This is a genomic window from Bacillus sp. MT94 (assembly GCF_058792475.1).
In genome coordinates this window covers 511,569-569,239 of the sequence record NZ_JBXAEZ010000001.1, presented here as the reverse complement: position 1 = coordinate 569,239, position 57,671 = coordinate 511,569, and the positions used below count along the sequence as shown (strand labels likewise).

62 protein-coding genes and 2 pseudogenes (2 of these 64 cut by a window edge) are annotated in these 57,671 nt (G+C 33.9%); 13 read left to right on the top strand and 51 right to left on the bottom strand.

Annotated features, from left to right (window positions below; all coding sequences use genetic code 11):
* The 4 genes from AC1Q51_RS02815 to AC1Q51_RS02800 form a co-directional block, all read right to left on the bottom strand.
* A protein-coding gene (locus AC1Q51_RS02815; RefSeq protein WP_065228800.1) for a (2,3-dihydroxybenzoyl)adenylate synthase crosses the window boundary here: on the bottom strand, positions 1–231 show its start. 1,386 nt of this gene lie to the left of the window's left edge; the window shows 231 of its 1,617 coding nt (coding positions 1–231); the start codon lies at positions 229–231; its stop codon lies off the left edge, out of view.
* 12 nt (positions 232–243) lie between these two features.
* Entirely contained in the window at positions 244–1,443 is a 1,200-nt protein-coding gene (gene dhbC / locus AC1Q51_RS02810) for an isochorismate synthase DhbC (protein WP_065228799.1), read from the bottom strand.
* A gap of 25 nt (positions 1,444–1,468) precedes the next feature.
* Positions 1,469–2,254, bottom strand: a complete 786-nt coding sequence (dhbA, locus tag AC1Q51_RS02805) for a 2,3-dihydro-2,3-dihydroxybenzoate dehydrogenase (RefSeq protein WP_001048431.1) — start codon at positions 2,252–2,254, stop codon at positions 1,469–1,471.
* Positions 2,255–2,879: 625 nt separating this feature from the next.
* A complete protein-coding gene (locus AC1Q51_RS02800; protein WP_492331355.1) occupies positions 2,880–4,082 on the bottom strand; it encodes an L-lactate MFS transporter in 1,203 nt (400 codons plus the stop codon).
* Between the two features lie 355 nt (positions 4,083–4,437).
* Here AC1Q51_RS02800 and AC1Q51_RS02795 point away from each other — a divergent pair, with 355 nt between their 5' ends.
* Positions 4,438–4,623 (top strand): YkvS family protein, encoded by a 186-nt coding sequence (locus tag AC1Q51_RS02795; protein ID WP_000646792.1) that lies wholly within the window; start codon positions 4,438–4,440, stop codon positions 4,621–4,623.
* A 58-nt stretch (positions 4,624–4,681) separates the two neighbouring features.
* On the opposite strand, the gene AC1Q51_RS02790 is transcribed toward AC1Q51_RS02795, so the two are convergent.
* The gene (locus AC1Q51_RS02790; protein WP_000214794.1) at positions 4,682–4,981 is read right to left on the bottom strand and encodes an ArsR/SmtB family transcription factor; all 300 of its coding nucleotides are present in this window, start codon (positions 4,979–4,981) and stop codon (positions 4,682–4,684) included.
* A 331-nt stretch (positions 4,982–5,312) separates the two neighbouring features.
* Between AC1Q51_RS02790 and AC1Q51_RS02785 the strand changes: the two genes are divergently transcribed.
* On the top strand, positions 5,313–5,486 hold the full coding sequence (locus AC1Q51_RS02785; RefSeq protein WP_001141667.1) for a hypothetical protein: 174 nt from the start codon (positions 5,313–5,315) through the stop codon (positions 5,484–5,486).
* Between the two features lie 1,317 nt (positions 5,487–6,803).
* Here AC1Q51_RS02785 and AC1Q51_RS02780 read toward each other — a convergent pair.
* The 6 genes from AC1Q51_RS02780 to AC1Q51_RS02755 form a co-directional block, all read right to left on the bottom strand.
* Positions 6,804–8,054 carry a DUF4062 domain-containing protein gene (locus AC1Q51_RS02780; protein WP_492331354.1) on the bottom strand — a complete coding sequence of 417 codons (1,251 nt, stop codon included), beginning with the start codon at positions 8,052–8,054 and terminating at the stop codon, positions 6,804–6,806.
* A 645-nt stretch (positions 8,055–8,699) separates the two neighbouring features.
* Complete coding sequence (locus tag AC1Q51_RS02775) at positions 8,700–9,953, bottom strand: hypothetical protein (RefSeq protein ID WP_492331353.1); 1,254 nt, start codon at positions 9,951–9,953, stop codon at positions 8,700–8,702.
* 352 nt (positions 9,954–10,305) lie between these two features.
* Positions 10,306–10,473 (bottom strand): hypothetical protein, encoded by a 168-nt coding sequence (locus AC1Q51_RS02770; protein ID WP_492331352.1) that lies wholly within the window; start codon positions 10,471–10,473, stop codon positions 10,306–10,308.
* Positions 10,463–11,020 carry a hypothetical protein gene (locus tag AC1Q51_RS02765; RefSeq protein WP_492331351.1) on the bottom strand — a complete coding sequence of 186 codons (558 nt, stop codon included), beginning with the start codon at positions 11,018–11,020 and terminating at the stop codon, positions 10,463–10,465. The genes AC1Q51_RS02770 and AC1Q51_RS02765 overlap by 11 nt, the downstream gene beginning before the upstream one ends.
* A 183-nt stretch (positions 11,021–11,203) precedes the next feature.
* Complete coding sequence (locus AC1Q51_RS02760) at positions 11,204–11,485, bottom strand: hypothetical protein (protein WP_492331350.1); 282 nt, start codon at positions 11,483–11,485, stop codon at positions 11,204–11,206.
* Positions 11,486–11,879: 394 nt separating this feature from the next.
* Positions 11,880–12,683, bottom strand: coding sequence for a hypothetical protein (locus AC1Q51_RS02755; protein WP_492331349.1), 804 nt, complete (start codon positions 12,681–12,683; stop codon positions 11,880–11,882).
* A 449-nt stretch (positions 12,684–13,132) separates the two neighbouring features.
* On the opposite strand from AC1Q51_RS02755, the gene AC1Q51_RS02750 reads away from it, so the two are divergent.
* The gene (locus tag AC1Q51_RS02750; RefSeq protein ID WP_492331348.1) at positions 13,133–14,269 is read left to right on the top strand and encodes a site-specific integrase; all 1,137 of its coding nucleotides are present in this window, start codon (positions 13,133–13,135) and stop codon (positions 14,267–14,269) included.
* A gap of 57 nt (positions 14,270–14,326) precedes the next feature.
* Here AC1Q51_RS02750 and AC1Q51_RS02745 read toward each other — a convergent pair whose 3' ends face one another.
* The 4 genes from AC1Q51_RS02745 to AC1Q51_RS02730 all read right to left on the bottom strand — a co-directional run bounded on the left by AC1Q51_RS02745 (position 14,327) and on the right by AC1Q51_RS02730 (position 19,267).
* Positions 14,327–17,416 carry an AAA family ATPase gene (locus AC1Q51_RS02745; RefSeq protein ID WP_492331347.1) on the bottom strand — a complete coding sequence of 1,030 codons (3,090 nt, stop codon included), beginning with the start codon at positions 17,414–17,416 and terminating at the stop codon, positions 14,327–14,329.
* Positions 17,413–18,570 (bottom strand): exonuclease SbcCD subunit D, encoded by a 1,158-nt coding sequence (locus AC1Q51_RS02740; protein ID WP_000765150.1) that lies wholly within the window; start codon positions 18,568–18,570, stop codon positions 17,413–17,415. The genes AC1Q51_RS02745 and AC1Q51_RS02740 overlap by 4 nt, the downstream gene beginning before the upstream one ends.
* A gap of 15 nt (positions 18,571–18,585) precedes the next feature.
* Positions 18,586–18,825 (bottom strand): DUF2584 family protein, encoded by a 240-nt coding sequence (locus tag AC1Q51_RS02735; protein WP_000667344.1) that lies wholly within the window; start codon positions 18,823–18,825, stop codon positions 18,586–18,588.
* Between the two features lie 184 nt (positions 18,826–19,009).
* The gene (locus tag AC1Q51_RS02730; RefSeq protein ID WP_001119409.1) at positions 19,010–19,267 is read right to left on the bottom strand and encodes a hypothetical protein; all 258 of its coding nucleotides are present in this window, start codon (positions 19,265–19,267) and stop codon (positions 19,010–19,012) included.
* Positions 19,268–19,597: 330 nt separating this feature from the next.
* On the opposite strand from AC1Q51_RS02730, the gene AC1Q51_RS02725 reads away from it, so the two are divergent.
* Positions 19,598–20,653 (top strand): enoyl-CoA hydratase/isomerase family protein, encoded by a 1,056-nt coding sequence (locus AC1Q51_RS02725; RefSeq protein WP_074047299.1) that lies wholly within the window; start codon positions 19,598–19,600, stop codon positions 20,651–20,653.
* Between the two features lie 252 nt (positions 20,654–20,905).
* Positions 20,906–21,538: a LysE family translocator gene (locus AC1Q51_RS02720; RefSeq protein ID WP_000572348.1), complete on the top strand. Its 633-nt coding sequence runs from the start codon at positions 20,906–20,908 to the stop codon at positions 21,536–21,538.
* A gap of 76 nt (positions 21,539–21,614) precedes the next feature.
* On the opposite strand, the gene AC1Q51_RS02715 is transcribed toward AC1Q51_RS02720, so the two are convergent.
* From AC1Q51_RS02715 to AC1Q51_RS02680, 8 genes and pseudogenes are all read right to left on the bottom strand, one after another.
* A complete protein-coding gene (locus AC1Q51_RS02715) occupies positions 21,615–23,075 on the bottom strand; it encodes a CoA-acylating methylmalonate-semialdehyde dehydrogenase (protein ID WP_000633339.1) in 1,461 nt (486 codons plus the stop codon).
* Between the two features lie 22 nt (positions 23,076–23,097).
* A complete protein-coding gene (locus tag AC1Q51_RS02710) occupies positions 23,098–23,988 on the bottom strand; it encodes an NAD(P)-dependent oxidoreductase (protein WP_000719400.1) in 891 nt (296 codons plus the stop codon).
* A gap of 16 nt (positions 23,989–24,004) precedes the next feature.
* Positions 24,005–25,714, bottom strand: coding sequence for an acyl-CoA dehydrogenase FadE (locus AC1Q51_RS02705; RefSeq protein WP_000415995.1), 1,710 nt, complete (start codon positions 25,712–25,714; stop codon positions 24,005–24,007).
* Positions 25,715–25,866: 152 nt separating this feature from the next.
* Entirely contained in the window at positions 25,867–26,775 is a 909-nt protein-coding gene (gene prpB, locus AC1Q51_RS02700; protein ID WP_000312640.1) for a methylisocitrate lyase, read from the bottom strand.
* 18 nt (positions 26,776–26,793) lie between these two features.
* Positions 26,794–28,230: a 2-methylcitrate dehydratase gene (gene prpD / locus AC1Q51_RS02695; protein ID WP_000598139.1), complete on the bottom strand. Its 1,437-nt coding sequence runs from the start codon at positions 28,228–28,230 to the stop codon at positions 26,794–26,796.
* Positions 28,231–28,328: 98 nt separating this feature from the next.
* Entirely contained in the window at positions 28,329–29,450 is a 1,122-nt protein-coding gene (gene mmgD / locus AC1Q51_RS02690; RefSeq protein ID WP_065228793.1) for a citrate synthase, read from the bottom strand.
* Between the two features lie 395 nt (positions 29,451–29,845).
* Positions 29,846–30,135 (bottom strand): annotated as a pseudogene (locus tag AC1Q51_RS02685) (HesB/YadR/YfhF family protein).
* 15 nt (positions 30,136–30,150) lie between these two features.
* On the bottom strand, positions 30,151–31,296 hold the full coding sequence (locus AC1Q51_RS02680; protein ID WP_014482022.1) for an MFS transporter: 1,146 nt from the start codon (positions 31,294–31,296) through the stop codon (positions 30,151–30,153).
* 235 nt (positions 31,297–31,531) lie between these two features.
* Between AC1Q51_RS02680 and AC1Q51_RS02675 the strand changes: the two genes are divergently transcribed.
* A complete protein-coding gene (locus AC1Q51_RS02675; RefSeq protein ID WP_000270089.1) occupies positions 31,532–31,813 on the top strand; it encodes a hypothetical protein in 282 nt (93 codons plus the stop codon).
* 391 nt (positions 31,814–32,204) lie between these two features.
* Here the strand turns inward: AC1Q51_RS02675 and AC1Q51_RS02670 are convergent, their stop codons facing one another.
* The gene (locus tag AC1Q51_RS02670; protein WP_492331346.1) at positions 32,205–34,703 is read right to left on the bottom strand and encodes a transglycosylase domain-containing protein; all 2,499 of its coding nucleotides are present in this window, start codon (positions 34,701–34,703) and stop codon (positions 32,205–32,207) included.
* Between the two features lie 466 nt (positions 34,704–35,169).
* On the opposite strand from AC1Q51_RS02670, the gene AC1Q51_RS02665 reads away from it, so the two are divergent.
* Complete coding sequence (locus AC1Q51_RS02665) at positions 35,170–35,379, top strand: KTSC domain-containing protein (RefSeq protein ID WP_000977080.1); 210 nt, start codon at positions 35,170–35,172, stop codon at positions 35,377–35,379.
* 64 nt (positions 35,380–35,443) lie between these two features.
* On the opposite strand, the gene AC1Q51_RS02660 is transcribed toward AC1Q51_RS02665, so the two are convergent.
* From AC1Q51_RS02660 to AC1Q51_RS02640, 5 genes are all read right to left on the bottom strand, one after another.
* Positions 35,444–35,656 (bottom strand): YqaE/Pmp3 family membrane protein, encoded by a 213-nt coding sequence (locus tag AC1Q51_RS02660; RefSeq protein WP_000990219.1) that lies wholly within the window; start codon positions 35,654–35,656, stop codon positions 35,444–35,446.
* Between the two features lie 198 nt (positions 35,657–35,854).
* Positions 35,855–36,529 (bottom strand): DUF6944 family repetitive protein, encoded by a 675-nt coding sequence (locus AC1Q51_RS02655; RefSeq protein ID WP_098235643.1) that lies wholly within the window; start codon positions 36,527–36,529, stop codon positions 35,855–35,857.
* A gap of 243 nt (positions 36,530–36,772) precedes the next feature.
* Positions 36,773–37,480: an SDR family oxidoreductase gene (locus AC1Q51_RS02650; protein WP_001189038.1), complete on the bottom strand. Its 708-nt coding sequence runs from the start codon at positions 37,478–37,480 to the stop codon at positions 36,773–36,775.
* Between the two features lie 142 nt (positions 37,481–37,622).
* Positions 37,623–37,823 carry a hypothetical protein gene (locus AC1Q51_RS02645; RefSeq protein WP_000915134.1) on the bottom strand — a complete coding sequence of 67 codons (201 nt, stop codon included), beginning with the start codon at positions 37,821–37,823 and terminating at the stop codon, positions 37,623–37,625.
* Between the two features lie 44 nt (positions 37,824–37,867).
* Positions 37,868–38,203 (bottom strand): hypothetical protein, encoded by a 336-nt coding sequence (locus AC1Q51_RS02640; protein ID WP_000651909.1) that lies wholly within the window; start codon positions 38,201–38,203, stop codon positions 37,868–37,870.
* Positions 38,204–38,410: 207 nt separating this feature from the next.
* On the opposite strand from AC1Q51_RS02640, the gene gerPF reads away from it, so the two are divergent.
* Positions 38,411–38,626: a spore germination protein GerPF gene (gene gerPF, locus AC1Q51_RS02635; RefSeq protein WP_001141569.1), complete on the top strand. Its 216-nt coding sequence runs from the start codon at positions 38,411–38,413 to the stop codon at positions 38,624–38,626.
* A 208-nt stretch (positions 38,627–38,834) separates the two neighbouring features.
* On the opposite strand, the gene AC1Q51_RS02630 is transcribed toward gerPF, so the two are convergent.
* From AC1Q51_RS02630 to AC1Q51_RS02605, 6 genes are all read right to left on the bottom strand, one after another.
* Positions 38,835–39,170: a YolD-like family protein gene (locus AC1Q51_RS02630; protein WP_002093988.1), complete on the bottom strand. Its 336-nt coding sequence runs from the start codon at positions 39,168–39,170 to the stop codon at positions 38,835–38,837.
* A 321-nt stretch (positions 39,171–39,491) separates the two neighbouring features.
* Positions 39,492–39,899, bottom strand: coding sequence for a hypothetical protein (locus AC1Q51_RS02625; protein WP_061660149.1), 408 nt, complete (start codon positions 39,897–39,899; stop codon positions 39,492–39,494).
* A 248-nt stretch (positions 39,900–40,147) separates the two neighbouring features.
* Positions 40,148–40,366 (bottom strand): hypothetical protein, encoded by a 219-nt coding sequence (locus AC1Q51_RS02620; protein ID WP_000864277.1) that lies wholly within the window; start codon positions 40,364–40,366, stop codon positions 40,148–40,150.
* Positions 40,367–40,686: 320 nt separating this feature from the next.
* Complete coding sequence (locus tag AC1Q51_RS02615) at positions 40,687–41,538, bottom strand: peptidylprolyl isomerase PrsA (protein ID WP_000727353.1); 852 nt, start codon at positions 41,536–41,538, stop codon at positions 40,687–40,689.
* Between the two features lie 202 nt (positions 41,539–41,740).
* A complete protein-coding gene (locus AC1Q51_RS02610) occupies positions 41,741–42,739 on the bottom strand; it encodes a glycoside hydrolase family 25 protein (protein ID WP_492331345.1) in 999 nt (332 codons plus the stop codon).
* Positions 42,740–43,016: 277 nt separating this feature from the next.
* Positions 43,017–43,184: a hypothetical protein gene (locus AC1Q51_RS02605; protein ID WP_000392277.1), complete on the bottom strand. Its 168-nt coding sequence runs from the start codon at positions 43,182–43,184 to the stop codon at positions 43,017–43,019.
* A 265-nt stretch (positions 43,185–43,449) separates the two neighbouring features.
* Between AC1Q51_RS02605 and AC1Q51_RS02600 the strand changes: the two genes are divergently transcribed.
* A complete protein-coding gene (locus AC1Q51_RS02600) occupies positions 43,450–43,644 on the top strand; it encodes a hypothetical protein (RefSeq protein WP_000729004.1) in 195 nt (64 codons plus the stop codon).
* Positions 43,645–44,331: 687 nt separating this feature from the next.
* Here the strand turns inward: AC1Q51_RS02600 and AC1Q51_RS02595 are convergent.
* From AC1Q51_RS02595 to AC1Q51_RS02575, 5 genes and pseudogenes are all read right to left on the bottom strand, one after another.
* Complete coding sequence (locus AC1Q51_RS02595; protein WP_000122945.1) at positions 44,332–44,907, bottom strand: complement C1q domain-containing protein; 576 nt, start codon at positions 44,905–44,907, stop codon at positions 44,332–44,334.
* 153 nt (positions 44,908–45,060) lie between these two features.
* Complete coding sequence (locus AC1Q51_RS02590) at positions 45,061–45,597, bottom strand: C1q-like domain-containing protein (protein WP_001278088.1); 537 nt, start codon at positions 45,595–45,597, stop codon at positions 45,061–45,063.
* 137 nt (positions 45,598–45,734) lie between these two features.
* Positions 45,735–45,986 carry a DUF3947 family protein gene (locus AC1Q51_RS02585; protein ID WP_000500095.1) on the bottom strand — a complete coding sequence of 84 codons (252 nt, stop codon included), beginning with the start codon at positions 45,984–45,986 and terminating at the stop codon, positions 45,735–45,737.
* A gap of 144 nt (positions 45,987–46,130) precedes the next feature.
* Positions 46,131–46,406 (bottom strand): hypothetical protein, encoded by a 276-nt coding sequence (locus AC1Q51_RS02580; protein ID WP_130813707.1) that lies wholly within the window; start codon positions 46,404–46,406, stop codon positions 46,131–46,133.
* 327 nt (positions 46,407–46,733) lie between these two features.
* Positions 46,734–46,838 (bottom strand): annotated as a pseudogene (locus AC1Q51_RS02575) (2TM domain-containing protein); the annotation flags it as partial.
* A 203-nt stretch (positions 46,839–47,041) separates the two neighbouring features.
* Between AC1Q51_RS02575 and AC1Q51_RS02570 the strand changes: the two are divergent.
* From AC1Q51_RS02570 to AC1Q51_RS02560, 3 genes are all read left to right on the top strand, one after another.
* Entirely contained in the window at positions 47,042–47,572 is a 531-nt protein-coding gene (locus AC1Q51_RS02570) for a GNAT family N-acetyltransferase (protein WP_046392668.1), read from the top strand.
* Between the two features lie 265 nt (positions 47,573–47,837).
* Positions 47,838–48,152 carry a thioredoxin family protein gene (locus AC1Q51_RS02565; protein ID WP_000658787.1) on the top strand — a complete coding sequence of 105 codons (315 nt, stop codon included), beginning with the start codon at positions 47,838–47,840 and terminating at the stop codon, positions 48,150–48,152.
* A 352-nt stretch (positions 48,153–48,504) separates the two neighbouring features.
* Positions 48,505–49,386: a cation diffusion facilitator family transporter gene (locus AC1Q51_RS02560; protein WP_492331344.1), complete on the top strand. Its 882-nt coding sequence runs from the start codon at positions 48,505–48,507 to the stop codon at positions 49,384–49,386.
* Here AC1Q51_RS02560 and AC1Q51_RS02555 read toward each other — a convergent pair.
* From AC1Q51_RS02555 to AC1Q51_RS02535, 5 genes are all read right to left on the bottom strand, one after another.
* The gene (locus tag AC1Q51_RS02555) at positions 49,376–50,011 is read right to left on the bottom strand and encodes a phosphatase PAP2 family protein (protein ID WP_000833369.1); all 636 of its coding nucleotides are present in this window, start codon (positions 50,009–50,011) and stop codon (positions 49,376–49,378) included. The two genes, AC1Q51_RS02560 and AC1Q51_RS02555, sit on opposite strands and share 11 nt — an antisense overlap.
* A gap of 77 nt (positions 50,012–50,088) precedes the next feature.
* A complete protein-coding gene (locus AC1Q51_RS02550) occupies positions 50,089–50,844 on the bottom strand; it encodes a sporulation protein (protein WP_000486625.1) in 756 nt (251 codons plus the stop codon).
* Entirely contained in the window at positions 50,826–51,647 is an 822-nt protein-coding gene (locus AC1Q51_RS02545) for a serine/threonine protein kinase (RefSeq protein ID WP_000872057.1), read from the bottom strand. The genes AC1Q51_RS02550 and AC1Q51_RS02545 overlap by 19 nt, the downstream gene beginning before the upstream one ends.
* A complete protein-coding gene (locus AC1Q51_RS02540) occupies positions 51,647–51,829 on the bottom strand; it encodes a hypothetical protein (protein ID WP_000473371.1) in 183 nt (60 codons plus the stop codon). The genes AC1Q51_RS02545 and AC1Q51_RS02540 overlap by 1 nt, the downstream gene beginning before the upstream one ends.
* 110 nt (positions 51,830–51,939) lie before the next feature.
* Complete coding sequence (locus AC1Q51_RS02535; protein ID WP_000658451.1) at positions 51,940–52,119, bottom strand: YozD family protein; 180 nt, start codon at positions 52,117–52,119, stop codon at positions 51,940–51,942.
* A gap of 149 nt (positions 52,120–52,268) precedes the next feature.
* On the opposite strand from AC1Q51_RS02535, the gene AC1Q51_RS02530 reads away from it, so the two are divergent.
* Positions 52,269–52,424, top strand: a complete 156-nt coding sequence (locus AC1Q51_RS02530) for a DUF3930 family protein (protein WP_000431486.1) — start codon at positions 52,269–52,271, stop codon at positions 52,422–52,424.
* 4 nt (positions 52,425–52,428) lie between these two features.
* Here AC1Q51_RS02530 and yodN read toward each other — a convergent pair whose 3' ends face one another.
* The 6 genes from yodN to ablB all read right to left on the bottom strand — a co-directional run.
* Positions 52,429–53,091 (bottom strand): germination protein YodN, encoded by a 663-nt coding sequence (yodN, locus tag AC1Q51_RS02525; RefSeq protein ID WP_000101498.1) that lies wholly within the window; start codon positions 53,089–53,091, stop codon positions 52,429–52,431.
* A 249-nt stretch (positions 53,092–53,340) separates the two neighbouring features.
* Positions 53,341–53,556, bottom strand: a complete 216-nt coding sequence (locus AC1Q51_RS02520; RefSeq protein ID WP_000750717.1) for a YozE family protein — start codon at positions 53,554–53,556, stop codon at positions 53,341–53,343.
* Between the two features lie 72 nt (positions 53,557–53,628).
* Positions 53,629–53,901, bottom strand: a complete 273-nt coding sequence (locus AC1Q51_RS02515; protein ID WP_000995766.1) for a YokU family protein — start codon at positions 53,899–53,901, stop codon at positions 53,629–53,631.
* Positions 53,898–55,319: a lysine 2,3-aminomutase gene (kamA, locus tag AC1Q51_RS02510; protein ID WP_000902145.1), complete on the bottom strand. Its 1,422-nt coding sequence runs from the start codon at positions 55,317–55,319 to the stop codon at positions 53,898–53,900. Before kamA ends, AC1Q51_RS02515 begins: the two co-directional genes overlap by 4 nt.
* Positions 55,320–55,529: 210 nt before the next feature.
* Positions 55,530–56,915 carry an arginine utilization transcriptional regulator RocR gene (gene rocR, locus AC1Q51_RS02505; protein ID WP_492331431.1) on the bottom strand — a complete coding sequence of 462 codons (1,386 nt, stop codon included), beginning with the start codon at positions 56,913–56,915 and terminating at the stop codon, positions 55,530–55,532.
* A gap of 163 nt (positions 56,916–57,078) precedes the next feature.
* Positions 57,079–57,671, bottom strand: partial view of a putative beta-lysine N-acetyltransferase gene (ablB, locus tag AC1Q51_RS02500; protein WP_000878589.1) — the 3' portion only. The gene runs 307 nt beyond the window's last position; 593 of the gene's 900 nt are visible here — the last part of the coding sequence; its start codon lies beyond the right edge, outside the window — the gene reads right to left on this strand; the stop codon is at positions 57,079–57,081.

Here is a 57,671-nt window from a genome sequence, read left to right as displayed (position 1 = left end):
TCTGTCCTCTTTCTTTATTCCTAAATTCAGTAAACCTGCTGCTAAACGATCTGCATTTTTATCAAGTTCACTATATGTTATATGCTTCTTACCACTTACAACCGCGATTCGATCTCCATATTTCTCAGCCCGCTCTCTTAACACTCCTCCAAATGTTTCACCAAGCCAACATCCTTCTTCTCGATAATGATCGGCAAATTCTTTTGGCCATTCTGTATAACCTACTAGCATTCTTTCTTCCCCCTATTTTTCATTAAGTGAACTATCTCTTAATCCTAAAGCTTTTAGCATTGTTTGGAATTTAGCTGATGTTTCTGCTAACTCATCTTCTGGTTTTGACTCAGCAACAACTCCAGCTCCTGCATATAAACGCAGTGTATTTTCTTGTACTTCGGCACAACGAATTGTAACAATCCATTCTCCATCTCCATTTAAATCGCTCCATCCTAGCATTCCTGTAAAGAACTCGCGGTCAAATGGCTCAATATGCTGTATAGCCTCTCTTGCTTTTTCCATCGGAGTTCCGCAAACTGCTGGCGTAGGATGAAGGGCAATTGCTAATTGTAAAGAAGAAGTATTTTGATCCTTCAGTTCACCTTTCACTTCTGTAGACAAATGCCACATCGCTTCACTATGAATAACTGATGGCTTTTCTGGAACATGTAATGTATGACAATACGGACGAAGTGCAGCGGCAACCGCTTCAACTACTACCGCATGTTCATGTAAATCTTTTGGAGAAGAAAGTAATTCCTCTGCTCTTCTTTTATCTTCTACTGGGTCCTCACTACGTGGCCTTGAACCAGCTAACGGATTAGAAATAACTTGCATACCATTACGTGAAACAAGTAATTCAGGACTTGCTCCAATTAGCGTCTTACTGTTCTCTTTTTCATCTTTCGGTAAATTCACAGCAAATGTATAACCATGCTTATTATGTTCTGCTAATTCTCGCAGAAGTTTTTGCTTATCAATCTTTTCCGAAGATTTAACATCTAACGATCTAGATAGAACGATTTTCTTTAAATCACCGTCCTGTATTTTTTTAATTCCTTGCTTCACACCATTCATATAAACTTCAGGGTCTGGTACTGGCGTCATTTCAAATGTTACGTTCTCATTTGTTTCAAGCTGATTTGTTGTATCCAATTGTAAACGCTCAGAAATCCTACTATATTCTGGTACGATAAGTTGGACTTCTTTTCTACGATCGAATGGCAAAGCACCCACAACGATAGGATTTGGATTTCCAGCTTGTTTCGCATTACTTAATGTCGCTTGCACAAGCTCTGGGAAATTTTCAATTTCACGATGCTTTACTGTAGTAAACTCTCCTTCTGCTAATATAGTTCGAGTTGGTGAAGCGAAAAAGAATGAAGATTCAGTCTTATAATCTTCTAAAAGTTTTTCTGACAATTCCTTTACAGCTATATGTTCATTCATAATATAATAACCTCCTGAATTTTTATTAAACTCCTAACGTAGCACCGCCATCGACACATAAATTGTGCATTGTAATATGACTTGCTCTATCTGAGGCTAAAAATAACACTGCTTCAGCAACTTCTGAAGGTTGTGCAATTTTTTGTAATGGAATTCCGAGTCTATATGTATTTTGAGAACCAGTAATTATATTTTTAGCTCCATTCTCATCAGCCCATAGTAATCTTTGCATCTCAGTTTCAGTAGAACCTGGAGAAACTAAGTTGCAGCGTATATTGTATGCCGCAAGCTCTAGTCCTAAACATTTCATAAACATCGTCGTTGCAGCTTTTGACGCAGCATACGCAGCCATCTCCATTCTCGGCGTATTTGCCGCATTTGAACCGACTGTAACAATTGCCCCTGATTTTCTTAACATCATATTTTTACTTACCGCTCGGGACATATTGAAAACCCCTGTAGTATTTACAGAGAATGTTTTATTCCAATCTTCATCACTTAACGAATGAATTGGTCCCATACGTAAAACCCCTGCAACATTTATTAAAATATCTATTGGCGCTATTTCATTTGCAATATGATTTACCATGTCTTCAACAGCAGCGCTATCACTCACATCTAAACGAAACGTTTTCATACGTGTATTATTTAATTCATTTTGATTTAAGAGTACATTTAACCCCTCTTCATTTTGATCAACCGCAATAACTGTGGCTCCTCTTTCTAAAAACATTTTGGCAACAACACTGCCTATGCCTTGTGCTGCACCTGTTACTAAAACTGTTTTCCCATCAAATTCCCCTAAGTTCATTTTCTCTATCCTTTCACATAAACATTAATTTCATTAAGCAACACCACTGATATTGATTTTCATTATCAGTGGTGTTGTAAAAAATAATACACTTACTAAACTAATTGGTCAAGTGCGCATTACTTTAAAATCCATCTTATTGATAATGTTTTTCATTTACTATCTTACACCGAAATGATAATGTTTCTCAATAAACTTGTCAATCTTTTTTTATTTTTCAGACAAAGTATTTTAATGCTTCTTAATAAAATCATATGTAAACGTATTAAATGTACTTATATTATAAATAAAATTCTAAATCCTCTTTTTAAAATTGAAGAAGACAAACTAGAGATACGTTCATTTACAATGCTTTATGAAAAACTCAAGTATATATTTTCTCAATATTTTTCTGAAAATATATCTTACAAATACTAACGAATGTCTTCTTTATCATTTAAGATTTAATATATATTTCAAATGCGATGTATCAATTCATTATATTCCAATATACCCCACTCACTTTTACATCTATAAAACTCCCAAAAGTAATTTAACCTTGTTAAAATAACTCATAAAAAAAGCATCCTAATTAATAGAATAGGATGCTTTTTCGTAATCATAGCGTTATAGAAGATTTGTATACTTACGCTACGCTGCGATACTCTTCTTCGTGTTCTTTTTTCTGTTTAGGTGCTTGAATTAAAATTGCGATAATGAATGACACGACACATAATACACCGATCACCATGAACGTTGGTTTGAATCCACCTAGAAGTGCACCGATAAAGGAACCTGCAAGCGCCCCGAATCCAAATCCTTGATACACAATTCCGTAGTTCTTACTATGGTTTTTCATACCGAAGAAATCACCAACAATAGCTGGGAAAATAGTGATATTTCCACCAAAGCAAAACGCTACACTTGCTACACATACGAAGTATATACCGTAATTTAAATCTACAAAACTTAGAACTAATACTGAACTCGCCATAACAACAAAAGTACCAGTAACGATTTTTAAACGCCCAATTTTATCCGATAACGGTCCTAAAATGATACGACCTAATGTATTGAAGATTGCAACCATAGCCACCGCATTAGCTGCTGTTGCTGCGCTAAGTCCTACAAGTTGAACACCAATGTCTTTTACCATACCAATTAAGTATAAGCCACTCATACATGATGTAAATAACATGATAAATAATAAGTATACTTGTTTTGTGCCTAACATTTCTTTCGTTGTGTATTCCTTAGTTTTTGTTTCATGAACTGCTCCTTGATCTGCAGCTTGATGGATTAAACAAGCACCAATTACAATCATAGCTGTAACAATTAAACCCCAGTATGTAAATGCTTGCGATACACCAACTGATTCAATCAACTGTGCGTTAACGTATTTAAAGATTAAGCTACCTGAACCATATGCAGAGACAGAAATACCAGCAATTAGACCTTTACGCTCTGGAAACCACTTTATTAAATTTGATAGTGAAGTGATATATGCTGTACCATCTGCATAACCTACAACAACTCCTGCTAGTGCATAAAGCAATATTAATGAAGACGCTTGTGAACTAAGTATTAACCCTAGTCCTAATGCTAATCCAGCTATCATAATAAGTTTACGAAGTCCCCATTTTTCTTGCAATTTACTCGCAAATAAAGTTGAAAATGCTAAAGAAAGACTAGTAATTGAGAAAGTTATCGCAACAGCGTTAAGACTCCAACCGTATTTACTAACTAAAGGCTGATTGAATAAACTCCATGTATATATCGTTCCAAGCCCCATTTGTACTATAACTGTGCCAAGGACAACAAACCATGGATTAACAGTTGATTTTTTCATATCTTTCCGCCTCCTCTTTCTATTTCAATGCTATTCGCTAAATTTACTTTTTTTATGTTCATTTTGGTCACCTCTTTTGATTTGACACCTTCATTGTATAAGATGTTTCTGTTTATGTAAGCACTTACAATACAGAGCGTCAAAAACATGGAATCAGTTACAAAAAACGAAGGATGAAATACAAAAAACTACTGATTAAATACACTAGAAAAATTTTTTATACTTCGATTCACCTTATTTTTTATAAAATCACAAATTTTTTCCCAATAAATAAAACTAAATATTCACTAATATATCTATCCGTGTTTTAATATATATAATAAAAAAATATTTCTGTCTTTAATGAGGAGGTACTATGAAAGCAAACGTAGGGGATACTATACTTTTTCAACGAAACAATTTAAAGATTACAGGATCTGTACTAAAACTTTATACTGAATCGGTCTTAGTTGAAATTACAAATGTAAGCGGTGGTACTTTTGAATTTGATCGAACAATTGTAAATCATAAAAACTATAAAGTTTTAAATGCAAATACATAAAACAACACAAAATAGCCCCTGCTCAACAGCAGGGGCTATTTTATATAAAAATATTTCACTAGTTTATATACCCTAAAACATTAACAATCTTACTCGCTTTTAAATTGTTAATATGATAATAAATTTCTAAACCTCTTCTCTCTGCTCGTAACACTTTACCCTTCATTTTTGATAAATGTTGTGAAACAGTAGATTGCGGAATATTCAGTAACTCTGTTAATTGTGTTACATTACAAGTTTTTCTCGTACTTAATTCATTTACAATTTGCAGTCGGATTGGATGCGCCATAATTTTTAAAATATCTACATCTTCTTCTGAAACTAAAGTTTTTTTCATTTCACTTGTATATGTTGTCATAAGACATTCCCCTTTTATATGAATTCCATTTTTATAAGATCTATTTCCAAAATTTTTAAAACCCTCGATTAAAACTTTCATATAGAAATAAAAGGATTTTAAATTTTTGAAAACAGAACTTACATTCACTTTATTTATTTGGTACATATACATAATACAATGTTAATATGTGCTCTATGTGAAGTTCGCATAAATTTGTGATGAAGATTTATTTAGCCACTCGCATCCTACTCATCTAATTACCCACTGCATAAAATCATCAGTTATTTTAACACATTTTAGGCGTTTGTATATACTATTTATAAAACAACTTTTATAAAGGGGAATTCATATGCCTACAGCGTTACAAGAAGAAGTCGAAGAAGCACGGGAAACATATGTCAGTCGTATCATCTTAGTTGGAGGATCCGCTTTATTTTTAGTAGGCGGGGTTATCTCAGCAATTTCAGCCTTTAAAACTTATAATCGTTTGGAGAATACGCCGCCTTCTACAGATAATTCATAGATATTTTATAAAATAAAACGTCGCCTCCAATATGAAGAGACGACGTTTTATGATTCATACATATGACACTAAAAGTATCGGTAGATTCCCTACTCCATTTTCTAAGCTTACTTCACCACAAAACTAGTCTGACTACACCCATCCTTCTGCTTCGTTACTTCTAATACAGCCGGCATTGCGTTTTTCAGCTCTTGAACGTGTGAAATGACACCGATAAACATTGCATAAGAACATGCATAAACTACAAAAAATTTCTAGTGAGCGACTGACTTGTAGTAAAGAATCATCGTATAATATCCTGACCAATTTCTTCCTATACACGAACGCTTTTTCTGTTATCCGCCATTCCCCTTACTTCCTTTCCATCATTTTTGACTCGATTGAAAAATAACCGTGTAAAAAGTGAATTAAATAAATGAACGTTCATAAATTATTTTCTTAAATTAAACGAACAGTTAAACACTTAGTAATCGAACAATTATTGATAGTTCATAAAGGTATACTTTTATGAACGGAGGTAACGGACGGCAGGGTTGAAGTTTTCAAGGCACGTCTCTTCCGAAGGGGTAAGGCTGGTGAAATCGGAAGTATTATGAAAGGTACAAAACGAGTTTCTTCTATACATAGGCGAAAAATAACCCACTTCCGAAAATTCCAGGCGGGTGTCTATCAGACGGCGGAGGCTGATAAAATGTAAAATTTTTGTAAACTAGCGAATCCATTTCCTACTATATAAAGCGTTAAAATAAACCGCTTTACATGTACGATGAAAGTATCGAATGCGCGTACGTCTGACCCTTGCACCTGATAAAAACCGCAAATTACTATACCGTACTATAGTCAATATGATCCGTTTCTTCCTTATATGACGCGGATTATCACCGTTATAGCTTCCTTGATAGTAAATTCGTTAAAGGGCGTATGTATGGGCCGGAAAGCTGACGAAACGGGAACGATTGGGAAGTCGATTGTGTAATTGCTTCTATATATACGAAGAAAAAAACGCTACTTCCCACCACAAAATATTTCTTCGGTTACGATGCACAGTTTCCGTGCGTGGGGAGAAATTATCGAAGGGTGAGGTTCAGAGAGTGAACGTACGTCACGAGCGTTCGGCTGGTAAAACGGGAAGTATGTAACGTAGTGTATAATGGTACGAATAGCCGAATTTGTTCAGTTTTGTTAGCTTTACGAGGAAAGAAGGAGAGTTTACGCGAGTACAGGCGGTTATAATATATAATAAAACAGAAACAAATTGTTTGGCATATGGTATGGAGAGGCCCCTAATAATATAAAGGAGCCTCTTTAGATAGATAATTATGTAGTAATATTTTGTTGGCTAAACCACTTTTGAACTTTTTCCCAAGTAACAGGTTCAAAAGGCTTACCACTAATCGTACTGATTTGATAATACTCTGAATCTATATTACTTAAAGTTTTTGAAAAATCTTTCTCAGGATGGCTAAGATACTGATGTATCATCCAAGCGTTATGTAAGACTATTCTAGTTCGACCTTGCATCCACATGACCGTAAATATATCCCACGGAATTTCCACTAGTTGTTCATCTGGTAGTGATTCAGCTTGTTTAGAAATCTTTACTAATTTGGAATAGTAATCTTCTTGGTGCTTAAAAAAGGACTGAATACGGTCTATTTCCATAATCATTATTTCTGCTAATCTCATAATAGAAGACTTTTTATAACTTTTTGTTTCAATATCATAGTCTAACAACTCTCCACTAGAGACTAATTCCTTAATTGCTTCGATTTTAAACATTTTTGTGTTTGCACCGTATAGACCTAAAAAAGCAAACCTTCTAACATCTTTTGCAGGGAATTTTTGTCCCTCTGGGTCCTTTGCATTTGCAAACCCTTGATATATCTGAGTAAGTGAATACGGAAACGCATCACCACTTGTAGTATAATCATCAAAACATGCTCTAATATTTTCTTGTAATTCTTCTAAAGCTAAAGTACGAAGAATTTCCATACGTCGATTTGTTTCTATGTTCATCGTCATAGACATTACGTCAACTATGTCAGAAAAACGAGAGAATCTCGATACCCATGTTCCTTTAGGATAACGCTGGCCTTGTTTCTGTGCCGTGATATACTCTTCATTTTTTGTAACCTCTTCAATAAATCCTCTAGTGAAATCTATGTCTTCCATAATTTTTGATTTATTTGTACCTTGAGATCGATTATATTCATTGATAATTGCCCAAACATCATCTCTAATAAACGTGAGGAGTGAAATATCTCCAGTTTGTTCAAACTTATTTCTAGCATATCTGAACTCTTCTTGAGTAATAGTACTTACTTCGTTTTGGTACCAACTACCTCTTTTGTGTCCAATCAAAAGTATATAGTACTGAGACTTATCTATTAAATCGAAGCATTGTTCGAAGTTAGATATAGTAGGATTTACGGGGAAGGTTGTCGTCTCCGACATGTATACCCTATACCCACTTTTTTCTAAATAAAAACCAAGTGCGCTTCGCAAATCAGCGAAATCACTAATTGTAGAACTGATAAATACTGCCGGTCGATTATCTTGATTTAACAATTGGGATGTTCCTCCTTATTAAATATTTTAGGAAAATACTACCTATAATAAATTTACTTCTTTTATAAAATTAGCGCAATTATTACCTAAAGGATTTCATAATTTAATTTCGTTTTCACTTGTATTTAATAGTGTTTTGCGGCTAGACTTGTAAATAAACTCGTAACAGTAAAGTAATTTCTGAATCTAGCATATGACGATTTAAGCCGCTTGAGATAGCAGCTATTTTTCGTATAGCTGAAATAATGCTTCAACATCAATTTCATCAATATCATCTATTATGATTAATGGCACTTCGTTTTTATGATTAACTGCGCAACTAATAATTGATAATATTTTATACCTACAAAAAAAGACCATCAAATTGACGGTCTTAAGATATCGTTACAATTATAAATATTAACGGATTGCACTTTAACAAATTCACTATAAATATGCTTCCGCTGCTAGACCAAAAGTTATCTTTAACGGAACTTCACTACCGTTGTTGAATACCTTCCTGCTTACGTTGCATTTTATTGTTTTAAATAAGAAAGGTGGACGGCGCTTACCCGTCTCATTCGTTTCCCTATTACGTATAGGTAACCCAGCAGGAGAAATTAGTATTAAAAGTTATGTCCACTTTAAAAATATTTTTTATAAAGATTAATTATTTACAACTGTAGTGGAAGGATCTAAAAGAATCTTATCCATAAAAAGGTTATCTATTCGATCTGTGACAAATTCTAAATCTCTATTCAGCTCTATCATCTCAAGGCTATCCGTCACATACGTCCTACCATTCAGCATTTCTCCTTTTATTTCTAAGGCTTTACGAATGATTATATGATCTTCTCTCGATAAATAACCTTTATATGTCATTCTATCCACAGTAAACATTCTATTTTCTATGCTGTCAAACTTATAAGTCGACTCATCAAAAAGTTCTATATAATCACTCAATGCTTTCATTAATAATTCATAATTAGTTATAAAACTACCGAAAATACCGAAATCACTTGTACTCTCTGCAATTTCTTCTTTTTGTGATTCAGTTAACGTTATCTTATCTAGACTTTCTATTGCTTTATATAATGTTTCTTTTATATCCTTCGACAATTTTACAATTTCCTCATACTCTTTACGAATCAATCCTCTATTATGCGCCACTTTATTTCTTAAATCATAAAGTTTTCCCCATCTTTTACTTAAATATTCTCCATCACAATCTACTAAGTCAGAAAAATATTTTTCCCAATTCGAACGCGGAACAAACTGCATTAGCTCGTCTAATTTAAAATCACTTTCATTATTCGCTTTTTTAATATTCTCAAAAAGCTTATCTACAGGTTTTGAAGAATATTTTTTAAATAGAAACTTTTCAAGTTGTATAAAATCAGTTTTATAAAGAAAATCTGGGGTTTCATCTTTAGAACCTTTGACCGAATTTTTAACTTCAGCAGGAATATTTTCTTTCGCCCATCCCATTCCTACATTTGTTAACATGAACTTAGTGATTAATTTTCTCATCAAGTTCTCTACTTCAAAAATTAAAGGGTATGCTTCTTTAGAATAATAGAAGCTGATATCGTCCCACAGGATTTGAGGTGCATTCCCTTTACCAGTCTTACAAATGATTTCATTAATGTCACTTAATAAGTTTTCGAAATCCTTAAGCTTTTTTAAATTTCCATATTTAAACTTAGTATAGAAAAAACGTTGATTCTCTTTTTCTAAATTATCTGTTTGAATTTCGTATTTTACTTCTATGCCCTTATAAGTTATCTTATTGTCATTTCCATCTATACTTATATTTTTATTTGATTCAAGAAGACTATTAAATCCTTTTATATCGGCACAAAAATCACTGTTTGCTTTAACAGCAATCAAGTATTCCACTTTCAATTCTTCCGCAGTCATTCTAAATTTCTCCTTTTACTTTTCATATATATATATATATATAAAGTAAATTATATAGTAATATTTTCCTCGATGCCAATATTTTATTACAAAAAGTTTCCAGAAAAAATATTCTCACTCTCCTGCCTTTTCTACAATTATTTAAATTTTTATAGTACGTTATGGCTTTCACTTTTCTTTGAATTGCATTTAAACTTTAAATTGCTGTTGAAGTTTCTAATTCTATATTAACTTGTGAGCTGCTTAATACGTTAAATTCGAATGGTTTGTTATTTGCCAATTAATTGACTTATTCCCCCAAAAAAATAGAAAAGCACTAGCTCATTGCTAGTGCTTAATAGAGTTATAGAATTTATTTTCCCTTTTTTGTAGCATCTGAACTCCTAATAGCTGTTGCTTGTTCTGAGAACTCACCCTTTTTAATCTTAGTAGTGCCTAAACTTTGTATAGGTGCCGTACCTCTAATTTCAGCATATGTATTTCTATTGCTGTTGTTATTGTTGTTATTATTAGTGGACATATTTTATCACCTCCTCAATAATAAAATGCACAGCAAAAACGATAAATCCCCAAAACATAAGATTTAGCCCTAATGAATATTCTTTCATTTTAGACTCTAGCATAGCTTTATTATTATCAATTGCTTCCTTATATGTAGCAGCGATTTGAAGTTTCGCTTCTTGTTCGGATGCTTCTGCTAAATCTCTTGTTACTATATTATCTAAATCTACTTGATCGTACTCTCCTGTTCGCACAGACCTTAGAAAAAACGAAATACTTAGCGTAAAACATACAAAAACAGCTAACTTAAATAGAAGTGTGTAAACCAGGTATGAACTATCTTTAATTATTGGCTTATACGAGCCTAAATAAGTGAGGTATGCTGCAAATAATACACCCACAAAAGCTAAAGTAATGTTTGTCTTAGCTTCTACCTGTTTGAACCTCTCTGATTCTTCATTATATATTGTTTTCGCAGTATCTAGTATCGCCTCATGCGCTCCGTGCAAACTACTATCCTCTAATCCACTGCTTTGTGAATTGTTATCAGCATTTTCTTGACTCATGTGCAAGCTCCTTAAAATTAAATTCATTAGAAAAATTGTACAATATTTATTAAATTTCAACTGTATTTCAAAATAATTCCTTGTATTCTTAATTATATTTACAAGTTTACATCTTGTCCAGTAAGGCTAGCGGAAAAAAGACTGCCATTTTCAGCAGTCTCAAAAGTAATACATATTAAACTGTTACCTTACATCCTCATACTCTTTATAAATTTTAGCATCTTTATCTGCTATATCTTTAGTAATTAAAAGTATCATTGTCCAATTCCCATTTTCAATATTATGGCCTGTAATCATTAGCGCATCTTCTTTTTCATATCTATCTGTTTTGTCAACTTTCCACTCTTTTTCTAAGTCAAAAAAGAGTTGTAGCACATGAGAACATGTTATAGCAATGTCAACTTCATCTGTGATAGTTATTTTGGTCCCACCTGTTAAATTTATTACGTCATACTCACGCTCCATAATCCCTCTCCTTTAAACAAAGCTCAAATCAATTACCATATTTAACCTTTTTAATTGTAACATATCTTCTAACCACCTGCACCCGTGTAAACTCCCGATATACCTTCCGTCTCTCCTCGTTCCTAGACTTCGCTTCCTTATCGATTTGCCACGTCTCTTTTCTCGTACATTTCCTACGTATCGGAGGTTTATAGTTACGTCTGTCCACCCCGTATTCTTCCGCTACTTTCATCGATACCTCTCCGCTATGTCTACCTAATAATTTTATATTTTTTCCTTTTACCCGCACGATTTCACTACTTTTTGCAACCTAGAAATACGTAAGCAATATAAGAACGGGAATAATAGATAACCGCCGCACCTAACCCGCAATAAATCGTAATAATACCTATAGTTAGATACACGACTGAAAGGGCGACGCTGTTGAATACTCTACTACGCGTTGGGCATCGTCTAAGAAATCCCGCAATCTATTTAACGTATTTTCATACTCGGCCTTAGATCGCCTATTTAACGTATGAAACTCACCTTCGTATTGTTTTAAGAATGCGTACTGTTTGATGAAATTACGTGTGTGCTCCGAAAACTCCATTACCATACCGGAAATTCCAGTTTCGTTCGTAATCCTGTAAACATTTTCGGATATATCCCCATAACGTTCACGATACAAACGTAATTGTTCTTCTGATTCGGTGTCTTTTACGTATTCCACTTCCGGTGTTTTATTGAGTTCCTCCGTTAGTAGTTGACCGAGTACTTGTTTATCTTCTTCGGCTTGTTTCAACGCCTTTTTTACTTCGCGTAATTCACGAACCGTCATTTCGTCTACTGTTTTAGTTTCGCCGGTTGACGGGATTGTGTGTGGGCGTTCTCGATTTTCATCATCAAACGAAGTTAATATATTTAAAGCATCTAAGCTAAATCGAGAAGTCGACTTCCTCGAAATTTTCTTACCATCGAATTTTCTGTAAACTCTCACATATTTATTTGCTTGCCTTCTTGTTATACTTAATGTTTCCGCACACCAGATTTCCCAATCTCGAAAACCGTTGAAACCGTATCTTTCTGGGGTATCACGGACAATACTTAACCATCTTCCTATCTCGAAAATAGCTTCACCCGCTACTCGTTGATAAGCGTTTATTTCTGCGGTGATTACTTTAATATCGTTTGATAACTCTACTAAATCGTTACCCATTAGTAACACCTCCTTAGTATTTCAAAACCTTACAACTTCGCTTACGCGCGTTGTATCTCATCATCTATTAGCGGTGTTCTTTTATATAAGTAATTACCGCTGAATATATTAATGACGGAAGGATATTTCGCTAGAAATAGACTTCAAGGTTTTAGCTCTTAATCTTTTTCTAGTTAAAAGTTAGTTCTTGTTAGTGTGAACTACAACCATGTGTGGAAGTCGCCATATGTGGTCATACGTCACATGGACTAATAGATTCCGGTTCATTTCCGAATATCGTTAGCTGGCTGATCGGTAGAATCGTATATACCGTATTTTCTCAAGGCTAGATTACCTAACTGACATTATTCTACTATATATCCCCTATACATTTTGTGACTTTAGTTTTAGAATACAGGTAATGGAAGATATAACCTCTTTCTTGTGACTTTTTAAAGGAGGACATAAGATTGAGTGGTACAGTAAGTAAAAATAAAAATACAGGTAAATGGGATTTTGTCTTCGCTATTAAAGATCCAATGACAGGCAAGCGTAAACAGATACGCCGCAGAGGTTTCACTTCTAAACGGGAAGCACATGAAGAAATGACGCTTTTAAAAGCTGAGTATCTTAAAGATGATTTCCTTAAGCTTTCTCATATGTCATATGAAGCATTTATGGAACAGTGGTTTAAAGAAAGGCAAAATCAGCTTCAAAAATCTACCTTTCGAGCAAATTACACGCATTACTTAAATATCATAAAACCTCGTCTCGGTCACTTGAGGGTTCAAGATATTACAACAATGCATCTACAACACTATATCAATTCGTTAATCGAGGACAATCGTTACTCAAAAGGTACAGTAAATTTAACTTTCAGTTTTATACGAACCTCTTTGAAAAGAGCGAAAGTACTTAAACTTATAAAGAATAATCCGGCAACCGATGTTGTTTTACCTAGAATAACTAAAACTGAAATGGAAGTATGGACGTTGGATCAGGTAAATTACTTTTTGAGTGGAAGTAAGACAATGAGGAACTCTACAAGATTTCGTATTAGCTTTTCAATAGCAATATTAACTGGCATGAGACAAGGTGAAATTTTAGGCTTACGTTGGAAAGATATCAACTTTGAAAATAATAGAATTTTTGTCAGACAAACGTTGTCTGAGCGTGGGGAATTAAAATATGGAGCAAAGAATAAAACTAGTATACGTACAATTCATATTCCGAATATTTTAGTAGAAGAGTTAAGTACTCACCGTAAGTTCGTCGTATATGAAAAAGAAAAAGCCGGTGATAAATACACCGACTTAGACTTAGTTCTCCCCTCGAAATACGGGAAGCCGTTAGATTCTCGTAGCATACGTAGATCATTTTATAATGTAACCGAAAAACTCGGTCTACCTAGAATAAGGTTCCATGATTTACGACATACTCACGCTACGCTATTGATTCAACAAAACGTTAATGTAAAACTAATTTCAGAACGACTAGGTCACGCTGATATAGGAACAACATTAAATACGTACAGTCCCGTGTTACCTGATATGCAACGTTCTGTAGCCGAGAAGCTCGATGAAGTATTCGAAAAGTGTGACCGCTAGTGTGACTCGACCTTCAAATTCCGAAAAAATGAGTGGGAAAACCGATGGTTACAGGTGTTACTTCACCACAAACCTAGTCTGACTACATCCATCCTTCTGCTTCGTTACTTCTAATACAGCTGGCATTGCGTTTTTCAGCTCTTGAACGTGTGAGATGACACCGATAAATCGGCCTGATTTTTGTAGGTCAATTAAGGCATCTACTGCTTTCGTTAATGATTCTTCATCTAATGAACCGAACCCTTCATCGATGAACATCGTTTCGATGGAAATACCACCTTCATATGCTTGAATGACATCTGCCATTCCTAGCGCTAAGCAAAGTGATGCGTTAAATTTCTCTCCGCCGGATAATGTTTTTACATCGCGCGTTTGGCCAGTGTATGCATCGTACACATCTAAGCCTAATCCACTTTGACGGTTTCTTTTTTCAACTCGTTCACTTCGTTTTAAATAAAATTGTCCATTTGATAATTTACGTAGTCGTTCGTTTGCGATTTGAACGATTTGTTCTAAATACTCAATTAAAATGTAACGTTCAAATGATATACGACTTTCGTTATCACCTTTCATTACTTCATATAAATCAACAAGTTCTTGGAAGGCTTTTTCTTCCTCGTGAATTTGTTCGTCAATACGTCTAATGTTTTCATGTAAATCAGAAATATATGTTACCGCATTTTGCGCACGTTGACGTTTTTCTTTAATTATATCGAGATTAATTTCTAGTTCTTTTATGTGTTCACCTAAAGATGTAATATCCATGTACTCTTTATCTTTTAATTCTGAGTTTAGCTCTTCAATTTGTTTTGCAAGCACTTCAAGAGATGAATAATAACCTTGAATTTCTTTCTGTAACATCTCCATCTCGGCGTCGCTTAATTTGGCTTCTTTATACGTGAATTGATCTGTAAATCCGCTTTGTTCTAGCTCTTTCATAAAGCGTGCGAAAGTCTCTTCTTTCTTCAATTTTGCACTTTCAAATTGATTAGAAGCACCTTTCTGTTCTGCTTGAATACGTATATTTTCATTTTGCCAATGTTGATACGCTTCCTGCACTTTCTTCCATTCGTCCTCCATTAACCTAAGTTCGTGCATAGCTTGGTCAAACTGTGATTTCCAAGCTTGTACTGTTTGCAAGTTTTCTGGAATATTTCGTTTATCATGTTCATATGACGTACGAAGTTGCATGCACTCTATTTCTGTACGGTGCTGCATTGTTTCTACTTCCCGTTTTTGTTTCTGAAGTTCTTCTATTTTTTCTTCTACGCTTTTCATGTTCGCAGCAATCTGCTTACGTGTTTCTTCACTTGCTTTTAACGTATTAACGTCTGCTGCTAATTGTTTTCCTTTTTGAACAAGTGCACTATATGTTTCAACTAATTTTTCGGAGTTATAGCCACGCTTCACAACTTCTTCTATCACTTGTTCATATTGTAGTCGATAAAAACTCCATTTCTCCTCTACTTGCACATGTAATTTTTCAGCAATGTTCTTCTTATCTCTTAAATCGTTTAACTCTTTTTCATCGATCGCATTACTTTGCTCTGTAGCTTTTTGCGGATGATTCGTACTACCACATACCGGACAAGATGCACCGTCATGTAAATGAAGAGCTAATATACCAGCCTGTTCACTTAACCAGCGGCGCTCCATGTTTTCATATGCACGAACTGCCACGTGCATTTTATTATTTGCCACTTCTTTTTCTTGCTCGAATTTTTGTTTTTCTTGCCAAACATCATATGCTTGCTTTAAAATTTTTGCATCTTCTCGCATATTCGTTAGTTCTTCTACTTTAGCTACATATTGCTCAAGTGCTTGTTCTAATTGATGCAATTCATCAGACATTCTCTGTTTTTGGCTTGTATGCTCTTCTAGTTGTTGATCCAACTTTTGCATACTTTCTTTTAATTTCCCTATTTGAATTTCGGCATTTTGTAAATTCAGCTTTCTCTCAGCTAATGATTCAATAATTGCTTGTAACTCTTCTAATCTTTGAACAAGTTTTTTAGCCTCTTCTCGTTCAGCTTCTTTATTCTTTACTACTTCATACTTCTCCTGAGCAAGTTCAAAGCTGTTCATTATCTGTTCTTGTTTGACGATTATCTGTTTTAACAAACTTTCAGCTTTCTGCTCATTTTGCATCGCTTCTTCATACCATTGTTCAAATGGTAATAAGCGCTTTGCTTGTTCCGCACGTTTAAAGGATTTTTCTTTCCTTTCAATTGCTGCACGGTTCTCTTGTAAAGTGTTATATTTCTCATTCTTTTGTTGTAAATCTATAAATTTCTCATTTACAGATTTTGCTGCATGAAAACGTGTTTCTGCATCCTTTAATTGCTTCGTTTGAACATCTTGTTCTACTTGTAATTGCTCAACCTCTGCCTTATACACTGTTGTTTCTTGTTCTAACGCTTCTACTACTTGATGCGTATTTACATGTTCTTGTGCCGCTAATGTCTCTAATAATGCTCCATCACGGATTGGTAATTTAAAAACATTACGGAAATAGAGCTCTCTCTCTTTTTGTTTTTCTTGTAAAACATCTTTCCATTGTTTTCTCTTTTGATCAAGTAACTCACGCATTAATTTATAACGATCCGTTTTAAAAATACGACGTAAAATCTCTTCTTTGTTTTCCGTCTCAGATGTTAATAGTTTTCGGAATTCACCTTGTGGTAACATAACAATTTGACTAAATTGATGTTTACTTAAACCAATTAAATCTTCCACTTTTTTGTTTACGTCTGTTACATGAAAACGATCGACGGCTGGAACGTTTTCTCCATCAATAACTTCATATAATTCTACTGCATGTCCTGTAATGGTCTTATTCCCTTGTTTTTTATGTCCAAGTTGTCTTTTTATTTCATAGCGTTTCCCTTTTAATTGAAAGGTTAATTCTACACTTGTATAAACATCATCATCAGCAAATTGACTTCGAAGCATGCTCGTATCACTACGTTCTTCTCCACTAGCCTCACCATATAACACATAACAAATCGCATCAAAAATCGTTGTTTTTCCAGCTCCCGTATTCCCAGAAATAGCGAAAATACGATGTTCTCCAAGATCTTCAAAATCGATTACTTCTTTCTGTTTATATGGCCCGAATGCTGTCATAATAAGCTGAATCGGTCTCATCCTCGTTCACCTTCCCGTTCTTGCACTGTTTGTAATACATCTATAAATAGGCGTTCTTTCTCTTCTGATAAATCTAACCCTTTCATTTCTTTATAGAAAGCCTTTAAAAGAGATAAATCATCCGTTTTATGTCTTGAAACCGTTACTTCATTTGTATCTGTGAGTTCTCGCCTTTGCATCGCTCTTTCAACGTGCATTGCATTTGGATATACAGATCGTATTTTCTCCATTGGCTGTAAGACAGGGTTTTCATCTAATAATTTTACAAATACGTAATCTTCACTTACTGGGTGCTGTAATAATTCATCTATTTTCGCTTCTACTGTTCGCATTTTACGACGTGGTGAAAGTAACCTTTTTTCAATTGCTACTTCACCAGTTTCATTCAGTTCTACAATGTAATAACCTTTTTTATGTTTCTCTTCAGAAATTGAATAGGCAAGTGGTGAACCTGAATATCTAATGGTCTCATTACGTACGAAATGCGCTTGATGTAAATGTCCAAGCGCAGTGTAATGAAACTTATCAAAATAATGACTATTTACATATTCAGCACCACCAATTGAAAGTGGTCGTTCTGCATCACTTGTATTCTCCTCCGCTTCTCCTGAAGAAGTTACAAATGCATGTCCAACAAATACATGTCTAGCTTCTTTATCCATTGTTTCAGAGAGCTCATTCATAAAAATGCGCATCGCATCATCATGAGAACGTACGTCTTCATTTTTCAACACGTGTCTAACTATGCTTGGGTCTGCATACGGTATTAGATGGAAGTGAACCTCTCCATATTCATCATTTAGTACAACAGGTTCATACGGGAATTGAAATTGGCCTGCAATATGTAATCCCTGTTTTTTCATTAAACTACTCCCAAAATGGATACGATCCGGACTATCATGATTACCAGCTACTGCAATAACTGGTGTTTGTAAATCAATAACTATTTTTTGCAGCACATCATTTAATAAGTCTACTGCTTCTGTAGGTGGAATTGCTCGGTCATATAAATCCCCTGCAATAATTACAGCATCTGGTTTTTCTTCTTCAACAGCCTGTACAAACTGATCTAATACAATCTTTTGGTCTTCAGTCATATACACGCCATGAACAAGCTTACCTAAATGCCAATCCGCTGTATGAAATAACTTCATATTTTTCTACTCCTTTTAATTTACTGATTTTAGTGAAACGAGTTGATAGTTTATTGTAGTTTTTCCGTTCTCCCACTCTAGCTTCAATATCGTTGCACTTCCAATTCTTTCTTCATTTGATTTATATAAAGGCAATATTTCTTGAATTGTAAATAAGTGATAACCATCCAATATTAATTGAAATATATTTTCTTCAATATGTAATCTTACTTCTTTTTCATTTGAAATAATTTTTGTGTGCATCTCAAATTTCATGATAGATACAACCCCTTTTTATAATCTCTACATTTTAATAGTATAGTGGCTATGCAAGATTGACAAGTACATACACAGCAAAGTACACACTTTTCTATTGTTATATGTTTTATGTATTTTATATAAAATACGGTATGTGAAATTTTATATTTTCTCCAAAATAAAAATGCCTATTGTGACATCTTTATTTTTGTATAAAGTCTTTCATTACATAATATAAAACGGTAATTAAAACGATTGCGACGAAAAATGAGAACACTGCGACAATGTACCCATCTTTATTTAATAAAATACAGAATGAAATAGATATTATAAAAATCGGAAATACGAGACGTACTTTATCCTTCACTTCTTCTGTCGTATCTGTATGATGAAAATACTGCGTTATCCCTATCATTAAAGAAGACAAAATAATAACCGACAATAGTAAAGGTCCTGGCATTCCGATTTCTCCTTTCTCTATTTCTAATTCAGTGTAAAATTTTTTATTACAATTGTACGATTCATTTTTTCTTCAAACACTCTTTTTAGAATTGATAATGAACAATTCACACCTATATAATAGCGCTTTTATCATTATAACTTCAAATAATTACACTTACAGTAATGTTGTAATATTCCCCCTCAGTCTCTGAAATCCTGCAAAGATAACTCGTCAAAATATGCGGTGACCAAATTAATATTTACCGTCAACTTTTGACAAAATTTATAAAGGACATTTCAGTACATATCAAGAATTAAGAATAAGAAGATATGTAAGGGAGGATGCATTATGACTGAACACGTTTTATTTTCTGTTAGTGAAAACGGCGTTGCAACAATTACTTTAAACCGTCCAAAAGCACTTAATTCTTTATCTTATGACATGTTACAACCTATCGGACAAAAACTTAAAGAGTGGGAACACGATGAGCGTATTGCACTTATCGTGTTAAAAGGAGCTGGCACAAAAGGTTTTTGTGCAGGTGGCGACATTAAAACTCTTTATGAAGCGCGTTCCAATGAAGTGGCATTGCAACATGCAGAACGTTTTTTTGAAGAAGAGTATGAAATTGATACATATATTTATCAATATACAAAACCGATTATTGCTTGTTTAGATGGAATTGTAATGGGCGGTGGTGTCGGTCTTACAAATGGTGCGAAGTATCGCATTGTAACTGAACGTACGAAATGGGCAATGCCAGAGATGAATATCGGCTTCTTCCCAGACGTCGGAGCTGCATATTTCTTAAATAAAGCACCTGGATATACAGGTCGCTTCGTTGCTTTAACAGCATCTATTTTAAAAGCTTCTGACGTATTATTTATTAATGCTGCTGATTACTTTATGACATCTGATTCATTACCAGAGTTTCTTACTGAACTTGAAAGTGTAAATTGGCATAAAGAAGATGATGTACATACTAATTTAAAAGAAGTTATTCGTACATTCGCAACTGCTCCAAACTTAGAAAGCGAGCTGACTCCTTCATTAGAAGTAATTAATTCACATTTTGCTTACGATACAATTGAAGAAATCATCCATTCATTGGAGAAAGATGAAAGCTCCTTTGCTCTAAAAACGAAAGAAACACTGTTATCAAAATCACCTATTTCACTAAAAGTAACATTAAAACAGTTTATTGATGGACAAGATAAATCCGTTGAAGAATGTTTCGCTACGGACCTTATACTTGCTAAAAACTTCATGAGACATGAAGATTTCTTCGAAGGAGTACGCTCCGTTGTCGTTGATAAAGATCAAAATCCGAATTATAAATATAAACAGTTAAGTGACGTTTCAGAAGAAGATGTGAATCGTTTCTTTAATTTACTTAATGCATAAAATGAAACTGTAATGAGTGGGTGTTTTGTTCATCCCCCACCTAACTTCTTTGCTCCAGCTAAATCTTGTGCGGTGGAAATCTTACTACTCGCAAATAGCGGGATAAAATCGAGGCTATATAGTAGTGTAATTACAGCTACTATATAGCCTTTTTTATTTAATAATTTTTAATAAAATTTAATTTTATTAAATCCATTTTTGTGCTACACTGATTTTAATCAAATATTCTAAAAATAAAAAGGAGGGGCGGCTATGATAGAAAATTATCTTCTTTTCATCATTATGTCTATTTGCCTTATCATTTTACCTGGTCCAGATACAGCAATGGCTACGAAAAACACATTGGTTGCTGGTAAAATCGGTGGAGTGAAAACAGTGTTTGGTACATGTATTGCACTATTAATTCATACTTTAGCTGCTGTAATTGGTCTTTCTGCACTTATTGTAAAGTCAGCTCTTTTATTTTCTATTTTCAAGTACGTTGGGGCTCTCTATTTAATATATATCGGTATTAAAGCCCTTTTAGCAGTAAGAAACAAAGAAAACTTAGATACAAATGATCTATCTTTGAATAATGAAAACGAACATACTTCTTGCTTTCGCCAAGGATTTCTTACAAATTTATTAAATCCTAAAGTTGCAGTCTTCTTTTTAACTTTTTTACCGCAATTTTTAAATCCAAATCATAATACATTTATTCAACTTCTTGTAATGGGCCTTACTTACCTCGTTTTAACAGTCATTTGGTTTGCATTTTATATATTTTTAATTGATAAAATTAGTGCTTTTATGAAAAAACCAAAGACGCAACGTTATATTCAAGGGCTAACAGGAGTCGTCCTAATTGGATTTGGTATTAAACTAGCTTTTGAAAAAAATAATTAACAAGATGAAAACCACCACCACTATTAATAGTGGTGGTGGTTTTCATTTAATAGCTGATTTGGCTGTTTACTCTATATTAAAACCAGCGCTCAGTTACAACTTTTTTACGTGTATAGAATTGAACGCCATCTGTACCATTTGTACCTAAATCACCAAAGAATGAAGCTTTATTTCCTGCAAATGCGAAGAATGCCATTGGTGCTGGAACATTTACATTTACACCGATCATACCAGCATCGATGTTATCACGGAATGTTTGTGCATGTTTACCATTTGACGTATAAATAACCGCACCGTTTGCAAATTTAGATTGATTTGTTAGTTTAATACCTTCTTCTAAATCTTTAACACGTACAATGCTTAATACTGGAGCAAAAATTTCATCTTGCCAAATTTTCATTTCTTGATTCACGCCATCAAAGATTGTCGCACCTACAAAGTAACCTTCTCCAACTTCTTCATTAATTTTACGGCCATCTACTAATAAAGTTGCCCCATCTGCTACACCGCTATTAATATAGCCTAAAACGCGCTCTTTATGAGATTCACGGATTAATGGTCCAACATAGTTATCTTCGTTAAAGCCATCGCCTACTTTTAATTTTTTCGTTTCTGCTACTAATACATCAATGAATTCATCAGCAATTTCATCCACTACTGCTACTACTGAGCATGCCATACAGCGCTCTCCACTACTTGCAAATGCAGATCCAATTACACCTTGTACTGTTTTCTCAAGATTGCAATCTGGCATTACAATCGCATGGTTTTTCGCACCTGCTAACGCTTGTACACGTTTTCCGTGTTTTGTACCTGTTTCATATACGTAACGAGCTACCGGCTCAGAGCCAACGAACGAAACAGCTTGAATATCTTTATTTTCTAAAATGCTATTTACAACATCTTTTCCGCCTTGTACTAAATTTAATACGCCTTTTGGGAAACCTGCTTCATAGAATAATTCTACAAGTCGCTCCGCTAAAAGTGGCGTTCTTTCCGATGTTTTTAATACGAATGTATTACCGCAAGCAATTGCAAGTGGGAACATCCATAATGGAATCATCATTGGGAAGTTGAACGGTGTAATACCAGCAACAACTCCGATTGGGTAGCGCCAAATTGATCCATCAATTCCGCTAGCAATATTCGGAAGCGCTTGTCCCATCATTAAATTAGGTGCCGATGTTGCAAGTTCTACTGCTTCAATACCACGCTGTACTTCACCTGTTGCATCCGTTAGCGTCTTACCATTTTCTAGCGTAATGATTTTTGCAAGCTCATCTTTGTTTTCTTGTAATAGCTGTAAATATTTATATAAATTTCTTGAACGATTCGGAACTGGTACTTTAGACCATGTTTCGAATGCTGCTTTTGCCGCTTCAACAGCTTTTTCAACATCCTCTTTTGGAGATAGTGGAACGTAAGCGATAATTTTTCCAGTCGCTGGATTTGGAACTGCTTCTACTTCCGTACCTGTCGATTCAACCCACTCACCGTTAATGTGATTTTTAACTCGTTTAATTTCAGTTGTAATCATTGTATTCTCTCCTTTGTATAATTTATTTTTGATTAGAAATTAATTGCTCGCTAACTTTCTTATATAAAGCAGCCATATCGTTTTCACCATATCCAGCTTGACTCGCTTCGTCATATACATTTAATAACATTTCGCTTACCGGTAAATGGAGTTCGCTTTCCTTAGCTAAGTCAACTGCAAACCCTAAATCTTTCTTCAATAAGTTCACAGTAAATCCTGGCTCGTAGTTTTCAGGTGCTATAAAACTTTTAAAATTACGTTCATAAATTCTGCTTTGGCCGTAACTTACATTTAAAATATCAAACATTTTATCTAAATCCATATTGTTCTTTTTCGCTAATGTTAAAGCTTCACTTACACCAGCTGTATAAAAACCAATTAATAAGTTATTAATTAACTTAACAGTTGTACCACTATCAATCTGCTCACTAACATGGAAAATGTTCGCGCCTAGAACGCCCATGATAGATTCCGTTTTCTCATATACCTCTTTTGATCCACCAACCATAAACGTTAATGTACGATTTTCGGCTCCAATTACACCGCCGCTCACAGGTGCTGCTAAAAAGTTTACTTTCTTTTCCTTTGCAGCTTCCTCTAATTGTTTGTTTAACTGCGGCGATACCGTACTTGTATCAATGAAAACTACATTCGAGTGACCATTTTCAAATAATCCTTCTGCTCCAAAATATACCGCTTCAACAGCGCGAGGTGAAGGTAAACTTGTAAAAACTACATCACATGTTTCTGCTAGTTTTGAGATTGATAGACCGATAATTCCGCCTTCTTTTTCAAAGGACGCTTCTGCCTCTTTATTTAAGTCCACGCCATATACTGTGTAACCTGATTTAGCTAGATTTTTTGACATCGGAAGACCCATGTTACCTAAACCGATAAAACCAATCTTTTTCATATCGCTTTCCTCCTATTTACACAATATATTTCCCGCGATTTATAATAGCTTTAGCAATTTCTCTCTTCTTCGTAAATACGTTCGTGTATAAAGGTACTAATAATTGACGGATTTCAGCTAAAATCACATGTCTATCTTGTTCTTCTGTGACAGCCGCCGAAAGTACAGAAATCGCTGCTTCTTCTACTTTACGGTATCCTTCTTCACAAATAACATCCGTTATGAGTTGCTTCGTACGTTCTTTTTCCTCACCATTTTTACTTACCGCTTTTCTCGTACGTAAAAACGCTGATTCCATGACGTACACGTCCGTCAACATATTTGAAATTACACGTGAATATTCTTGTTCTTGGTCGATTTTTAGACCTGGAGTTTTAGAGAGCGTTTTCAAAGATTGTTTCAACAATTTTTTCGCTAATAAAATGTAACGATGGTTTCTTTCGACATTTGCTACATCACTTTCTACTTCAGTATCTTCTAATTGTTCGATTTGCTTCATTAACATTTTGGCAACTGTTAATCTATTAATTTCATTCGTTCCTTCAAAAATACGACTAATTCTAGCATCACGATATAATCGTTCTACCTCATACTCTTGCATATAACCGTAACCACCATGAATTTGTACAGCTTCATCTACGATATAAGCAAGTGTTTCAGAAGCGTTCACTTTATTAAGTGCACATTCAATTGCAAATTGGGACATTTTCTTCATAAGATCTTCATCGCTCTCATGAATTGCTTCATCGATTACACCTGCTGTACGATAAGCTGCACTTTCTGCTCCATATGTAGCAATGATCATATTTGCAATTTTCTCTTGAATCATCGTAAAGTCTACTAATTCCGTTTGGAACTGTTTTCGCTCTTTTCCATATTGAACCGACAAACCAATTGCTTGTTTTGCTGTTCCAATATTTCCAAAAGCAAGTTTAAGTCTAGCAAAGTTAAGAATATTAAGGGCTACGTGATGCCCTTTCCCAACTTCCCCTAAAACATTTTCAGCAGGGATGACAACATCTTCTAAAATAAGAGTCGCTGTTGAAGAACCTTTAATCCCCATTTTCTTTTCTTCTAATCCAATAGATACACCTTCACATGTTCTTTCGACAATAAACGCTGTCATTCCTTTATTTGTCTTCGCAAAAACAACGTATACATCTGCCATATGAGCATTTGTAATCCATTGCTTCTCACCATTTAACTTCCAAGCTGTTCCCTCTTCATTCAATACGGCGCTTGTTTTTGCACTTAATGCATCCGAACCAGCATTTGGCTCAGTTAAAGCATAAGCACCAATCCATTCTCCTGATGCGATTTTCGGTAAATATTTTTCTTTCTGTTCTTTCGTTCCATAATATATGTAAGGCAATGTACCGACACCAGCGTGTATATTAAAAGAAACGCTAAACGCACCAGCGTAACCCATTTTCTCTGCTACAAGACCTGAGACAGCCTTTCCTAACTCGAACCCGCCATAATCTTCTGGTACCTCAATGCCTAATAATCCAAGTTCCCCAGCTTTCTCAAATAATTGACGAGAAACTTTATAGTTATGTTGTTCAATATTCTCCATTTGTGGAACAATTTCTTGTTTAACGAATTGTTCTGTCGTTTTTGCGATTAAATCTTCATCACCTGAAAAATCTTCTGGTGTAAAGTAAGTATGATTTATATCTTTGTTGAGTGAAAAAAATTCATCCCATGGTAACTTCGTTTTCTCCATATGTATCCCCCTATCATTCGGCTTTCATAGCTTTTTGCTTACGCTCGTCTACGATGAGTGGAATATCTTTTTTGAAAATAGAAGGCGATGATTTTTCACATCAAGCATTTTATTTTGCCAAAGATGTATTTTCATCGCCTTCGCTGCTTTATCTATTGATCTTCTGATAATACTGTTTTTGCAATACCAGTATCTAACTCTTCAAAGTCATGATATGATATTGTTTCGTATAATTCACTTCTCGTTTGCATATTAGAAAGTGCATCTTTTTGAGAACCTGTTTCTTTAATTAAAGTAAACACATTTTCATACGCTTTCGCTGCAACGCGAAGTGAAGTTACAGGATAAATAACCATTTGGAAGCCCATATTTGCAAATTCCTCTGCACTATAATATGGAGTTTTTCCAAATTCAGTCATATTCGCAAGTAAAGGTGCATTTACCTTACTATTAAATAGACGGAATTCTTCCTCTGATTGAAGCGCTTCAGGGAAAATTGCATCTGCACCTGCTTTTACATATGCATTTGCTCTTTCAATTGCTTCATCTAATCCTTCAACGCCGCGAGCATCAGTACGTGCTACAATGTATAAGCTCGGTGCAACTTCTTTAATCGCTTTAATTTTTTGAACCAATTCTTCTGTAGTAACAAGTTTCTTACCATTTAAATGTCCACATTTTTTTGGTAATTGCTGATCTTCAATTTGGACAGCTGCTACTTTCGCTTCCACCATTTCTACAGCTGTTCTCGCTACATTTAGTACACCACCAAATCCTGTATCAATGTCAACAAGAACAGGTAAGTCTGTAGCTCTTACTAAATCTCTTGCTCTCTCAGCCACTTCAGTAGACGTCACGATACCTAAATCTGGTAAGCCTTTACTTGCAGTATAAGCAGCTCCTGATAAATAAAGAGCTGAAAAACCTGTATTTTTTGCAACTAAAGCCGCCATTGCATCATGAGCACCTGGAATTTGCAAAATTTCATTTGCTTCTACTAAAGCTCGGAATCGATTCGCAAGCTCCTCTTGTGTTGACTGCTTTTTCACAACCCAAGCCATTCTAAATTCCCCCTATTATTAAATTAAGAATAGATCTACAAATTCATTTACATTCATATTTTCTAGCTTTTCTTCATTTAAACAAACTTCATGAATTTGTTCTTGTTGCTTACTAGAATAATGACCTGCCATATTTGCAGTGAATTTTTGAACAACTTTTGGAATTGCTTCGTCTCTACGGAAACGGTGACCAAGTGGATATTCACATTCCACATTTTCTGTTACTGTGCCATCTTTAAAGTGAACTTGAACAGCGTTGGCGATTGAGCGCTTGTTCGGGTCAAGGTAATCTAAACTGTACTGTTTGTTTTCAACAACAACCATCTTATTACGTAATTCGTCTACACGTGGATCGTTTGCTACTGCATCTTCATAATCGTCTGCAACGATATCTCCTTTTAATAAACCAATTGCCGTAATGTATTGTAAGCAATGATCACGATCAGCTGGGTTATTTAATGGGCCTTCTTTATCAATAATACGAATTGCTGATTCATGAGTCGTAATTGTAATGCGGTCAATTTCATCCAATCTCTCTTTAATTTCCGGATGCAACTTCACTGCACATTCTGCAGCTGTTTGTGCATGGAATTCTGCTGGATATGACACTTTAAATAATACATTTTCCATTACATATGACTCTAGTGGTCTTGCTAATTTTAATTCTTGTTTATTGAATAATACATCTTGGAATCCCCATCCTGGCGCAGATAATGCTGTTGGATAACCCATTTCACCTTTTAGAGCAGTCATTGCAAGATGAACACCGCGGCTCGTTGCGTCACCTGCAGCCCATGATTTACGTGAGCCCGTATTTGGAGCATGACGATATGTACGAAGACTAGAATTATCAATCCACGCATGTGATAATGCATTAAAGATTTCTTCACGTGTTCCGCCAAGCATTTTCGCAACTACTGCAGTTGTTGCTACTTTTACATATAATACATGGTCAAGACCAACTCTGTTTAAGCTGTTTTCTAAAGCAAGCACGCCTTGAATTTCATGTGCTTTAATCATCATTTCTAATACTTCACGTACTTTTAAAGCTTCTTTTCCTTCTGAAATGCGAACACGGCTAATATAATCTGCGACCGCTAAAATTCCGCCTAGGTTATCAGATGGATGTCCCCACTCTGCTGCAAGCCAAGTATCGTTATAGTCTAACCAACGGATCATACATCCGATATTAAATGCACCTTTTACTGGATCTAGTACATAAGACGTACCTGGTACACGTGTACCATTTGGCACGACTGTTCCTGGCACAACTGGCCCTAATAATTTCGTACATTCTGGATATTGTAGTGCTAAAATTCCACATCCAAGTGTATCAAGTAATACGTAACGAGCTGTACTGAATGCTTCTGCACTAGTAACCTCTTTATTTAATACATAATCCGTAATCTCTTCTAATAATGCATCTTTTTGCTTAATTTCATTTGTTTTAATCATGCTATCCTTCCCTTTCTGTCGAAAATTCGTTATTATTAATGATGGGTGTCGGTCAAACACCCATCTGGCGGGCGGTGCTAACAACTCCCCAGTTGTTCTTATTTACTAAGTACATGTCGCTCGCCAATATAATTTACACGCGGACGGAACAAACGATTATTTGCATGTTGCTCAATAACGTGCGCACATAATCCCACTGTTCTAGAGCTAAAGAAGATAGGTGTGTAAAGTTGAATTGGAATACCTAGCATCCAATATACTGGAGCTGCATAATAATCAAGATTTGGATAAATTCCTTTTTCCTTTTCCATAATCTTTTCTCCAGCTTCACACATTTCATATAGTGTATAATCACCTTTTACATCACATAACTGTTTTAAAGCTTCCTTCATCATAAGTGCTCTTGGATCCATCTTCTTCATATAAACACGGTGTCCAAAGCCCATAATTTTTTCTTTGTTATATAGTTTCTTCTGTAATAACTCTTCAAATTTCTCAACATTACCAGCTTCTAAAAGCATGTACATAACCGCTTCATTTGCACCGCCATGTAAACTTCCTTTTAAAGATGCAACTGCACCTGTTAAAGCACCGTATAAATCTGATTGTGTTGATGCAATAACGCGCGCTGTAAATGTAGAGTTTGGCATTTCATGCTCACTATATAAAACAAGGGAACGATCAAAGATCTTTTCCTCAAGTTCAGTTGGTTTTTTACCAGTTAACATATAGAAGAAATTCGCACTATAAGATAAGTCTTTAAGAGGTTCAATTGGCTCCTCATTATTTAAAATATGATAGCTATTCGCTACAATGTTTGGCACTTTACTTAACAGCTTGTACCCTCGGCTTTTATTCACTTCTAACGAGCGGTTTTCGATATCATTATCGTAACCAGCTAACGCTGACACACCTGTACGTAATCCATCCATGGGATGCGTCTCTTTAGGCAATGCCTTTAGTACGTTGAATACACCTTCTGGTACTGCATATTCTTCTTTTAATTTCTTTTCAAGTGTTGCTTTTTCATCTTCATTCGGTAGATGTTCCTCCAATAAAAGGTGCACAATGTCTAAATACTCTTTTGTTTTTGAGAGTTCGATTAAGTCATACCCTTGAATTACAATTTCACCTTTTACTGTGTCAAGAAACGAGATTTTCGTCTCCGCTGCCACTATACCATCTAATCCCGGGGAAAATTTTTCTTCAGCTTTCATCATTATTTCCTCCAATCCTAATAGATCTTCGTGCACATAACTGTAAGCCTTTACAATATTGTGAAACTACATTTCTATTTCAATGTATCAGAGTTTTTAGAAGATTTCAATTTATTTTATAATGATAAGTTTCCTACACTTTTCTTACTGTAACAATACAATTTTTTGAAAATAATTCTTATATTTTATAAAGAAAGAATAGACTTCTTTGCGTATTTTCAAAAACAAGATATAAAGATTTTTCATATAACACCGCCAAATATACAATTATTCTAATTTCATTTGAGAAATAAAAAAAACGAGCTGTACATAAATACAGCTCGTTACTATATGATATTTATTTCACTATCTCTTAAATATAATTTTTATATAAAACTTATTCATTTTTAATAAAGTTATTATTTTACATAATTAAATTGAATTTCTTCCATCTCCTCATGATAACTTACAAATAAATCATAGTTTTCAAAATACCAAAGATCATCAGAATCTACAAAAAATATAATACCTTCCTTCTCAACTGACACTATTTCCCCATCTGGTTTCTCAGCAACAACCCCTAAAGAATATCCGGGCTGAATCGAACTATCCCCTCCGACCTTACAGTAAAACGTACAGATTCACCGTGCTTTATACGTAATTCTTCCTGGAACCATTGCAGAGCTTTACGATCAATTGAAATTCTCATCTTTATTCCTCCAGTTTACGCAAACTCTTTTTTTCCTAATCGTTGTTTTACAAAGAAGACGAAAATGATTAAGGCTATTAATGCCGAAATTGCACTCCCTGAAAATAAAATACGATAACCAAACATTTGTGAAACAACTCCAAGTAAAATAGCACCTAACCCGATTCCTAAATCAAACGCTGTAAAAAATGAAGCATTTGCAACTCCTCTTTTACTCGGATCGACAATTGTAAGCATTGCCGCTTGCAAAGCTGGCTGCGCTGAACCAAATCCAATACCGTATAATGTTGCTGCGATAATTACACCTAACAAACCATTTGAAATAGTTAAAACAACTATAGCTAAAATAGTAATACATAATGCTGGGAGTATGATGAATACTTCTCCATACTTATCTAATAGTTTCCCTGAAATTGGTCTTACAATTGTTAATGCAATTGCATATACAAGAAAGAAAGTTCCTGGATTCACATGAATTGATGATGCAAATAACGGTAAAAAGGTTGTTATTCCTCCATATGCAAACGATAAAAAGAATACTACAATCGTGATTGTTAATACAGATTTCTCAAATAGCTGAATTTTCCCTTTTTCTTTTTGTGGCGTAAATGGCATCTTCGTTATTAGTGATAATACGACTGCCATAAAAGATAACAACGTCGCTAATAAAAATAGACCATGAAATGAATAATTTTGTACAACCCATAGTCCAATCATTGGTCCGATCGCCATTGCAATTGTCATCGCCATCCCGTACCAGCCCATACCTTCACCACGGCGTGAATCTGGAATAATATCCGTTATTGCTGTTCCAACAGCTGTTGTAGAAACAGCCCATGTTACTCCGTGAATAACACGTAAAACAGCTAAAAGGACAATAGTCGATGCTATATTATAGGAATACATCGTTAATCCAAAAAAGATGAGTCCGAAAATAATAAAGGATCTTCTACCATATTGATCTAACATTCCTCCAATAATCGGTCGTATTACAACAGCAGCTATTGTAAACATTCCCATCATGAGTCCAACTTGCGATTCATTGCCACCTATCTCTTTAATAAAGAGCGGGAGCGTTGGAACAAGTAAATAAAATCCTGTAAATAAAAATAACATTGCGAAAGTCATTTGAATAAATGATTTCGTCCATAATCGTTCCATAAAAATACCTCCATACACTCGTAAAATATTACGATTAACACCCTCATTGTACATTTTTTTTATCTCTTTTCCCTCCGCAAATAGACGTATCTTTTCATATTAAATAGTCCACCATCAGCTTACATTAGTCTTAAGACTTTGTACGCATGTTTTAAACGAAAGTCCTATATATGTGCCTTTATATGTGTGAAAAGAATATACTAATTTATTATCACAACTTAGGAGTGAATATTTCATGTGGGTATTATTAAGAGTAACTGCCGTAGTTCCTTCGACTCCTGGAATACATGTTCCTGCAGTTCATACAGCTAGCTCCGATGTAGGAATTGAACTTCCCGCAACTTGGCAGCAATATCAAATTCCCGGTCAAGTTACCCCATCATTTTGGCATCATGGTACACACCCCAGTAGTACTCCCATTCATAGCCATAGTTATCCTCCACTACCTCCGACTCAAGTCTTTTATCATTTCCCTTCAATTTTTTTTCAAAATTTTTATGGTACGTTTAACATTTAATAGCTATCACTGTATTACCCCTACATTTTAATAAGGCGAACCTTTAATCCAGTTTCAACATAAAAAGTCGAATTCCTTAAATAAGAAATTCGACTTTTTAATTGTTTTCCAAACTAAAGTAACCGTTAAAGAAAGACATTTATTAAAGATTTGAATATAATTCCCACTCATTTAATGGTTTATGTAATCCATCACAGTTAGTCCCTTTCCGGGATAACCCGCACGTACAATCATTTCTCTCTTTACGTTATATTTCACATAAACTACATTCACTCTTTTTCTATCCAGCCCTTAACATTACATTTTCTGTAGCAAAATGAAAAGAGCACTTAAGATTGTAAATTCCTACAAATCTTAAGTGCTCTTTTGAAAACTTTTCTATAAATTTTTCTTATTGTCCATTATTGGCAGGAACCTCTCCTGCATTTCCACCATTATTTGGTTGTACTGTTGCAGGTGGGGTTGGAGTTCCTTGACCTCCATTATTATTCGCTGGAGGTGTCGTTCCTTGACCTCCTCCGTTATTTGCTGGAGGTGTCGTTCCTTGGCCTCCTCCATTATTCGCTGGAGGTGTCGTTCCTTGACCTCCTCCGTTATTTGCTGGAGGTGTCGTTCCTTGGCCTCCTCCGTTATTCGCTGGAGGTGTCGTTCCTTGACCATTTCCGTTATTTTGTTCATTTTGTTTCTTTTCTTCTTCTTGTTTCTTTTGCTCTTCTAGTTTCTTTTGTTCTTCTTGCTTCTTAAGTTCCTCTTGTTTCTTTTGCTCTTCTTGTTTTTTCAGTTCTTCTTGTTTCTTTAATTCTTCTTGCTTTTTCTCTTCTTCAGTTTTTTGCTGTTGATCTTGTTTTGGTTGCTCCGTTGTATCCGGTACGCTAGTATTTGGCGATGAATCACGTTTTTCACCTTTTATACGTAGCTCACTACCTTCTTGAATAACGCTACTTGGCATTTTAAAGCGTGATTTATCTGTAGCCATTTCACTCATCATTTCTTTAAAGATCAACTGTGCAATTTTCGTATTTTTACTACTAATATACTCGTCTTTACCATCTTTCATATACCCCGTCCATACTGCCATCGTATATTGCGGTGTATATCCAGCAAACCAACTATCACGAGTTGCACTTTCTGGAATTTTATATTGAGCTAATTGTTTTGATGAGTAGTTTGTCGTACCAGTTTTACCAGCTACATCTAAAGATGCTATATTTGCAGATGTACCAGTACCTGATGTAACTACAGAACGAAGCATATCTGTAATCATATATGCCGTAGAATCTGTCATAACTTGTTTTGGCTTTTGTCCAAAACTTTGTGACTTACCATCTGGATAAACAACTTTCTTAACAAAATGCGGTTTCGTATATTTACCATCATTACCAAATGCCGCATAAGCGCCCGCTATTTCAGTTGGTGATACTTCATTTGTACCAATCGCTGTTGATTCAGTCGGTGCCGCATTAAATGTAATGCCTAATTTCTCAGAGAAGTCTTTTGATTTATTAATTCCAACTTCTTTCGCAGTCTTAATTGCTGGGATATTTCGTGACTTTTCTAATGCTACACGCATTGTAATAGGTCCCATATGACTTCTATCTGCATTTCGTACTTCTTGTCCCGTTGAATACTTAAATGGAGAGTCATCAATTTGATGGTACGTGGCCCATTTTAAATATTCAATTGCAGGAGCGTAGTCGAAAATCGGCTTCATCGTTGAACCAGCTGCACGATCTAATTCAATTGCCATATTATGCCCTTTAAATACAGCTTTATTTTCTCCACGGCCACTACCTATAGCACGAACTTCTCCTGTTTTCGTATCCATAAATGTAAATGCACCTTGGAATTTATCGTTCGGATAATCAATGATATTATTATTTAAAATATTATCAGCGAGTTTCTGTGCTTTCGGATCTAACGTTGTATAAATTTCTAAACCATCAGAACCAATATTAGCATCTGGCAATTCTTTTTCTACTTCTTTCACAACTGCATCCATAAATGCAGGGTATGGCATTGTTTGTAGTTGAGTTGCAGGCTTGAGTCCCTTTTCTACGTCAACTTTTAATGCTTCTTCCATTTCCTGTTTTGTTATATATCCATGTCGATTCATTAAGTTTAGAACAACATTTCTTCTTTCTGTTGCTTTTTGAACATTTTCTTTTTTCGTTGGATCATAGTTATTCGGTGCTTTCGGTAAACCTGCCAACATCGCAACTTCTGGTAATGTTAAGTCCTTCAATTCTTTACCATAGTAGTTTTGTGCTGCTGTTGCGATCCCATATGAACGGTTTCCTAAGTTAATTTTATTTAAGTACATCTCTAATATTTCATGTTTTGAATACTGTTGTTCTAGCTTATAAGCTAAATATATTTCTTGCGCCTTACGCTTTGGTGTTTTGTCCATTGATAAGAAGTAGTTTTTAATAACTTGCTGTGTTATCGTACTTCCACCTTGAGAACCGTAATCTCCTTTAAGACTTACTAGAACAGCACGCGCAGTACCTTTAAAATCTACTCCGCTATGCTCATAAAAACGTGAATCTTCTGTCGCTAAAAATGCATTTTCTACTAATTTAGGTATTTGCTCATACGTAACATTCGTCCTTTTTTCTTTTCCATATTCATATACCAAATCCCCGTTTTTATCATAAATTTTTGAGGATAACGGATTAACAAGTTTTGCTTTCTCAAGTTTTGGTGCATCCTTAATCATTACGAAAAAGGTAGCAACCCCCGCCACTAAACCAACAATACCAAGTAATAAACAAGTAATTAAAAACTTGCGAAAGAATGATGTTTTACCTTTTGGTTTTTGTGTTTTAGAAGCTGGTTGTTTTTTCTTTTTAACTTGTCGTCGTTCCTCTCGAGAACGATAATTTTCTGACATGTTACTTTCTCCTGCCTTTCAATTCTCCCGTTGATTTACTTAAAAATATTGAGGTCACTTTCTAAAATGCATTTGATTAAGAAAGTATATTGACCTGGAGCATTCAATATTTTCCCAATTCACAGATTATAAATTTTAGAATACTTCTTATACAAACTATTTTCACTTCTATTTTTCCTAATAACGCTGCCCCTTTAAGCATAGAATGTAAAAAGTGAATTTTTAATACCTCGTATAAATAATATACCTTTTTTTCAAATGGTCAATATTTTCTTATTTATAAATCAAAGGTGAAATAAAAATAGCACAACGATATGTACTTCGTGTGAACTTCCTTATAATTACGTATAACAAACATTTAATATATTGCATATAAGTATAATACCTCTTAATTTATAAGGATTTCAACTTCACAACCTCAATATCTACAAGAAATTATTAAAAATGAAAAGTGAGGAGTTGCGTAATGATGAAGCTATCTCCCGTGATTTCAAAAAATATAGTTGCTGTTGGCTATAATCCTTTTTCTATGATTTTGCGAATCCAATTAAAGAATGGTATGTACGATTTCTTTAATGTACCAGAAAGTATTTATACTGGCCTATTACATGCACAATCTAAAAGTTATTATCATAAAACTTATATTAAAAATTCTTTCCGCCACACAAAAATTTAAACTTAACACCCACTAAAAAAAGGAGGTTAATCCTCCTTTCTTTTAAAAACATTTCACAGATGAATTATCTTCGATTCCTCTTATTAATTTCATCATATGCTTGAATTTGTTTTTTCAAACGCCGATCAGCTTTTTTATCATGCACTACAAGAATTGCATGTATAACTCCTGGCACCCAAAATATTAATGTTAATATGAAATTTATTATTGCCTGAATTGGTTTTCCACAAAATAGTACAGCAACAGGTGGAAGAAAAATTGCTAATAAATACATCATCCCTTGAAAACTCCTTATTTTGTATTTTATATATCCCTTTTCAAAACATACGTAAAGAAACCTTATGATGTTGTTGTTACATAAATTTTCATTAAGTATATATAACATCTCTTACTTTATATATTCTATCTATAGGCAAAAAAACCTACTACTATTTTAATCTTAACGTACCTATAAAATTCATGTATCTCCTTCTATTTATATAAGTATTTCAACCTTTTCATTGTTTTCTAGCCTATTTTCTTCCTCTATTGCAGTTACTCCAATTGCAGAAATTAACGTTCCTATCGCTTGTATCCAAATACCAATGAGTGCAATTATTCTCTCATCCTTCTTATCAAAAATACTATCTTCATTTTCTCTCTCATCTTTCAATACATTTGAAACACCTTGATACGCTTGTAATCCAGCACCTAAACTTTGCATGGAGTTACCTAATATAATAATTTTCTGTAGTACATTTATATCCATCAAAGCTGCTTCTACTCCTAAAAAAGCACCGATCGATTGTAAATTGTTCCCTGTAATAATAAGATAATCATTTTCTTTCGATTGTTCATTTATATTAAAATATGTTCCTATTACATTTGATATATTCCCTAATGCTAATAGCTCAATTCCTATTTGATCAAGTAATTTACTTTGATTCTCTAAGCCTATATTTTGATTTTCTCTTTTTTCTTCCCCATCATCATAATTGCTCGCAATGATTTGTAATATATACCCGAGGGCTTGTAATGAGCTTCCTACAATAACGAGATCCGATTCAACTTTCTCTTCTCCAATAAATCCTCTTGTCGTTCCAATTGCAGCTGTAAGGTTCCCACCTACTTGAAACCATGCCCCTGTAACTTTTAAACCGCTTGGATTCATTTTTATCACCTATTTAAATATTTTCTAAACCTTTCAAAATAAAGTGAAACTTTAATCAGTGGGGTTTTCTTCATCCCCCTCCTAAATTCTTTGCTTTCGCTGAATTTTGAGGTAGGGGTCTTACTAATCGGCAAATAGCGGAATAAATAAATTCCACCCTTAATCTTTTATTTTATTTTTTAAATGTAATTTTGTGAATGATATAATGTGCTACTAATATAAAAAGCACCTTAAAGGTGCTTTTTATATGCATGCTGGGCATGTCAGTGAATCTCCATTTTTATCTATTGTTATATTCAATATATATTGAGTTGCTTTATGTGACCAAGTTTCAGGTGTAGGTGATTCATTTATATATTGTGGCGCACATGACTTCAGCATTGGAGTACTAATACTCCCTCCAGGATCTAAAGCAACTACAGCCATGCCATGAGGTAATTCCAGTGCCATAGATTTAGTGATACCTTCAATTGCAAATTTTGAGGCACAATATGGCGCAAGCTCAGCTTCACCTTCTCTCCCCCAACTAGAACTCATATTAATGATAATTCCTTCTTTCCTAGCTACCATTGCGGGAACAAACGCTCTTATTACATTTACTACACCATTCACGTTTACATTCATTACATTTTCGAATTCTTGAGCCGTAATTTTCCAAAGTTGTGCATTTTGATTTACAATCGATGCATTATTTATTATCATATCGGGAGCCGTATGTCTATTAAGTATATAATTTGCCCAGTTGTTAACTTGCTGAGAATCTGAAACATCAATTACTTGAAAATCATGTATTTTACTGTACTGTTTTTTTAGTTCTTCAATTTTATCTTTTGAACGTCCACAACCATATATGTTCCACCCTAATTCATCAAATCGGTCAACCATCGCACGTCCTAACCCTTGTGTCACACCTGTAATAATTACAGATTTACCAATTTCTTTTCTCTGCATTTCTCTCATCCTCCTTCCCTATATCTTACTCTCTTCATTTTTATTCAGCCATTTACTATAGTATCAACTCAACTCATACTTTAGTAATGGTTTTGATATTGCATACATAAATAAAAAAAGTAACCATCATGGTTACTTTTTGCTATATATCTAAAAATTCATTGTTTATTTCATTATCGTTTTTACATTTCAACTTCTCTTTTCCACATTTTTCACACTGGTAAATATAAACTACACCTAATGTATCTTTTTTAAAATCCTCATTATCCTGCATCTTAATAAAAATATATTTATGTTTACAATGCGATTCACCCAAATAATTTTCAAACCACTTTTTCAACACAACACATTCCACCTTTATGATAGAACCTTTATTTAGCTGCCTTATTACATACTTTTATTTAAATATTCAATCTCATATTGCAATTTTTTAAATTGCTCAAAATGCATGGTAATAGATTGGCTACTACCATAATCAACATTTTGTTTCACTAATATAACACCCGTATCATGAAAAAGCGCTTCAAGTTCTTTCCTAATAGACACTTTCGCAATATGAGCTGTTTTAATTGCAGATAAAATTGCAATTTCATTAAACTTTAATTTTATTTCATTTGGACAAAATGCGTCTTCAACTAATATAACTTCATTACTATAAATTAGTGCAACAAGATTACTTGATTTGGCATCTGTTAAATCAACTTTTTTCATAATATCTTTCATTACATTTTGCCTCCTTTATTTTCGTATATATCAATTATACAAATTTTTTAAAAAAATTACTCAACTTTATTATATTAATTTTAACACACTTTTATTGAAATCCATGCTCCAAACGTTTTACTATTCCACAATTTTTATTATATGAACCATCTGGACTATAACTCCATATAGTAATGTTAACAACTTATTATAAAGCAGGTGAAAATTATGCCATCAGTTGTAGGGAATTTAGTTGTACAAAATAGTAATGGTTCATTTAACTTAGGTGATTTCTACAACGTTTCTCCAAAAGAAAATACGAAAGCTTATAATGGCTCTGGCGCATCAAACGTTGGTTTTGTTGTTAATACTTTTAGCGGTGTTAGCGCGACCAATACATTTGATTCTGACCTTGCAGATCAAAACCAAGTGGGTACAGCCTAATCTTATGTTCAACTTTTAGTATAGAAAATCTTAATTTGTCTATACTATAATCAGGCTGTTTGACAGCTCTTGTTGATTTTGGAGTACCCTATCTTTTTCTCCCTTTCCCTGGGGCTCAGCAGCTAGCACGAAGCTAGCTGCTTTTTCTTGTATTATTTGTCTCATAAATCAGAAATAAAAGAAGCTGCCATTTAATATTCAGCTTCTTTTACGTTATTTCAATAATATCCATAGCGTTAAATACGTAAGTTTTATAAAAGGCGTCTGTACAAATTACAATTTGTTTTACCGGATTGATATGTACAACAGTCATGTAGTTTGTTAGTATGTAACCATCTTCAAAATATGTTACCAATATTTCTTTCTCAGACAGTAATGACGTTAATAATTTATCAGAAATTCTCTCTTTTGCTTCGTTTGTTAAAAGCGGTTTTTGTACTTTTAATTTCTCTCCAATAATCTTTCTCATATTTAAAAGTTGTTCGGATATTACTGTAAACGGAACCCACTCTCTTTCTTCCTTTTGTATCTTTACATCGTTCATTTTTATCTCCTTGATCATTTATACATTTATTTAGCCATACTATCCCTTAGTTATTTTTAATACGCACTAAACTCGGATTTACTTCTAAACTATAATTAGGTTACCTCTCAAAAGAACATTCGTTCTTATTATACACGAACTTACGTTCTTTTGAGAAGAGCCATACTTATTATTTTTTAACAAAAAACATAATTTTATTTATCTCCATACTTTTTTCCTTTATCAAATAAACTTCTCATTTCTTATGTAAAATGCATATAACAACTAAAAGGCGACTTCACACAAAGTGAAATCGCCTTTTCTTAAAAAATATTTCAATGTTTATTTTTCTATCCTAACTAATGTTCTTTCTGGAATACATAATTCATCTATATTAAAATGATTTATTTTTAATTTCAATTCCCCTACTCGTTCCTTATCTTCATCACCAACCCAACAACTGAATAATTCGAAATAGTCTCCATCTTCCAAATAACCTTCCATAATCTTGCATAAAGTTAAAAGTTTTTCTTTCGCTTCTTTTTTTTCCTTTACGTTTTGCCACTCGACAAGTTCAATTCCCCAACTAGTTGAAACCTCATATATGTAATTTTTTTGGAATTGATACTCTTGTACCATTTCAAGCATACTTTCCTCTGCAAAACATGATCCAAAAACAATTACATCATTAGAATCGGGCTCCGTTAACGGAATTTCTACATTACAGCCTATGTAACTTGCTAAACTCATTTTATACTCCTCCAATATTCGTATAAAAAATACTTCATAGTATATTTATTTACTTAAATATAAAATCCCTGCCTAAACAAAAAAGTTTTAAATTTTTTCGTTTATTAACCATCTATAACTGAACACATATACTATGATGAACGAACTCACAAAGCATAAGAAAAGAGAGCATTTACAACACTCTCTTTTCTTACATACTCTATGAAACTTTACAAAACTGAATCAGTGATTTTTATTATTATATTTCATTACATATACTTAGGTTGTACTATTATATGTAACTCTCTCTCTGTATCCGCTTTTTTCGGATGACGAAAATAATTAAGTTCGTACTTTAACACTTTATACTCAACAATCCCGATTTTAATCCCTTTCGTTTCTTTTAATATAGCTAATAAATCACTTACATTTTCATCATATGACTCAAAAATTTTCGCGCCGCCCTCTCCTTGAAAGATTACTTTCATATATTCTCCCCACCTTAATTTATTGATGTGGTAAATGACGCGTTTAATACGATTCATTATTTATCCTAAAATTTTCACACCAAAAAGAACATCCTTTCCATTCGAATGCTCAGCTTTTTACTAATTATCCATATTAAATATTTATTCAAAAACATTATATGTATTATTTTTTAAATTATGTTCGATATCCATTATTTCCCATTGTAATTCTTAATATTTAAATGTAATATTGTATTGTCTTACTATCTATTTATAACTCACACACTAATTAGAAAAGGGAACTCTATATGAGTTCCCTTTTCTAATTATGATTACAATCATTATTTCTTTTCTAGAAATTTAAATGTATCTTTAAATTCTTTATTATTCACTTTAATATCAGCATCTTTCAATAAATCATTGACTACTTGTTGTTTCCATTTACCTGTCGTATCTTGTAGTCTTTGTTGTTCTAAATCTTTACGAATTTTTTCCTTTACTTCATCAAATGGCTTCAATTCTTTTTTATCCGTCACTTTAATAATATGGTAACCGTAAGTTGTTTTAACTGGATCACTTACTTGGCCTGCATCTAATTTATACGCAGCTTCCTCAAATTCTTTCACAGTTTGTCCAGGAGCAAAACCAGATATTTCCCCGCCCTGTTCCTTTGAACCAGTATCTTCTGAATACTGTTTTGCTAAGGCAGCAAAATCTTCACCATTATTTACTTTCTCCTTTACTTCTTTAGCTGTCTTTTCATCTTTCACTAAAATGTGACTTACTTTCATTTCTGGTTTATAGTTATTTTTCACATCTTTTTCTGTGACTGTTGCTTTAATCGCTTTCTCAAATGCAATTTCTGGCTTCATTTTTTCTTTTAATTCATCTTCATTTTTCAATCCAAGTTGTTCTAAAGTTGATTTAAAGTTCTCACCCATTTTATCTTTTGCTTCTTCTACTTTCTTTTTTGCTTCCTCATCCGAAACTTTATATTTATCTAACAATGCCTTACTTAACATCATTTGATATAAAGTACTTTCTCCATATTGTTGTCTTAATTCTTTACTTAATTCTTTCTCTGTAACATTTCCTACTTTTGATGTTACTACGTTGTCTGAAGAACCACATGCAGATAATGCTAGCATCACGCATGAAATAATTGTTCCAATAAATATTTTTTTCTTTTTCAATTCAAATACCTCACTTTTATCATTATGCAAATTAACTATACACAGGCATTGTGAAAACAGTGTGTTTTCTGCATGTAATTCATTTCATATGAGTTGACTATGTATCATGCATTTCCATTTTTAAACATAAAGAGTCTTCTTACTATTATGTATAGTAAGAAGACTCTTTACATACACCTCAAAAACAATACGGCTGCTATAGTTACTTAATACTTACATGTTCTTCAGGTATCCAACTATTCTGCCCGATATCTACCGCATTTCCCACTCTACCCCACACTCGAAAAGATGTCGATCCATTTATATTTCCTTTATAATTCATACATTCAGGCTCTTCATAATAATTTACTCTGTAGCCGACAGGATATTTCGAAGTTGCATAAAACCATTTCACCTTAAAATGTTTTAAATATGCCCACTGCTTATCGTTCCCTAAACAAATCATATCTTGCTCACCGCCTCCCCAATAACCTGTTAAGATTAAATATGGAATTTTCTGAGTGAGTGCACCTGTAAATTGAGGATTCATGGGGTTCTCATATAAATTTATTCCGTATCCATCAGGATATTTCGAAACTGCAATACCAATGCCATTCGGTTGCTGTTTATACACTATGTTAGATTGATTTGCTTTGTTCGAATCTATAAACCAAGAAAGTGACTTATTTCCTACTAATCGATTCAGATCACATTTCCCAATCCCAGGAACATTCCCTGAATCCGTATATTGCCAAATATCACATGGATATGCTGGCTTATTCCCTCCATAACGAGGGATCCATACGAAATCAGCTTCAATATTACGTGCTCCAAATGATAAATACATGTGATGCCCTACATATAATCCTACTTTTTCCGCACCTAAACGGCGTAATTCATCAATAAATGCCTGTGTCCCGCCTTGCATATCTGCCATCGTTTGAACTTCTACGTCCGCCACCCAAAACTTAGCTGATTGATCACCACGATTCCAAAAATCTTGTGCCTCTTTCTTTGCATCAGCAATAGATATAAAACGGCAAAAAGCATAATTACCGAATGGGATACTATACTTTTTCATTTCACTAACATAATTTTGATACATAAAATCCACCGTATTAGAGCCATCTTGAACTCTAGCAATCACTAAATCTAGCTGAGATGCTGCAATATCCCAATTGATAGTTCCATTCCATTTTGAAATATCTACAATATAACCCATACATTCCAGCTCCTTTTTAATGTCTTATTCATAGCTTGTTTTATTGTAAGCCTTATCTCTCTAAAACTAGCTATCTATAATATAAATAAAAAGAATCGTTACTGTTTTAAAAAATATATTCTCTTTCAGAAATATTTCTATTAACTTTAACATATATACCATATAAAACATTCTCATATTTGAAATATACCCTACTATTCATTTGTTATGTAATCTCGTCCTATCAATCCAGGTATCAATCATTTTTACGGATATTAGAAAACATCCCCCTACATTATTAAATTAAAACTTCCAAACTTAACGCATGCACTAAAATAATATAATTACCACCAACAGGAATAAGCGGCCCAACTGTAACAGTTGGATCAGCACCTATTGAATTTTTTAATTCATTAAAATATGTGATCCACGGTGGCGAAAGCTGAGCTTGTACATTTTCTTCCACTATTTTATACTACCTCCTTATACAATTCTTACTAACATAATATGTAGAAAATAAAAAAATGCATTAGTTATATTAACCATTTGCGTATTTATTGATTATATTAATTAAACGTTTTATTTCGCATTCTCAATTTCCCCTTTACATCTTTAAGCAATTTTACTACTATGAAATTCTTTATTATAAGCAAATCCACTGAAGTTTCATATTATACTAATACGACTCTACATCCTTTAACTTATAATACTCAATATTAGGAGCTGATTTCATGAAAAAAAAACCTATCGTGTTCAAAATCCCACCAAATTCAAAACTAAAAGTTACATTTTTCGGTCCTTGTAACGAAGTAATTACAAATGTGTCTATAATTAATCAACTATGCACCCCTAAATGTCAAACTATCACGCAATATCCAGACTTTAAGAAATATGTGACTGAAGTACGATCGCTATCCCGTTGTTAGTTCGCATAATGTACGATTTTCACAAATTTGTTACCTAAAATAACTGAGAAAGAAAATAAATGCATTCCTAAACTAAAATTACACATTTTATGATATTCCATTGATAATTCATTGATTTTTTACACGTTTTTATTAAAAGAACATATATTATCGTATGGAGATTATCCACTCATAAAACCTATCTTTCTTTAGAGCGTACTTATTATGTATGCTCTTTTTTTATGCAACCGTCCCCCTTCTAAATTGACCAATAATATATTAAAATTCTTTATATACTCAAGGAGGTCAAATATGTTCAAGCTGCATCCAATACTACTCATCTTAGGATTGATTTTGTTTTTATATAGTGTAATCGCCTTTATGTTATTCTTTTCAGTGTATTAGTATTACCTTCACAAATCTATGTTCAATATATAATTTCTATATAGTAAAGAAAAAACGTAACGATACGATCTTTTATGTATTCCTTCTTTCTTGTTCTATAAGAAAACTAGTAAACTTACTAACAATGAGTTTGTACAAGCATGTTACTTATTATTCTGTTTATTATCTGAAGAAGATTGAAACCCTTACAAATTAAACTATACTTAACCTGTTTACTTATATATTTTAGAAAAACAATAATAATCCCCCACCATTTGGTAAGGGGATTAACTAAACCTACTAAAAAACATTTAATGATCTATTTTATTTAATTGGAGAAGGAAATCTTGCCACTTCAAAGTGAACCGTATTTACACCATTAACATTTTGTACAATTACGCCAGCAATACTACTTTCTGCAAAAATTTCAACTACATCTCCTGCTTCTAATTGAAGAATAGTAGTTACGGAAACATCATTATTAAAAAATACTCCTGTTCCAAAGAAATCATTATCTATCGCTATTGCTGGATTTCCATTCACACGAATTTCTACTCTAGCTCTGTAATTCACATTAAAATCATTTGGAGAAAATGTTATATTTCCTAATACACTATATACCCCTCTAGTTTTCGGAGTGAAAATGGATGTTACTGGATTATATTCATTCGCTAGATCAAATTGTTCATTTTGAAATAATACTTTAACAGGAGTATTTGCTAGAACAGGTTGATTAACTGTATTCACAGCTCTAAATGCCGATGCCCTTACAAGCTCCTCTTTCTTATCATCACAACACTTCACCTTTACATACTTCCTATCACATTTACTACTTTTCCTATAACAATCATGACTTTCCTTTTTGTAATCTTTACAATACTTACAGTAATAATAAGACATAGTTAGTCCCCCTTTACACTTATTTTTACATAGTATGCTATATAGATTAGAATAGCTTGGACGACCTGTTACTATTTTTAATAGAGTAAAAAACCCTCACCATTTCGGTGAGGGTTTACCTTTAAGCTTCTGTAAACTCATTGTTTAATGACTTTATTTAATTGGAGAAGGAAATCTAGCTGCTTCAAAATGTGCACCATCTTCTAAAGGACTTAAAACTCCATCTATACTACTTTGTGCATAAATCTCAACTTCATCCCCTGCATTCAATTGAACAATCGTCGAAACACTTACTACATTTCCAAAACTTATTGGACCAAAAAAGTCATTATCTATAGCTATCGCTGCGTTTCCATTCACACGAATTTCTACACGCGCTCTATAATTTAAAGTTGGATCGTTTGGAAAGAAACCAATCGTTCCAATAATAGAATATACTCCTTTAGTCTTCGGCATAAAAATAGATGTTGCTGGATTATACTCATTCGCTAAATCAAATTGTTCATTTTGAAATAACACTTTCACAAAAGTATTAGCAGGAACATTTTGATTTACTGTATTTCTAGCTCTAAATGCGGATGCTCTAACAAGATTGTCCTTGTTATCATGGCACTTACTAGTGTTCTTACAACAATCATGATGCTTCTTTTTATACTCCTTACAATACTTACAGTAGTAATAACAAGACATACTAATTCCCCTTTCAAACTTATTACTACATATTATGTAAGATTGATTTATAAGGTTTGGACTAGCTATTTTTATTATTCATAAGGGCGCTATTAACCTGCACCCTTATTTATATACACCACTTCATTCCTTACTAGTTATAAGTTGTATACAGTTCCATATGGAATAGTAAGAAAAGAACTTCCGTACGGTGTAACATGATGTACTGGGTAAAAATACTCTACGGATGAATAATACGGTTGTACACCTTGCTGCTGCATTTGCAATTGTTGTTGCATTTGCAATGCTTGTTGAATAGCTTGGACTGTACTTTGTGCTCCACTATACGTTATAGATGTACCATACGCTGGTCGCATACCAGTTTCAGAATTAAAATATGAATAAAACATGATTTTCAGCTCCCTTCCCGTATAAGTTATTACAAATTATATTATGATTCTTTATTTCAGTGGGTACTATAAAGCTAGTCCACTCGCTTATATTCAAATAACAAAATAAAAAAGTAGCTGCTAGACTACTTTGACTCCTTCTTATTACCAAATGAAATGATATACATATTCTCCTGTTACACGCTCATTAATTCCCGCAACCCTGACGAACCTAAGTAAATCCGCCCCTTGCAGAAAATATATCGACATCGTAACCGGTACTTGTGACCACATGAATTGAAAAAGCTCATTCACCCTCTGATTCGTCGTAATGATTAAATCATTTACAGGTCCATGATTCCATGCAGAGGTTTGAACTGAAGTGAAAGAAAGGTCTTTTCCATTAACCACTATTCTTGATACGCTTTGAGTTATGTCCACAATAATCCCCTCCAACATTACAAAAATCGGACCTTTTTTAGTTCATATTATTATAAATATTCTTAACTGCAATAAATGTTTAAGGCAAATCCCTAATAAAGTGAAACTTTAATCAGCCCTCACCAATCGGGCTTTTACGGGCATCCCGACTCCACCTAACTTCTTTGCTTCCGCTGAATTTTGAGGTGAGGATCTTACTGCCCGTTAATGCGAGATAAATTTTTTTATTCATATCCCTTAATTCCCGTTACAACCATATAATTTCTAACCTTATTCAATTTTTGTAATTAAAATAAAAAATAGCTAATTCACTACTTAAAAAGTAAAAAAAAGCATCAGATTGACTAGTATGTAGATGGTTAAATGAATGTAAAATGTTTTTAAATTATCTACTCTTTTTTTAGTTTGGAAGTAACTCTCATCTCGTCCCATCTTTATACACCACTTTCTTAATCACACTGAACGCAATATTCAATTGATGAGTTTGTCATTTCGTTACCTCCAATTAACGCCTTTGTTCAATGTAGTAATTTTCTTGTATAATAAAAGTTAATTAATCTAGAAGGGACTGAATTATGCGCAGATATCAATATTTTTAATCTACCTATCATTACAACATAACGGAGGTAAAAGTATTGATTACAGAACTACACTCACAGAGATTATATTTAAGGAAAATGAAAGCATCTGATTCACTAAGTATGTTTAAAATATGGTCTGATCCTGATGTTACTAAATTCATGAATATAAGTAATTTCACTGATGAGAACCAGGCAAAAGATATGATTCAATTCCTTAACGAACTCGCTAAAAATAATAAAGCTATACGTTTTACTATTATTGAAAAAGAATCTAATCACATTATCGGTTCATGTGGCTATAATTCCTTAGATTTTGAAAACTCAAAGACTGAGATTGGCTATGATATTTCAAAAACATTTTGGGGTAAAGGATATGCACCTGAAGCAATATCCTCTTTATTAGATTATGCTTTTACACATCTAAAACTAAATCGTGTTGAAGCAAAAGTTGAACCTGCAAATGTAAATTCCATAAAAGTATTAGAAAAATTAAACTTTACTTTTGAAGGTACTCTGAGAAAGAGCGAAAAATCAGCTGGAAAGCTTATCGATTTAAATATCTATTCGAAATTAATAAGCGATTAATTTTAGTCCCTCTGCCCATACTCAATCAAAGTGTGGGCTTCTTTAATTTTTGTATAAAATTCAAAAGTTTGACACAATCCTGGAAAAAGCTTATAAAGAAAAGTGAGGTTTCGTTATTTTCACACTTAGTAGCGCAGTCATGTTACATACAATTTTATAAGTGTGAACGAACTACAAAACTAAAAAACAAATAATAAGTTTGCAACATGTTTGCAAATACGAATTTTGCATATAAATTCGTGTGATATTGAAAGGAGTTTTACTTATGAAAGAAATTAAAACAGAACAAGAATTCAAAGACATCATCGCAAGCGAGGAGCCTGTAGTTGTTAAGTTCTTTACTACATGGTGCCCAGATTGCGTACGTATGGACAACTTTATCGGAGATGTAATGGAAGAGTTCAATAAATTTGAATGGTATTCTATTAATAAAGATGAGTTTCCAAGTATCGCTGAAGAGTATCAAGTAATGGGTATTCCAAGTTTACTTGTATACCAAAATGGTGAGAAGTTAGGCCACTTACATAGTGCTAACGCAAAAACTGAAGAGCAAGTTACTGAGTTTTTAGAAGCATACTAAAATAAAAGCCCTCTGGAAAATATTTTTCAGAGGGCTTTCATCTATTTTCACACTTACCTTTTGACGTTTTTCATCGTTTAATGAATTACACCTTGTCATTATAAGAATAATACATAGTAAGAAAAGTATTCGTTTCCTCATCCATCTCCCCTCCTATCTCTTTAGTAAATAAACTCCAATTCGGTTTACACCCTGACTTTGTACTTTTCAACATATTTTTCCTTCACGAAACTTTGTTATCCCCTTCTTAAAAAGCTATAAAACGTCAACAATGTTTGTATAGACCCACACGACTTTCGTTTGATACTCTATTTATAGAAAGAATTCCTTTAAAGAAAGGTGAGTGATTAAAATGGATACTCTTTCTCATAAAGAAGCTGATAAAGGTGCTATTGTCAGCATTATGGCCTACATATTTTTATCCTCTATGAAAATCATCATCAGTTATATTACCCTCTCTAGTGCATTACGTGCTGACGGTTTAAATAACTTAACGGATATCGGTGCTTCTTTAGCGATATTAATTGGTCTAAAAATATCTCGTAAACCTCGTGACCCAGATCATCCGTATGGGCATTCGCGGGCCGAACAAATCGCATCACTTGTTGCGTCCTTCATTATGGCAACAGTCGGATTAGAAGTTGTTATTAGTGCCATTCAATCTTTCTTAAATCCGAAACAAGCAGCACCTAATGTACTCGCTGCATGGGTTGCTCTATTTTCTGCTGTCGTTATGTACTGCGTGTATTTGTATACGAAAAAAATGGCAGCACGAACAAAAAGTAAATCATTAGAAGCCGCTGCAAAGGATAATTTATCAGATGCACTCGTAAGTATTGGTACTGTAGTAGGTATTGTCGGTTCTCAGTTCCAAATGCCTATTTTAGACCCTATTGCCGCTTTAATTGTCGGTCTTATTATTTGTAAAACTGCATGGGAGATTTTCGTAGAATCTTCTCATATGCTAACAGATGGAATTGATCCTGATAAAATGGAGGAATACGCTGATGCTATTGAACATATTGGCGGTGTGGAAAACATTGTAGATATTCGAGCTCGTATGTACGGGAATCAAACGTACGTTGATATTACAATTGAAGTAGATGCTCGTATGGATGTTGGAGAAAGTCACTGTATTACTGACAATATCGAGGCTATGCTTCGCAAAAAGTTTGGAATTTACCATGCACACATTCATGTTGAGCCAATGAAAAAAGAACCTATTATGACATAGGTTCTTTTTTTATGAACGTTTTATGAAATATAACACATAAAACGAGCCAGCTACCGCCAGCTGCCCATCCTGCTAATACGTCAGATGGATAGTGCACGCCAAGATATATTCGGCTAACTGAAATAGATAATACAACAAAGCTTGCTATAAGAATAATTAATAATTTTTTATGCAATGAAATACGATCTTCAGTAATTGTGACGTATGCAATAAATCCTAAAAAAGCAGTAGCATTCATCGTATGACCGCTCGGAAAACTATATCCAGTTGCAGTAACAAGCTGCGTGACATCAGGTCTTGCTCGTTCGTACCATAGTTTAAGCATACTGTTTAAATAACGAGATCCGTAGTAATTAATTGTTAGAAGTAACGCACTAAGCAACTTTTTTCTAACGAGAAAATACATTACAAGAATAATGAGTAATGGAAAATATATTCTTTTTGAACCGATAAAAGACACCCAAGTAAAATAGGTCGTCAAATAATCGTTTCGAAAGCTTTGAATAAAATGTGCGACTATATTGTCAAAATTCTCAATACAAGCGGTATGATACGAAAGTGATAATACGACAAAACAAATGAGTAACGTAAAACTTAGCAAGTATAAATGTCGATATCGTTTCACATACATAACCTCACTATGCAAAAAAATGGAGCGGTTGTTTTAGTTTTCCTCTCCATTTCTTTTTTATGCATAGTTTATTAAAAAATATAATTATTAATTTTTTGCTTCATCTCAGGGATATCTTCTCTTGTTACGGTAAAACGAATCACCTTCTCATCAAGATCAAGCGCCTCAGCGAATAATCCAGCTAAACCACGGGATTTTCTATCTACTTCCATAATAATTTCTAGTCGGTCGTATGCACGTGGCAAGATTAATAATTCTAATTCATCTAATTTCCCATAATGCTCTCCAGAAACCGGAATAAACTCAAATTCTTGTGCGAATGGAACTTGCTTACGTAATCGATGCGGTAATTCTTCACATTCTATATGACGTGCTTTAAACCCTAATTCATTTACACTATCTAAAACACTACTTAATAATGCATTGGGTAACACTTGAACGTAGTCGCGGTCACTTGGGTCTATACTACGTTTAATATCAAGACCTGTATGAATCCAAACCGTTTTCATACCAAGTGTAAGTGGTGCTTCAATTGGCATTGGAAAAGAAAATGGAATTTCAACTTTTTCATTCGGTTCTACAGAAAAAGGTTCTGTTAAGCGTACTCGCTCTAAATCATATGTTGCTGTTACTTTTTTATCATCCACTTCTCGTACATACGACGTCGATAATGTTAAGTAAATGCTTTCAATTTGTTGGCTAACTGAACCTCCAGTTATATGAACCTTTCCAACTATTTCTTCCCCAACAATATACTCATCTTTTTCAAGAACAGTATCTACCTTTGCACTTCCAATACCAACGCTTGCTAAAAACTTTTGAAACATGGAGTCTCCATCCTCTCTAAAGCAGAAGCTACATCTTGTTTTAAATCTTGTACATTCTCATAGTACGGCGTTTTTATTTGTAACATTCGCATAAGCATTTCGCGATTATAATTTTCCAAAGTTAATTCTTCGTACCATGGTTTTTCCTTTTTTTCATTAGATTCATATCCTGCATATAATAAAAATAATGAGAAATGACCGAGCGCATAAAAGTCACTACGAAAGTGAACTTCTCGCATCAAAGCTTGTTCACCTTCGTAAGTTGTAGCTCGCTCATCATCCTCACCTTTCCATTTAGCCAATCCAAAATCAATAATACTAATTTGATTTTCTTTCATTAGTATGTTTGGAATGCGTAAATCTCGATGAATAATGCCTTCACTATGAAACACCGATACAATTTCTAATATTTCATATAAAATCTCAAAAACTTCACGTTCTGTATATACATACCCATCTATGAAAATATAATCTTCAAAATTTTTACCAGGCATGTACTCCATTACAAAGAAGCTCTTTTTCTCCCATATGAAATGATCATATAGACTAGGAATTGCATGATGATTCAATGTTTGTAAAATCATTTTCTCTTGTTCAAATGATTTTCTACCAGACTCATATCTTTGTTTACTTTGTCTTAATTGTTTTAAGACTTTATATCTATTTATTTGTAAATCATTAACGACATATGTAACCCCATAACTGCCCATTCCAATTACTGATTCAATTTTATAACGTTCTGCAACAATTGTATTTTTTCGCAGTGGTCTATCAAATAAAGCTAGTACACGACGCCATTTCATCAGCTACTTGAAAAGAAGCTACGGCTTTTACGTTTTCTTTTATAATGTTGATGTCCATAACCAGATGAACGTCGTTTATAATCGCTACTTGAATAAGAGCGCCCTCTACGACGATAATCACTACTTGAATACGAACGATATTTTTTCTTTCCTAATAAAGAATCAATAATTTTTTTGAACATTCCTTCACCTCTTGAGTAAAATTTCCTTTTCATTATACCAATAATTATTGACTATATTTGTGACAGGTTTGTAAAGAGTAAAAAACGACGAGTTATGCCCGTCGTTACTTTCATTCATCCTCTTCATCAAAAACTTCATCAATCATACATTTCTCTAATAAATACTCAAATGTAATATCTGCGAGATCTTCAATTTCTTCTCGTTTTGGGACGTACCCTCTTTCAATTAGTTGCTCATAAAAAAACTCCGCAATCTCTTCCGTATCAATCACGACTTCAATTTCCTTCATGAGCATCACTCCTTTATTTCTGTTTTATGAAAAAATCTCAAAATTATGTATATGAGATTAGAAAAATAGATTTTATTTTTTTATAGGTCATAAGCTTTGGACGAGATGCATACGATTGTAGTACAAGCTATTCAAAGGGGGAAATAATAATGGAAAATCAATATGAAGTAGGACAAACAAAAGAAGAGTTCATGCATGAAGATCAATGGGCAGACTCTCTTATAAAGTGGCTTTTTATTTTTTTAATAGTTGTAGGCATACCTTATACTGCATATGTTGTTGTTCAATTTATTCTCTCTTTCTAGTTAACTATTTTTTCTCTGTCAATTTAACTAAATAATTATGAACAACATCCATTACAATTTTATATTCTTCATCTTTAAATGTATCGAACAATAATTGATAATCGTTATAAATATCAAGTAACCCATCAATGATTTCTTGACGATTCGTCTTAACACTCACTTTTTTCGAGTTGTTAATTGACTTTAACTTACCTAAATCTAATTTATTCATACCTGCTTTATCTTGTTTCAGTTTCTTCAAAATTGCATTTGCCGTTTGAGCATTCGCAAGTAACGTTAAATCTGACTCATCCGCTTCTAACCATTCACCATCCGTAATCCGTGACAATTCATAAATTGTATCTTCCCATGCGTCATTCTTATATCTCCATACTTCTGTACGAAAACCAACAATACGGAAAACATCTTTATCATATCCAGTTACTTGCACAAGATCACCAAACGTGAAATTATAATTTAATTCAATCCATTCCGTATCGCCCTTTTTCATATCTTGCTCTGTAACGTGCTGCAATGTTTGCTCTACGTAAAATCCATCGTGATTATTGACTTCGTATACATAAACTCCATCTAAAACCTTCATATTTGTGATTTTCCCAACGGTTCCATATAGCGTAATCACGACTATGTCCCCTACGTTGTATTTAGGTTGTTTTTTTCTTGCCATCTCTATCTCTCCTTTTTTTGACGTCGTGATTTTGATATCAGTATATGCAACCTACATAAAAACGCTTATCACAGAAGCTTATATTCATAAATTTTTTCAATAAAAATTATAATCTTATAAAATTTACGTTACACTCAAAAAAAAGCTAGTAACTAGACTAGCTTCAAATCAACAAATTTCGTATAAAAAAACATACAGAATACTTCACTTTAAACAAAGTAATGTATTCTGTATGTTTTCAAATAGTTTTTATCTATCTTGTATGTATAAATCCCAGGCTTCATCAAATATAGACATACTTTCTAGCATTCCGCTCAACTCTAAGTATGAACTAATTTCATCATAGTCTTCAGATTGCTTCGGAAAACTTAAATCATCATACATCGCCTCTGCTAAATCTGAAATTTCATTTCTAAATAAAGCTGCACGATGCTTCATCATATAATGGTAAAATGTTTTTTTCAAAAATATTCCCTACCTTTCTAACTTGGGTACATTATACAAGGCGAAAAAGAAAAAAACCAGCATAAAAGCTGGTTAAAAGTCGAAATAATTTCTTTTTAATAGACGCGGTCTTCCCATTAATTCTTCATACGTTAGTTGTTTTGGTAAATCTTTCGTGTAAATTAAAAATAATTGATCTTCAATTTCTTTTACTGTATGGTCTGATTGATAGTCCATCCCGCACGAGGAACAAGAAATACATGGTGTCTTTTGGATTTCAATGGCTTTCGTACCATCTGGTAATTCCCAATATACAGTATTCAAGCTTTCTTTCGCTTCTGTACTGTCACACCACATACAATTCATACTGCATCACCCTCAGTTTTTTTGTCGTTTTCTTCTAATTTAGCCATTTGTGCTTGATATTTTTTATCTTTTAATTGATCACGCTTATCACGTTTATCTTTTAAAGATGCATGCGTATCATTATCTTCATAGTCTTTACGACGGTTCATACGCTGTAAGTCGTCTGGAACGAGGTTAAATTTCTTATCGCTCATAAGACCTGCGATACCAACATCTGAACGTTTTTCTTCGTAGTTCGGATAAATCTCTTTAAAGTATCCTTCCGCTCTTCCTGGAATATAGCTCTCTGGCTCTGGATACGTCGTAATAACACCTTCAAAGTTACGAAGTACAACTTTATCTGCACTTTGTGAGATTAAATAGTTTGGTTGAAGTGCAATTTTACCGCCTCCACCTGGCGCATCAACAACGAATGTCGGAACAGCATAACCAGATGTGTGTCCACGTAAACCTTCAATAATTTCAAGACCTTTAGATACTGGTGCACGGAAGTGACCGATACCTTCAGATAAATCACATTGATAAATGTAATATGGACGTACACGGATTTTTACTAAGTCATGCATAAGTTTTTTCATAATTGGAACGCTGTCGTTAATACCAGCTAAAATTACTGCTTGGTTTCCGACTGGAACACCAGCATTCGCTAACATTTCACATGCCTTTTTCGATTCTTCAGTAATTTCAATAGATGTATTGAAATGTGTATTTAACCATACTGGATGGTATTTTTTAATAATGTTACATAAATTTTCTGTAATACGTTGTGGGAATACTACTGGTGCTCTCGTTCCGATACGAATAATCTCAACATGCGGAATCTCTCGTAAATTTTTTAATACATATTCTAAAATTTTATCGTTAATTAGAAGTCCATCACCACCGGAGATTAATACATCTCGTACTTGTGGTGTTTCACTAATATAAGCAATCGCATCATCTAATTGTTTCTTCGGTACACCCATTCCAATTTGTCCACTAAAACGACGGCGTGTACAGTAACGACAATACATAGAACATTGATTTGTTACTAAGAATAGTACACGGTCCGGATAACGATGTGTTAGCCCTGGAACTGGTGAATCTTCATCTTCGTGAAGCGGATCTTCTAAATCATATTTTGTTTTATATAACTCTTCCGAAATCGGTACTGATTGCATCCGAATCGGACAGCGTGGATCATCAGGATTCATTAGCCAAGCATAGTACGGTGTAATGTTTAACGGGATCGTTTTCGTTGAAATTTTAACGCCCTCTTCTTCTTCAGGTGTTAAGTTAATTACTTTTCTTAAGTCATCTAACGTTTTGATCGTATTCGTTAATTGCCAAACCCAATCATTCCATTGCTCTTCAGTAACATCTTTCCATAATTCGATATCCTTCCAGTGACGATTTGGTTTGTATACATCATGTAACATTGCTATTCCCCCTTTTTATACGCTCATCCTTTATATAAGCAATAGTTATGCCAACTTTACATTGTTGATAAGTAAATGTGCGGAGAACCCTATTACATAAGCGAAAAAATATTTTTAAGCGTTGTATGAAATCAATACTTAACATCATATTCATTACTTTTTATATATGTAAACGCTCTTTTATTCGTGCAAACACACAAAAACCGCCGATTATTCGGCGGTTTTGTCGTACTTGCTCAGTTTATATTGAAGCGTTTGACGAGGGATACCTAACATTTTTGCGGCTTGTAATATATTCCCTTCCGTTTCAATCAACGCTTGATCTATTAATTCTTTTTCTGTTTGATGAAGTGCTTCTCTAAGTGGCATTATACCCTTCTTCTTCGAAAAATTCTCTTTCCGAAATGTACGTGGTAAACAATTGGCTGTTAATGTATTCCCTTCTGCAATAATAACAGCATGTTCAATCGTATGTTTTAACTCTCGGACATTTCCAGGCCACTGATAAGTTTGCAGTCTATCTTTCGCTTCCTCATCAATTTGAAGTACACCTTTTTTATAACTTTTATTATATTCTTTCAAAAAATAAGATGCTAATAATAGTACATCCTCAGTTCTTTCACGAAGCGGTGGGATATATAATGAAAATACGTTTAAGCGATAATATAAATCAGTGCGAATTTTATTCTCTCGTAAACATATTTCTGGAGGCTGGTTCATTGCGGTAATAACACGAACATCTACTTTTCTCGTCTTATTATCACCAATTCTTCTAATGACTCCATCTTCTAACACTCGTAACATTTTTGCCTGCAAATCAAGAGGCATTGAATTCAGTTCATCTAAAAATAATGTACCACCATCAACAAGTTCAAATAGCCCAGCTCTTTCAATCGCTCCTGTATAGCTTCCTTTTGTCGTTCCAAACAATAAACTTTCTAATAGCGACTCTGGTAAAGCTGCACAGTTTTGTGCAATAAATGGCTTGTTTTTTCTTTTAGAAGCTTCATGAATTGCTTGCACGAACAGTTCTTTTCCTGTTCCTGTTTCACCATATATTAAAACATTTGCGTCTGTTGGTGCTACTTTTTGTGCTAACTCTTTCGTCTGTTTAAACCGCGTATCATTTGTCACTATCGTCTCAAATGCAGCATGCTTTTTAATCACTTTTTTTCTAGATGATCGCTTTATTTTCGACTGTAAGTCAACAATTGTGTCAGTAAGTTTTTGAATTGTAGAGTAATCCTTTGCAATTTCAACAGCCCCAGCAATATTCCCATCTATAAAAATAGGTAACGTCGTATTTACTGTACAAACATCTTCACCATTTAAATTTTGATAATGCTGTGCTTGATGTACGATAGGTTTTTTTGTATCTAGTACTTTCATCAATGTACTCGTTTCCCTTGATAAAGACGGGAACGCTTCTAACAGATGTTTCCCTAACACTTTTTCAATCTTCGATCCATCGTGTTTTGCAGCTACAGAATTATAAAATATTGTAATTCCATTCTCATCTACAGCGTGTATAGCCTCATCAATACTGCCCAAAATCGCTTCAATGACTTCTTGTGTCGAAACTGCTAGCAATGTCATCCCCCCTCTTGCCGAAAATCCAGCAATTACATGCCGAATTTTCGGCACACCTATGTGCGATTGTAAGCATGACGATTCCGTTCTATAATTTTGACCAATTTTATATTTTCATTAGATAACTCGAAACTCTAATTAGTACAGCTTTTCGAACACCCAGCTCCACCTAACTGTTTTGCTTTACAGCCGAATTTTGAGGCGGAAGTTTTACTGCTTTCGAATAGCTAGAAAGATCTTTCACCCATATATTCATATCTTCCAACTTATCGAAAATGTAGCAATTATTCGCCAGTCTTCCTGTATACGTATAACCTAATTGATGAAAGGCAGCATTCATTCCGAAAGAAAGCGATCGAGCAATTGTATAGGAGCAGAAAATAGATCTTTCTCGAAGCTCTTCCTCTAATTTAATTAGTAAACTTTTCATAAATCCATGTTTACGATATTCAGGTAAAGTAGCACAATTCGTTAATTCTGCATTCCCTTCTTTTATATTCATTTCTGCAGATGCTGTACTAATAATTTTTCCCTCATATTCATATACGTAGTAAATTGTATCGTCTTCTTTCATCGTCTGTAATACATAACTCGCTTCATTTAAAGGTGTCGGATACACTTCAAATACTTTTCCGAATACAGTTGCTAATTCTTCTGCATCTTCTTCAGTCGCTTTTCTCAGCAAAAATTTCTCTGGAACTACTTTTTCTTTTATTTCTTTTCCTTTTACACCGCTTAATATAGTATCTTCCTCAGTCCAAT

Excerpts from the sequence above, each read along its gene's own strand:
- dhbC (WP_065228799.1), bottom strand. The coding sequence starts at position 1,443 with ATGAATGAACATATAGCTGTAAAGGAATTGTCAGAAAAACTTTTAGAA.
- dhbA (WP_001048431.1), bottom strand. The coding sequence starts at position 2,254 with ATGAACTTAGGGGAATTTGATGGGAAAACAGTTTTAGTAACAGGTGCA.
- AC1Q51_RS02800 (WP_492331355.1), bottom strand. The coding sequence starts at position 4,082 with ATGAAAAAATCAACTGTTAATCCATGGTTTGTTGTCCTTGGCACAGTT.
- AC1Q51_RS02795 (WP_000646792.1), top strand. The coding sequence starts at position 4,438 with ATGAAAGCAAACGTAGGGGATACTATACTTTTTCAACGAAACAATTTA.
- AC1Q51_RS02790 (WP_000214794.1), bottom strand. The coding sequence starts at position 4,981 with ATGACAACATATACAAGTGAAATGAAAAAAACTTTAGTTTCAGAAGAA.
- AC1Q51_RS02785 (WP_001141667.1), top strand. The coding sequence starts at position 5,313 with ATGCCTACAGCGTTACAAGAAGAAGTCGAAGAAGCACGGGAAACATAT.
- AC1Q51_RS02775 (WP_492331353.1), bottom strand. The coding sequence starts at position 9,953 with ATGACTGCGGAAGAATTGAAAGTGGAATACTTGATTGCTGTTAAAGCA.
- AC1Q51_RS02770 (WP_492331352.1), bottom strand. The coding sequence starts at position 10,473 with ATGTCCACTAATAATAACAACAATAACAACAGCAATAGAAATACATAT.
- AC1Q51_RS02765 (WP_492331351.1), bottom strand. The coding sequence starts at position 11,020 with ATGAGTCAAGAAAATGCTGATAACAATTCACAAAGCAGTGGATTAGAG.
- AC1Q51_RS02760 (WP_492331350.1), bottom strand. The coding sequence starts at position 11,485 with ATGGAGCGTGAGTATGACGTAATAAATTTAACAGGTGGGACCAAAATA.
- AC1Q51_RS02755 (WP_492331349.1), bottom strand. The coding sequence starts at position 12,683 with ATGGGTAACGATTTAGTAGAGTTATCAAACGATATTAAAGTAATCACC.
- AC1Q51_RS02745 (WP_492331347.1), bottom strand. The coding sequence starts at position 17,416 with ATGAGACCGATTCAGCTTATTATGACAGCATTCGGGCCATATAAACAG.
- AC1Q51_RS02740 (WP_000765150.1), bottom strand. The coding sequence starts at position 18,570 with ATGAAGTTATTTCATACAGCGGATTGGCATTTAGGTAAGCTTGTTCAT.
- AC1Q51_RS02735 (WP_000667344.1), bottom strand. The coding sequence starts at position 18,825 with ATGAAATTTGAGATGCACACAAAAATTATTTCAAATGAAAAAGAAGTA.
- AC1Q51_RS02730 (WP_001119409.1), bottom strand. The coding sequence starts at position 19,267 with ATGCCAGGACCTTTACTATTGTCGGTTATTATTTTGTCTTCTTTAATG.
- AC1Q51_RS02725 (WP_074047299.1), top strand. The coding sequence starts at position 19,598 with ATGACTGAACACGTTTTATTTTCTGTTAGTGAAAACGGCGTTGCAACA.
- AC1Q51_RS02720 (WP_000572348.1), top strand. The coding sequence starts at position 20,906 with ATGATAGAAAATTATCTTCTTTTCATCATTATGTCTATTTGCCTTATC.
- AC1Q51_RS02715 (WP_000633339.1), bottom strand. The coding sequence starts at position 23,075 with ATGATTACAACTGAAATTAAACGAGTTAAAAATCACATTAACGGTGAG.
- AC1Q51_RS02710 (WP_000719400.1), bottom strand. The coding sequence starts at position 23,988 with ATGAAAAAGATTGGTTTTATCGGTTTAGGTAACATGGGTCTTCCGATG.
- AC1Q51_RS02705 (WP_000415995.1), bottom strand. The coding sequence starts at position 25,714 with ATGGAGAAAACGAAGTTACCATGGGATGAATTTTTTTCACTCAACAAA.
- prpB (WP_000312640.1), bottom strand. The coding sequence starts at position 26,775 with ATGGCTTGGGTTGTGAAAAAGCAGTCAACACAAGAGGAGCTTGCGAAT.
- prpD (WP_000598139.1), bottom strand. The coding sequence starts at position 28,230 with ATGATTAAAACAAATGAAATTAAGCAAAAAGATGCATTATTAGAAGAG.
- mmgD (WP_065228793.1), bottom strand. The coding sequence starts at position 29,450 with ATGATGAAAGCTGAAGAAAAATTTTCCCCGGGATTAGATGGTATAGTG.
- AC1Q51_RS02680 (WP_014482022.1), bottom strand. The coding sequence starts at position 31,296 with ATGGAACGATTATGGACGAAATCATTTATTCAAATGACTTTCGCAATG.
- AC1Q51_RS02675 (WP_000270089.1), top strand. The coding sequence starts at position 31,532 with ATGTGGGTATTATTAAGAGTAACTGCCGTAGTTCCTTCGACTCCTGGA.
- AC1Q51_RS02670 (WP_492331346.1), bottom strand. The coding sequence starts at position 34,703 with ATGTCAGAAAATTATCGTTCTCGAGAGGAACGACGACAAGTTAAAAAG.
- AC1Q51_RS02665 (WP_000977080.1), top strand. The coding sequence starts at position 35,170 with ATGATGAAGCTATCTCCCGTGATTTCAAAAAATATAGTTGCTGTTGGC.
- AC1Q51_RS02660 (WP_000990219.1), bottom strand. The coding sequence starts at position 35,656 with ATGATGTATTTATTAGCAATTTTTCTTCCACCTGTTGCTGTACTATTT.
- AC1Q51_RS02655 (WP_098235643.1), bottom strand. The coding sequence starts at position 36,529 with ATGAATCCAAGCGGTTTAAAAGTTACAGGGGCATGGTTTCAAGTAGGT.
- AC1Q51_RS02650 (WP_001189038.1), bottom strand. The coding sequence starts at position 37,480 with ATGCAGAGAAAAGAAATTGGTAAATCTGTAATTATTACAGGTGTGACA.
- AC1Q51_RS02640 (WP_000651909.1), bottom strand. The coding sequence starts at position 38,203 with ATGAAAGATATTATGAAAAAAGTTGATTTAACAGATGCCAAATCAAGT.
- gerPF (WP_001141569.1), top strand. The coding sequence starts at position 38,411 with ATGCCATCAGTTGTAGGGAATTTAGTTGTACAAAATAGTAATGGTTCA.
- AC1Q51_RS02630 (WP_002093988.1), bottom strand. The coding sequence starts at position 39,170 with ATGAACGATGTAAAGATACAAAAGGAAGAAAGAGAGTGGGTTCCGTTT.
- AC1Q51_RS02625 (WP_061660149.1), bottom strand. The coding sequence starts at position 39,899 with ATGAGTTTAGCAAGTTACATAGGCTGTAATGTAGAAATTCCGTTAACG.
- AC1Q51_RS02620 (WP_000864277.1), bottom strand. The coding sequence starts at position 40,366 with ATGAAAGTAATCTTTCAAGGAGAGGGCGGCGCGAAAATTTTTGAGTCA.
- AC1Q51_RS02610 (WP_492331345.1), bottom strand. The coding sequence starts at position 42,739 with ATGGGTTATATTGTAGATATTTCAAAATGGAATGGAACTATCAATTGG.
- AC1Q51_RS02600 (WP_000729004.1), top strand. The coding sequence starts at position 43,450 with ATGAAAAAAAAACCTATCGTGTTCAAAATCCCACCAAATTCAAAACTA.
- AC1Q51_RS02595 (WP_000122945.1), bottom strand. The coding sequence starts at position 44,907 with ATGTCTTATTATTACTGTAAGTATTGTAAAGATTACAAAAAGGAAAGT.
- AC1Q51_RS02590 (WP_001278088.1), bottom strand. The coding sequence starts at position 45,597 with ATGTCTTGTTATTACTACTGTAAGTATTGTAAGGAGTATAAAAAGAAG.
- AC1Q51_RS02585 (WP_000500095.1), bottom strand. The coding sequence starts at position 45,986 with ATGTTTTATTCATATTTTAATTCTGAAACTGGTATGCGACCAGCGTAT.
- AC1Q51_RS02565 (WP_000658787.1), top strand. The coding sequence starts at position 47,838 with ATGAAAGAAATTAAAACAGAACAAGAATTCAAAGACATCATCGCAAGC.
- AC1Q51_RS02560 (WP_492331344.1), top strand. The coding sequence starts at position 48,505 with ATGGATACTCTTTCTCATAAAGAAGCTGATAAAGGTGCTATTGTCAGC.
- AC1Q51_RS02550 (WP_000486625.1), bottom strand. The coding sequence starts at position 50,844 with ATGTTTCAAAAGTTTTTAGCAAGCGTTGGTATTGGAAGTGCAAAGGTA.
- AC1Q51_RS02545 (WP_000872057.1), bottom strand. The coding sequence starts at position 51,647 with ATGAAATGGCGTCGTGTACTAGCTTTATTTGATAGACCACTGCGAAAA.
- AC1Q51_RS02540 (WP_000473371.1), bottom strand. The coding sequence starts at position 51,829 with ATGTTCAAAAAAATTATTGATTCTTTATTAGGAAAGAAAAAATATCGT.
- AC1Q51_RS02535 (WP_000658451.1), bottom strand. The coding sequence starts at position 52,119 with ATGAAGGAAATTGAAGTCGTGATTGATACGGAAGAGATTGCGGAGTTT.
- AC1Q51_RS02530 (WP_000431486.1), top strand. The coding sequence starts at position 52,269 with ATGGAAAATCAATATGAAGTAGGACAAACAAAAGAAGAGTTCATGCAT.
- yodN (WP_000101498.1), bottom strand. The coding sequence starts at position 53,091 with ATGGCAAGAAAAAAACAACCTAAATACAACGTAGGGGACATAGTCGTG.
- AC1Q51_RS02515 (WP_000995766.1), bottom strand. The coding sequence starts at position 53,901 with ATGAATTGTATGTGGTGTGACAGTACAGAAGCGAAAGAAAGCTTGAAT.
- kamA (WP_000902145.1), bottom strand. The coding sequence starts at position 55,319 with ATGTTACATGATGTATACAAACCAAATCGTCACTGGAAGGATATCGAA.
- rocR (WP_492331431.1), bottom strand. The coding sequence starts at position 56,915 with ATGACATTGCTAGCAGTTTCGACACAAGAAGTCATTGAAGCGATTTTG.